At 39.4% G+C, this 57,671-nt stretch carries 47 protein-coding genes, 1 tRNA gene, 2 pseudogenes and 2 riboswitches (2 of these 52 only partly in view); of the genes and pseudogenes, 10 read left to right on the top strand and 40 right to left on the bottom strand.

All coding sequences use genetic code 11. The features are described 5' to 3' along the window. From H9631_RS06920 to H9631_RS06860, 13 genes are all read right to left on the bottom strand, one after another. Window positions 1-1,389 carry the 5' portion of an acyl-CoA carboxylase subunit beta gene (locus H9631_RS06920; protein WP_225220907.1) on the bottom strand. 150 nt of this gene lie to the left of the window's left edge, so only the first 1,389 of its 1,539 coding nucleotides appear in the window; it begins with the start codon at window positions 1,387-1,389; its stop codon lies off the left edge, out of view. 214 nt (window positions 1,390-1,603) lie between these two features. After that, the gene (locus H9631_RS06915; RefSeq protein WP_191811273.1) at window positions 1,604-2,824 is read right to left on the bottom strand and encodes a saccharopine dehydrogenase family protein; all 1,221 of its coding nucleotides are present in this window, start codon (window positions 2,822-2,824) and stop codon (window positions 1,604-1,606) included. Window positions 2,825-2,859: 35 nt separating this feature from the next. Beyond that, window positions 2,860-4,074, bottom strand: coding sequence for a saccharopine dehydrogenase NADP-binding domain-containing protein (locus H9631_RS06910; RefSeq protein WP_191811272.1), 1,215 nt, complete (start codon window positions 4,072-4,074; stop codon window positions 2,860-2,862). Window positions 4,075-4,242: 168 nt separating this feature from the next. Continuing rightward, the gene (locus tag H9631_RS06905; protein WP_191811270.1) at window positions 4,243-5,745 is read right to left on the bottom strand and encodes a class I adenylate-forming enzyme family protein; all 1,503 of its coding nucleotides are present in this window, start codon (window positions 5,743-5,745) and stop codon (window positions 4,243-4,245) included. Window positions 5,746-5,767: 22 nt separating this feature from the next. Next, window positions 5,768-6,868, bottom strand: a complete 1,101-nt coding sequence (locus H9631_RS06900; protein ID WP_191811268.1) for a YkvI family membrane protein — start codon at window positions 6,866-6,868, stop codon at window positions 5,768-5,770. A gap of 253 nt (window positions 6,869-7,121) precedes the next feature. Beyond that, window positions 7,122-7,850 (bottom strand): 2-phosphosulfolactate phosphatase, encoded by a 729-nt coding sequence (locus H9631_RS06895; protein ID WP_191811266.1) that lies wholly within the window; start codon window positions 7,848-7,850, stop codon window positions 7,122-7,124. Between the two features lie 14 nt (window positions 7,851-7,864). Then, window positions 7,865-8,935: a phosphotransferase family protein gene (locus H9631_RS06890; protein WP_225220906.1), complete on the bottom strand. Its 1,071-nt coding sequence runs from the start codon at window positions 8,933-8,935 to the stop codon at window positions 7,865-7,867. Between the two features lie 131 nt (window positions 8,936-9,066). Beyond that, window positions 9,067-9,639 carry a TetR/AcrR family transcriptional regulator gene (locus tag H9631_RS06885; RefSeq protein WP_191811264.1) on the bottom strand — a complete coding sequence of 191 codons (573 nt, stop codon included), beginning with the start codon at window positions 9,637-9,639 and terminating at the stop codon, window positions 9,067-9,069. 66 nt (window positions 9,640-9,705) lie between these two features. Further along, a complete protein-coding gene (locus H9631_RS06880) occupies window positions 9,706-10,476 on the bottom strand; it encodes an SDR family oxidoreductase (RefSeq protein ID WP_191811262.1) in 771 nt (256 codons plus the stop codon). 220 nt (window positions 10,477-10,696) lie between these two features. Beyond that, window positions 10,697-11,905: an acyl-CoA dehydrogenase gene (locus H9631_RS06875; RefSeq protein WP_191811260.1), complete on the bottom strand. Its 1,209-nt coding sequence runs from the start codon at window positions 11,903-11,905 to the stop codon at window positions 10,697-10,699. 334 nt (window positions 11,906-12,239) lie between these two features. After that, a complete protein-coding gene (locus H9631_RS06870; protein WP_191811258.1) occupies window positions 12,240-13,067 on the bottom strand; it encodes a DUF4097 family beta strand repeat-containing protein in 828 nt (275 codons plus the stop codon). Next, window positions 13,068-13,772: an ABC transporter permease gene (locus H9631_RS06865; protein ID WP_191811256.1), complete on the bottom strand. Its 705-nt coding sequence runs from the start codon at window positions 13,770-13,772 to the stop codon at window positions 13,068-13,070. Continuing rightward, the gene (locus tag H9631_RS06860; RefSeq protein ID WP_191811254.1) at window positions 13,765-14,685 is read right to left on the bottom strand and encodes an ABC transporter ATP-binding protein; all 921 of its coding nucleotides are present in this window, start codon (window positions 14,683-14,685) and stop codon (window positions 13,765-13,767) included. Before H9631_RS06860 ends, H9631_RS06865 begins: the two co-directional genes overlap by 8 nt. A 308-nt stretch (window positions 14,686-14,993) precedes the next feature. Here H9631_RS06860 and H9631_RS06855 point away from each other — a divergent pair, with 308 nt between their 5' ends. Together H9631_RS06855 and H9631_RS06850 are read left to right on the top strand one after the other, a co-directional pair. After that, window positions 14,994-15,713 carry a response regulator transcription factor gene (locus tag H9631_RS06855; RefSeq protein WP_191811252.1) on the top strand — a complete coding sequence of 240 codons (720 nt, stop codon included), beginning with the start codon at window positions 14,994-14,996 and terminating at the stop codon, window positions 15,711-15,713. Beyond that, window positions 15,713-16,828: a sensor histidine kinase gene (locus H9631_RS06850; protein ID WP_191811250.1), complete on the top strand. Its 1,116-nt coding sequence runs from the start codon at window positions 15,713-15,715 to the stop codon at window positions 16,826-16,828. The genes H9631_RS06855 and H9631_RS06850 overlap by 1 nt, the downstream gene beginning before the upstream one ends. Here H9631_RS06850 and H9631_RS22305 read toward each other — a convergent pair. Further along, a pseudogene (locus tag H9631_RS22305) lies at window positions 16,791-16,957 on the bottom strand (MFS transporter); the annotation flags it as partial. The gene H9631_RS06850 and the pseudogene H9631_RS22305 sit on opposite strands and share 38 nt — an antisense overlap. A gap of 215 nt (window positions 16,958-17,172) precedes the next feature. Here H9631_RS22305 and H9631_RS06845 point away from each other — a divergent pair. Next, window positions 17,173-17,254 (top strand) — tRNA-Leu (locus H9631_RS06845). Between the two features lie 271 nt (window positions 17,255-17,525). Here H9631_RS06845 and H9631_RS22300 read toward each other — a convergent pair. Continuing rightward, window positions 17,526-17,792: pseudogene (locus H9631_RS22300) on the bottom strand (IS5/IS1182 family transposase); the annotation flags it as partial. A gap of 90 nt (window positions 17,793-17,882) precedes the next feature. Further along, complete coding sequence (locus H9631_RS06835; protein WP_191811246.1) at window positions 17,883-21,620, bottom strand: metallophosphoesterase; 3,738 nt, start codon at window positions 21,618-21,620, stop codon at window positions 17,883-17,885. 714 nt (window positions 21,621-22,334) lie between these two features. Here H9631_RS06835 and H9631_RS06830 point away from each other — a divergent pair. From H9631_RS06830 to H9631_RS06820, 3 genes are all read left to right on the top strand, one after another. Next, entirely contained in the window at window positions 22,335-24,302 is a 1,968-nt protein-coding gene (locus H9631_RS06830) for an aconitate hydratase (protein WP_191811244.1), read from the top strand. 80 nt (window positions 24,303-24,382) lie between these two features. Further along, a complete protein-coding gene (locus tag H9631_RS06825) occupies window positions 24,383-24,553 on the top strand; it encodes a hypothetical protein (protein ID WP_191811242.1) in 171 nt (56 codons plus the stop codon). A 506-nt stretch (window positions 24,554-25,059) separates the two neighbouring features. Beyond that, window positions 25,060-25,104, top strand: a riboswitch (PreQ1 riboswitch). A 7-nt stretch (window positions 25,105-25,111) separates the two neighbouring features. Then, entirely contained in the window at window positions 25,112-25,600 is a 489-nt protein-coding gene (locus H9631_RS06820; RefSeq protein ID WP_191811240.1) for a QueT transporter family protein, read from the top strand. Between the two features lie 110 nt (window positions 25,601-25,710). On the opposite strand, the gene H9631_RS06815 is transcribed toward H9631_RS06820, so the two are convergent. From H9631_RS06815 to H9631_RS06790, 6 genes are all read right to left on the bottom strand, one after another. Continuing rightward, window positions 25,711-26,700, bottom strand: a complete 990-nt coding sequence (locus H9631_RS06815) for a 2-hydroxyacid dehydrogenase (protein WP_404801720.1) — start codon at window positions 26,698-26,700, stop codon at window positions 25,711-25,713. 36 nt (window positions 26,701-26,736) lie between these two features. Then, window positions 26,737-27,843 carry a GerAB/ArcD/ProY family transporter gene (locus tag H9631_RS06810; RefSeq protein WP_191811236.1) on the bottom strand — a complete coding sequence of 369 codons (1,107 nt, stop codon included), beginning with the start codon at window positions 27,841-27,843 and terminating at the stop codon, window positions 26,737-26,739. Window positions 27,844-27,847: 4 nt separating this feature from the next. Beyond that, window positions 27,848-28,081 (bottom strand): hypothetical protein, encoded by a 234-nt coding sequence (locus H9631_RS06805; RefSeq protein ID WP_191811234.1) that lies wholly within the window; start codon window positions 28,079-28,081, stop codon window positions 27,848-27,850. After that, the gene (locus H9631_RS06800; protein ID WP_191811232.1) at window positions 28,081-29,280 is read right to left on the bottom strand and encodes a Ger(x)C family spore germination protein; all 1,200 of its coding nucleotides are present in this window, start codon (window positions 29,278-29,280) and stop codon (window positions 28,081-28,083) included. The genes H9631_RS06805 and H9631_RS06800 overlap by 1 nt, the downstream gene beginning before the upstream one ends. An 11-nt stretch (window positions 29,281-29,291) precedes the next feature. Beyond that, the gene (locus H9631_RS06795) at window positions 29,292-30,818 is read right to left on the bottom strand and encodes a spore germination protein (protein ID WP_191811230.1); all 1,527 of its coding nucleotides are present in this window, start codon (window positions 30,816-30,818) and stop codon (window positions 29,292-29,294) included. Window positions 30,819-30,992: 174 nt separating this feature from the next. Then, entirely contained in the window at window positions 30,993-31,523 is a 531-nt protein-coding gene (locus H9631_RS06790; protein ID WP_191811228.1) for a 2,4'-dihydroxyacetophenone dioxygenase family protein, read from the bottom strand. Between the two features lie 131 nt (window positions 31,524-31,654). Between H9631_RS06790 and H9631_RS06785 the strand changes: the two genes are divergently transcribed. Then, entirely contained in the window at window positions 31,655-34,354 is a 2,700-nt protein-coding gene (locus H9631_RS06785) for a tetratricopeptide repeat protein (protein WP_191811226.1), read from the top strand. 48 nt (window positions 34,355-34,402) lie between these two features. Next, a complete protein-coding gene (locus H9631_RS06780) occupies window positions 34,403-35,197 on the top strand; it encodes an SDR family NAD(P)-dependent oxidoreductase (protein ID WP_191811224.1) in 795 nt (264 codons plus the stop codon). Between the two features lie 204 nt (window positions 35,198-35,401). On the opposite strand, the gene H9631_RS06775 is transcribed toward H9631_RS06780, so the two are convergent. The 4 genes from H9631_RS06775 to H9631_RS06760 all read right to left on the bottom strand — a co-directional run bounded on the left by H9631_RS06775 (window position 35,402) and on the right by H9631_RS06760 (window position 39,272). Continuing rightward, window positions 35,402-36,319: a DMT family transporter gene (locus H9631_RS06775; protein WP_191811223.1), complete on the bottom strand. Its 918-nt coding sequence runs from the start codon at window positions 36,317-36,319 to the stop codon at window positions 35,402-35,404. A 79-nt stretch (window positions 36,320-36,398) separates the two neighbouring features. Beyond that, window positions 36,399-36,860, bottom strand: coding sequence for a DUF2935 domain-containing protein (locus H9631_RS06770; RefSeq protein ID WP_191811221.1), 462 nt, complete (start codon window positions 36,858-36,860; stop codon window positions 36,399-36,401). An 86-nt stretch (window positions 36,861-36,946) separates the two neighbouring features. Then, the gene (locus H9631_RS06765) at window positions 36,947-38,269 is read right to left on the bottom strand and encodes a flavin monoamine oxidase family protein (protein ID WP_191811219.1); all 1,323 of its coding nucleotides are present in this window, start codon (window positions 38,267-38,269) and stop codon (window positions 36,947-36,949) included. A 322-nt stretch (window positions 38,270-38,591) separates the two neighbouring features. Further along, window positions 38,592-39,272: a M23 family metallopeptidase gene (locus tag H9631_RS06760; protein ID WP_191811217.1), complete on the bottom strand. Its 681-nt coding sequence runs from the start codon at window positions 39,270-39,272 to the stop codon at window positions 38,592-38,594. A 216-nt stretch (window positions 39,273-39,488) separates the two neighbouring features. Here H9631_RS06760 and H9631_RS06755 point away from each other — a divergent pair, with 216 nt between their 5' ends. Continuing rightward, the gene (locus tag H9631_RS06755; protein WP_225220905.1) at window positions 39,489-40,880 is read left to right on the top strand and encodes an NAD-dependent succinate-semialdehyde dehydrogenase; all 1,392 of its coding nucleotides are present in this window, start codon (window positions 39,489-39,491) and stop codon (window positions 40,878-40,880) included. Between the two features lie 474 nt (window positions 40,881-41,354). On the opposite strand, the gene H9631_RS06750 is transcribed toward H9631_RS06755, so the two are convergent. The 12 genes from H9631_RS06750 to efeO form a co-directional block, all read right to left on the bottom strand. Then, a complete protein-coding gene (locus tag H9631_RS06750) occupies window positions 41,355-41,807 on the bottom strand; it encodes an OsmC family protein (RefSeq protein ID WP_191811215.1) in 453 nt (150 codons plus the stop codon). A gap of 26 nt (window positions 41,808-41,833) precedes the next feature. After that, window positions 41,834-42,565: a CoA-transferase subunit beta gene (locus tag H9631_RS06745; RefSeq protein WP_191811213.1), complete on the bottom strand. Its 732-nt coding sequence runs from the start codon at window positions 42,563-42,565 to the stop codon at window positions 41,834-41,836. Next, the gene (locus tag H9631_RS06740) at window positions 42,558-43,343 is read right to left on the bottom strand and encodes a CoA transferase subunit A (RefSeq protein ID WP_191811211.1); all 786 of its coding nucleotides are present in this window, start codon (window positions 43,341-43,343) and stop codon (window positions 42,558-42,560) included. The genes H9631_RS06745 and H9631_RS06740 overlap by 8 nt, the downstream gene beginning before the upstream one ends. Window positions 43,344-43,358: 15 nt before the next feature. Further along, window positions 43,359-44,117 (bottom strand): CoA-transferase subunit beta, encoded by a 759-nt coding sequence (locus H9631_RS06735; RefSeq protein ID WP_191811210.1) that lies wholly within the window; start codon window positions 44,115-44,117, stop codon window positions 43,359-43,361. A gap of 2 nt (window positions 44,118-44,119) precedes the next feature. Then, a complete protein-coding gene (locus H9631_RS06730) occupies window positions 44,120-45,145 on the bottom strand; it encodes a CoA transferase subunit A (protein ID WP_191811207.1) in 1,026 nt (341 codons plus the stop codon). A 26-nt stretch (window positions 45,146-45,171) separates the two neighbouring features. Further along, window positions 45,172-45,825 (bottom strand): methionine ABC transporter permease, encoded by a 654-nt coding sequence (locus tag H9631_RS06725; RefSeq protein WP_191811205.1) that lies wholly within the window; start codon window positions 45,823-45,825, stop codon window positions 45,172-45,174. After that, complete coding sequence (locus H9631_RS06720; RefSeq protein WP_191811204.1) at window positions 45,815-46,816, bottom strand: methionine ABC transporter ATP-binding protein; 1,002 nt, start codon at window positions 46,814-46,816, stop codon at window positions 45,815-45,817. The genes H9631_RS06725 and H9631_RS06720 overlap by 11 nt, the downstream gene beginning before the upstream one ends. After that, entirely contained in the window at window positions 46,813-47,646 is an 834-nt protein-coding gene (locus H9631_RS06715) for a MetQ/NlpA family ABC transporter substrate-binding protein (RefSeq protein WP_191811201.1), read from the bottom strand. Before H9631_RS06715 ends, H9631_RS06720 begins: the two co-directional genes overlap by 4 nt. Window positions 47,647-48,016: 370 nt before the next feature. Further along, complete coding sequence (locus H9631_RS06710) at window positions 48,017-48,166, bottom strand: YezD family protein (protein WP_191811200.1); 150 nt, start codon at window positions 48,164-48,166, stop codon at window positions 48,017-48,019. Between the two features lie 97 nt (window positions 48,167-48,263). Further along, window positions 48,264-48,382: riboswitch (SAM riboswitch) on the bottom strand. A 665-nt stretch (window positions 48,383-49,047) separates the two neighbouring features. Then, window positions 49,048-50,784, bottom strand: a complete 1,737-nt coding sequence (locus tag H9631_RS22690) for an FTR1 family iron permease (protein ID WP_191811198.1) — start codon at window positions 50,782-50,784, stop codon at window positions 49,048-49,050. 13 nt (window positions 50,785-50,797) lie between these two features. Continuing rightward, window positions 50,798-52,066: an iron uptake transporter deferrochelatase/peroxidase subunit gene (gene efeB, locus H9631_RS06700; RefSeq protein WP_191811197.1), complete on the bottom strand. Its 1,269-nt coding sequence runs from the start codon at window positions 52,064-52,066 to the stop codon at window positions 50,798-50,800. Between the two features lie 5 nt (window positions 52,067-52,071). Continuing rightward, window positions 52,072-52,926 (bottom strand): iron uptake system protein EfeO, encoded by an 855-nt coding sequence (efeO, locus tag H9631_RS06695; RefSeq protein ID WP_191811195.1) that lies wholly within the window; start codon window positions 52,924-52,926, stop codon window positions 52,072-52,074. 424 nt (window positions 52,927-53,350) lie between these two features. On the opposite strand from efeO, the gene H9631_RS06690 reads away from it, so the two are divergent. Then, window positions 53,351-55,417: a molybdopterin oxidoreductase family protein gene (locus H9631_RS06690; RefSeq protein WP_191811193.1), complete on the top strand. Its 2,067-nt coding sequence runs from the start codon at window positions 53,351-53,353 to the stop codon at window positions 55,415-55,417. Window positions 55,418-55,466: 49 nt separating this feature from the next. On the opposite strand, the gene H9631_RS06685 is transcribed toward H9631_RS06690, so the two are convergent. Both H9631_RS06685 and H9631_RS06680 read right to left on the bottom strand, forming a co-directional pair. Beyond that, window positions 55,467-55,880 (bottom strand): VOC family protein, encoded by a 414-nt coding sequence (locus H9631_RS06685; RefSeq protein ID WP_191811191.1) that lies wholly within the window; start codon window positions 55,878-55,880, stop codon window positions 55,467-55,469. Window positions 55,881-56,206: 326 nt separating this feature from the next. After that, window positions 56,207-57,671, bottom strand: partial view of an LTA synthase family protein gene (locus H9631_RS06680; RefSeq protein WP_191811189.1) — the 3' portion only. It continues 482 nt past the right edge of the window; the window shows 1,465 of its 1,947 coding nt (coding positions 483-1,947); the start codon falls outside the window, past its right edge — the gene reads right to left on this strand; its stop codon occupies window positions 56,207-56,209.

Below are 57,671 nucleotides of genomic sequence, written 5' to 3'. Positions count from 1 at the left end.
CGAGCTATCGAATTCCCATGTTTTTAACAATTCTAATCGTTCTTTTTCAGGGTCTTCAGACTGTTGCAATTTGCGGCCATATACTACATTTACTCCAACTTCTGGCCCTGTAAAGTTAATTTCAGCGCCCGGCCAAGCCACAACAAAGTCAGCTCCCATTGTAGGACCGCACATATTGGCAAAAGCTGCACCAATACTTTTTCTTATAACGACCGAAATTTTAGGTACAGTTGATTGGGCAAGCGCTTGATTCCAAAGTAGTATCTTCGTAGGCATTTTATATTTCTCAGCATCTCGTGATACGCGGAATCCAGGAGTGTCATGTAAAAAAATCATGGGGATATGATAAGAGTCACAGAGACAAATAAATTCAGTAGCTTTGTCAGCTTCATGTGGGCCTGCTGATCCTGCATATTTCAATGGTTGATTGGCGATAATTCCTACAACTCGTCCATTAATTCTCGCTAATACTGTTAGAAGTGCTGGACCATATATAGATTTTAGTTCAAAAAAATTCCCATCATCGACAATAGATTGAATCACTTTTTTCATATCGTATACTTGTGCTCTTCTGGATGGTACAAAGTCAATTACTTCATCAAGTCTTCTGTAAGGATCATCATTTGATTGTTTAAACAATGGTTCTTCGCCAGCATTAAGGGGCATATAGGAAAAGAAACGTTTTAATTCTTCTATACTCTCCTCCTCACTCTCTGAAAAATGATCAGATTGTCCCGTAATATGAGCATGCAGTTTCCAGCCACCTAACTCATCATCACTTACTTTCTCACCTGTGGCCATCTCTAAAATACGAGGACCTGCTACAGCCATCGTCGTACCTTTACGTTGAGAAACAAAATCAGAGGTTACTGCTACCCAGGCTGGATCGCCAAAACTATCACCTAAAACTGCTGTCATCATTGGTACTTGCCGCCTATGTAACAACAATTCTTCAGGAAATAAGCTTTGACTTATGCCATCTGACCCCATACCATCCGGCATTCGTAAACCTCCGCCTTCGGTTAAATTGAACATTGGTAGACCTCGTTTAAGTGCATATGCATGAATCGATTTAGTTTTTCGAGCATGTATCATGCCAGTTGTTCCTGCAAATACTGTTTTATCAATTGCTTGTACTACAGCTGGGCGACCATCTACTTTAGCAAGACCTGTAATAATACCATCACCGGCACTTTTGTCTTCACTACCAACCTGATCAGAATGAGCAAGCATACCGAACTCTAGAAATGTACCTTTATCGACCAATTTCTCAATTCGTTCTCTTGCTGTATAGTAACCCGCATCATGTAATCGTTTTATTTTATCTTCTCCGCCTCCTAATTTGGCATTTTCTTTTCTTCTCAATAGCTCGTCTATATCTTTTTTCATTACTCCCACCCTTTTTGAATATTCCACCTTTTTTAACCAAATGCGCCTTCCCGTATTTGCTCCCAGATTTTATCAAGCTCCTCTCGATGAATTTCCTTTGAAAATCTGTGGCATGCGTCGAAGGCTTTAACCTTATTCAGCCAGGTTTGCCTCACCATTACAGAAAATGGGAGGCTTCTGCTGAATGAAGTTAAAGAATAACTAACTGTTTCCATTAAACTTTAGTTAATCCTGTTAAAGTTCTTCCTTTTTTAATAGATTGTATGGAACCATCATCTAAGATCATATCAATGATTAATCCAGAGCTTACAGATGCTTCATTGACGCTCTTACGGCTTCCTAAATAGTTAAATACATCCTTAGGGTTTAATACCTCTGGAGCAATTACTCCAGTTGAATCTACCTTCCTATCCGTAATGAGCTCTGCCCCTACTACTGCTGGAATGGCTACGGAAACCGCTGTCGGTTCAGAACTAACAGTTGTGTAAATAAACCCTAAATCTTTCCCCTCTTTTTTTCCCTTAACTATTACTTTTAATCCACCAAGTCCATTAGATTCAGCTACTGCAAGCAATTCAGGATGTTCCTGTAAAAAACGAACGGCAAAATCTCTTGGTGCAATATCTGTCCCGTTTACATTTATAGGTATTGTTGAACCAAAGCCTAAATCGAATAATTTTTTAAAATTATCCACGATCTTTTCTGGTAACAGCGCGCCTTTATTCGTGACTTTTTTTACTTGTGGATAAAAGTGCGGAATGGTAATTGGCTCAGGGTGGCCAACGTCATACACTTTTACTTTCCCTAATGGTTCTGGAAATTCCACAATCAATGAACCTTCTTCTTGAAATGGTTTTATCATGGTTTGTTTTCCTTCTGAATAGCCTGGTACGAGACCTGTTCCTCCATGAAATACATGGTACAAAATAGCTGATCCTGTCTCTGATTCTCCCATCACCCAAATCGTTTCTACTTCTTCCGTTTCATCTAATTCCTCCATGCCCATTTTCACTAAAATATTAGTAATCCCAGGGGAAGTCCCCATTCCTGTTAATACAGTAATTCCCGCATCTTTTACACGTTTGTCCATTTTTAAAATCTCTTCTGCCGCATCATAATCATCACAAATATCTACATAATTTGTTTTCGCCTCCATACAAGCTTCGATAATCATTGGTGCATATCGATAAAATGGACCTACAAAGTTAATTACAATTGATGTATCCGCTAACAATTGTATTAACTTCTTTCGATCTGTTACATCCACTGATGCAGTTGAAACGAGATCACTGTTTATTTCTTGAGCAATCTGATTCGCCGCTTCTAAATTTACATCCGCAATCACGATTTCCGAGAAACGCTTATTTAAGACGAGATCTTTTATCGCCATTGATCCCATCCCGCCTGCTCCTCCTAATACGACAATCTTGCTCATCCTTCATTACCTCCCATTACCATTGTCAGCCTCTCTTACCATAATTCTGGAAATGTTTCATCGTCTATAATTGAACTTGTTACCGTATCATCCTCCATGGTTCGTTTTACTTGAAAACCTTTTTCTCCTTCAAAATATCCAACCTCCCGTAAGCGGGCCATGATTTGTTTGGGCGCTAAACATTCTGGAGCAACTACCCCTTGTATAGTAATCTCTTTATTTAATAACTGTGCCGCGACAACACCTGCTGGAACTGATGTGCCCTGATCCATCCGGTCATATGCTGATTTGGTAAAAGTATAGCTTGCCTTCTTTCCATCTTTTTCACCGATCACTTCAACCCTTGCTGCACTGACTGATCTCTTCTTTTCCCCAGAACGTTGTTTCGCTTTTGCTTGTTTATGCTGAAATAAACTAAGTAAAAACTCCAATGGAACAATTGGCTCCTCTTTAAACATGATTGGCACTTCACTTGTAAGTCCTAAATCAACTAATGTTTTAAACATCGGGTTTTGGAACTCAGGTAATAATGCCCCCAGGTTAGTCACCTTTTTAACATTTGGAATAAATTTAGATAGGGTAACTGGTTCTGGATGACCTACATGATATAGTGTTACCTCTCCTACTGGCTCTCCAAAATCAATTTTCTCTGCCATATCTCGCTGAAACGCGCGTATCCACCTTTCCTCTCCGTCTAAAAAAGTGGGTACCTTTCCTTCCATTATATGGAACATATGAATTAAGGCTCCAAATCCACTTGGCTCAGCATCACCGACAACCCAATATGTATTAATTTCATCTGTTCGGTCAAGGGCGTCAGCACCTAAACGAGCTAATACATTTGTGATTCCAGGAGAAGCACCCATTCCAGTGATTGCTGTTATACCTTTTTCTTTTGCTAATTTATCTAATTTTAACGCTTCGATTGTGACATCATAGTCATCACATAAGTCGATATAATTTACTTCACTATTGATTGCTGCTTCTAACACTGTTGTTTTATATCGATAATAGGGTCCGACAAAGTTCATTACTAAATCAGCATGAGTCATAATTGATGCGAGTTCTTCATGATTATGAATGTCTAATTTCTTTGCTGAGGCTTTAGAACCGAGTTGTTCAACAATCTGTTGAAGACGTTTTTCATTTATATCTGTTAATACGATTTCTTTAACTGTTTCTTGTTGCACTAAATAATTGATTGCTGGCTGTGCCATATTGGCAGCACTACCCAAAACAACGACTTTCATTTATTTACACCCTCTCCCTGATCTAATTTAAGTATGACTTCCTTCAATTAAGCAGAAGTTTCTGTATGTGTGATGGGTTCAAACCCCATCTGAATAAAGTTAAAGCCTCCGCGGATACTACAGACTTAGCTCGATAAAATCTGGGGATAAATACGCCCAAGCATTTTTTTATAATTTTCTCAATTCTTTTCGTACAACTTTTCCAAGCTCATTCACTGGTAATTCAGATAGAAAGGCTACCTCTTCGGGCACTTTATATGTAGCTAATTTAGTCTTACAATAATTCAAGAGTTCTTCTTCTGTGACCACTTTACCAGGTTGTATTGCGACAAATGCTTTAACTTTTTCACCCATATCTTTATTTTTAACACCAACTACACCTGCCTCTAACACACTTGGATGTTGATTAAGCACTTTTTCAACCTCAACAGGATATACATTAAATCCACCCCGGATGATCATATCCTTTTTCCTGTCTACGATAAAGATATCATCGTCTTCATCCATATATCCGACGTCTCCAGTCATAAGCCAGCCATCTCGAAGGACACGATCAGTTTCCTCAGCCATTTTATAGTAACCTTTCATCACATTCGGCCCTTTAATGGCTAATTCCCCTACACTTCCCTTTGCTAACTGCCGACGATTTTCATCAAAAACAGCAACTTCACTTTCCGGAAAAGGCTTCCCGACCGAATTATCTTTAATTGAATGTAATCTTTGCAAAGCAAAGCTTGAAGTTGATTCCGTTAACCCATAGCCTTCTATCATTCTTGTCTTAAATTGACTCTCAAAAAACTTACGAATTTCTTCGGATAACGGTGCTGCACCAGAAATCCAATACTTAACAGAAGAAACATCAACTTGTTTCAATTGACCATATTGCGCCATTCGATAAAAAATAGTTGGGACACCAGAAAACAAGCGGATTTTTTCTCCTTCAATATGCTGGAAAATTTCTTCTATATCAAAACGAGGCATTAACACGATACGAGCGCCAACTAAATACGACATCATCGTTACAGTTAATCCGTAAATATGTGAGATAGGTAAGACAACTAACATTGAGAATCCTAATTCTACTAAAGTCTTATGATCCTTCCCGAGCAATTCTAAAGCCTGTAATTCCAAATAAACAGAATGTATATTTCCATGCGTAATCATCGCACCTTTTGGAGTTCCTGTCGTTCCCGATGTATAGATAATTGCAGCAACATCATCTTTATGTTTATAAACAATATCTATTGCTGCAAAATCCTTTTGTTTAAAAACGTGTTTTATATTATCTGAATCTATTACAATAGTATTTGGTGCTGTTCCAGTAGAATTCTTAGGAATTTTATATTCATTTTCTGAATTAGTAATGATGAAAGTCGGCTCACAATGGGTAACAACATACTGAACTTCATTTTTGTTTAATGAATCGTTAATGGGAACAATAACTGCGCCATTCTTTAAAGCTGCTTGATAGCTAATGAGTACTTCCGGCATGTTCGGGAGCATAATAATCACTCGATCATCTTCCTCAAGCCCCCGTTCTCTTAAATAAGCTGCTAATTGATTGGACTTTTCCTCCAGCTCCAAGTTCGTATAATTTTGACCTTCATATGTTATAAAAGGATACTCACCATAGTTTTCGATATTTTTAACAGCCATTTCAGCAATATTCATTTTTAAAACCCCCTCCTCGTCCTTACATTGCTTTTTTCTCTAATTGTTTAGTCTTCACTTTAAGCCTAATTTGTTTATACGCCATAACGATTAAAAGAATTAATCCTAAAACTCCTGTTAAAGGAAAAATAGTTCCAACTAGTTTTCCAAAAGGTAAAAATAAACCACCTAAAAAGGCAATAAATATCAAAACGAGAGAAATCACTCTATATTTTGTTGTTCTTTCAGCGCCAAAACTATTACAAACATACCAAAACATCGGAGCACCAGTCGTATAGATTCCTGCCAATAAAATGAATGAAAACACCAAACCAAATATCGGATGAAAGCCTTCTGCTAAATAGACAAGTGGAGTTTCCTTATCAAAAATATCTTTAATATTAATAAGCAATGCAAAGGATATTATTGATATCGTAATGGAGTAAATCAATGCACCCAATAGACCGCCTAATAATGCCTCTCTGCGACTTTGTGCAGTAGAACCCATTTTAATCAGAAATGGTGCTGCTACAGTGATACCTAAAGCGGCATACAATATCCCTGAAAGCAGCCAAGAGTCTACTGCTTTGACTACCTTTACTTCATTCATTAATTGTTCGGCTACAAAAAGATTGTCCAGATTATTGAAAATACTGATAATACTTATAATGCTTGTAAAGATAATAAGGATTGGTGCAATAAAACTGAGAATATCGACCAGTTTCTGAAGGCTAAGTAAAACAGTGATGTAGATTAGCACAACCATTACCCCTGCACCAACCAGTTTATTCACTCCATAAAAATCAGCAAAAATCGTACCTGATCCAGATATTAAAGTAACTGTTAAGGCAAAGAGAAATAAGGTAACAAACCATTCAAACACTTTGCCAAAAAATTTACCAAGAAAATATTGATATACATTTCCTTCAAGATTTTTTGTTTCATTACCTATCACAATAAGTGATGAAGCTGCCCAACCAAATATAAGTAACGTAACAATGATTGAAGCAATACCTATATAGCCGTGTGCTGTAAAAAATTGCATCGACTCCTGACCAGTGGCTGTAGCTGACCCTATTAAATATGCACATAACGCACCAGCTAAAATAAAAACGCGTTTCCAATTAATTGTCTTTTCAGACATCTCATTCCCTCCAATACTATCAAATGCGCCTTGGCGTATTTGCGCCCAGAATTTATCGAGCTTAAGCTCGATAAATTTCCTCTGAAAATCTCTGGCATCCGCCGGAGGCTTTAACCTTATTCAGCCGGGGGTTGAACCCCCACTGAATGGAATACCGATAGGCATTCCTCTCACCACTTACAGAAGCGGGAGACTTCTGCTGAATGAAGTTAATTTTAATAATGTTAGCCCCTGATCAGGAGCACCTCTTGTTTTATACAATAATTCGGTCGCCTACTAACTGAGGTACAATAGGAATTTTACCCTGCTGGCTAACAAAGGAAATTTCATTTGCTAATCCATAGTCCAGAAGCATTTTCCCAACCCTTGTAGCAGATAGAATTTGTTCACTTTCATTCTCAAACTTTTCATAAAATAGTTTGGCATTTAAGGCGCTATCTGTTAATTCCATTTCATTTTTATCACTAGCATTGACTAGTCGATGAATAAAATAACCGGCTCCATAGAAATCTTCCATACTGAAACGACTCCCCGATCCGGAACAAACAACAACAACCGTGTAATCGTTTTCAAATTTTTTATGAATATATTCTGCTACTGCATTACCATTTAGTAGAGATGCGATGAAAATATATTTGGCAAATGTTACTTTCCGAATGGCTACAGTCCCATTTGTTGTAGCTAAAATAAGACTTTTATCCTTTACTTTCTTGCTTAAAGAAAGTGGAGTTGGATCTAAAAATCCTTGTATCGTTTGCCCATCTACTTCTCCTACAAGCAGAGGCTTTAAATGAGCCAATGATTTCTCTAATAATAGAGCTTCCCTGTTATCCTTTACCGGAAAAACTTCTTTAGCTCCGTGGAATAAACAAGTTACAATTGTTGAAGTTGCTAGTAAAACATCCAATACAACGACAATTTGCTGATCAGTGATTTTCGATGGGTCGATATCTTCCTTTTTCATGATTAAGTGGATATTCATTTATTCACACTCTTCTAGTTATATTGATTTGCACTTTGTAATGCTTGACGGATCATATTTTTAACAAGAGTATTCAATTTCGCAAAACGTTGGTCATTTGTCTGGCCATTTTTATACCGATAATATATTTGCTGACCAATTACAGCCAATTTAAAGTATGCAAAAGTAAGATAATAATCGATTGTCGAAACATCACGGCCACTATTAGAGGCATATTCCTCAATAAATTGATCTCGTGTAAAAAATCCATCCATTACGGTAACAGGAGGTTTTCCTAAGCCAAATTTTAATAGATCATTATCGTCGTCTTGAATCCAATAACTCATCGCAACAGCAACATCTGCCAAAGGATCGCCAATCGTTGACATTTCCCAGTCAAATAACCCTGTCATCTGTGTAAAATCTTCCGTAAACATAGCATTGTTTAATTTGTAATCATAATGAATGACAGTCGATTCTGTTGAATGAGGTATATGTTTTAATAAATAATGGATGAGTTTTTCCACTTCTTTAATTTCATCTGTTTTTGAACGTTCATATCGTTTAATCCACCCATTTACCTGCCGCTCCAGAAATCCTTCTGGTTTTGCGAGCTGAATAAGTCCAGTTTGCTTATAGTCTATTTGATGTAACTCTATTAATTTATTTACCATCAATTTGGATATTTGCTTTCCCAGTTCAGGACGATAGGATATATGATCAGAAAACTTGGTATCAAGTACAATCCCTTTTCTTCTCTCCATAATAAAAAATGGGCTGCCAACGATCGATTCATCGTCCGAATAAATCAAGGGCTTTGGTGCTGCATGATACACACTATGAATATTTTCTAAAAACGTATATTCTCTTCTCATATCATGCGCTTTGGCCGCAACTGGCCCATGAGGCGGCCTGCGTAATACAGCTTCCCAATCTCCCATCTTCAGTAAATAAGTTAAATTCGAATGGCCCGCCCCAAATTGTTCAATTTCCAACTCATGATTAGCAGTGTCCAAAAGTTGCTTTTGTAAAAAACATTTAAGCTTTTCTTTTGATAATTCCTCGCCTTTTCTTACTGGGATCGTATCTTTATAATTTTGTTCCATTTTCATCTCCCCATTTTTCTTTAGTGACTTTGACTCCTTTAATGAACGCAAACAATCGGCCGTTTTATAATGCTTCCATTTCATACTAACCATTCAGTATGTGAAACTTAAAAAAAGACATTTCTCAAAATCTAATCATTTTTTTCTATTATTCCATTAAAAATCACATCTGCATAAATCTGAACTAATTCATCTGAAAGTATTTCACCATCAGGTTTAAACCATTGATAGCTATAATTCGTTAAGCTTAAAATGGCAAAAGTAATGATATCCGGTTTCAGATTTGGTCGTAATTCACCACTGTCCATTCCAGTTCTAATAACCTTTTCAATATTTAATCTAACTTGGTTGCGCTTTTGCTTTATGATACGGATATTCTCATCAGATAAATGCCTTATTTCTCTAAAAAAAACGCGCCCGCTCGGTCCTTTATCTTGAATATCATGAATTAATAACGCTATAATATTCCTTATTTTTTCAACACTGGAGCTGCTTTCAGCTTTCAAAATTTTCTCTTGTCGTTCCAATAAATCATCTATATATTCAAGATGAATCGCCATTAGTAATTGTTCTTTACTAGAAAAGTAGTAATAAAATGTACCTTTTGTTACTTCTAACTCATCAACTATATCTTGGATAGATGTTTGGGTAAAACCTTTTTTCTCAAAAAGTTCGATGCTTTTTTCTGTCATTTTCTTCTTCATTTTTGAATTCACCACTATTATATTTTTATGTTAAATTTACCATAAACATCTATCATTCTCCATCACTTATAGTGCATGCGCCCCACCATCAACAGTCAATATATCACCCGTTATATAATCTGAGGCATTTGATGCTAAGAATACTGCAGCTCCTTTTAAATCAGAATCTTTTCCGAGTCTGTTTAATGGAGTATTGCTAAGTATAGTTTCTTTGCCATATTCAATCAGTACTTTAGACATTTTGGTCGGGAAAAAGCCCGGTGCTATTGCGTTTACATTAATATTATATTTTCCCCATTTTACTGCTAAATCTTTTGTGAATGTCATAACAGCTCCCTTGCTCGTGTTATATCCAATCGTTTGCATAAAAGCAGGTGTTCCACCAAACCCAGCTATGGATGCAATGTTGATGATTTTTCCTTTGTTTTGTTCGATCATGACTTTACCGACCGCTTGGCTCATTAAAAAGGTTCCTGTTACATTCACATCCATAACTTTAGTCCAGGCTTCATAAGGCATTTCTTCAACAGGTGCGGCCCATGATGCTCCACTATTATTTACCAGAATATCAATCGAACCAAAATTTTCTAATGTTGCATTGATGACGTTTTTGATGTGTTCCTGGTTCGTAACGTCACATTCTATAGCTAATGACTGAACACCATATGTGTTCAGTTTACGACTCATTTCCTCACAAGCAGCTACGTCTCTGGAACAAACCACTACATTCGCTCTAGCTTCAGCATAAGCTTCAGCAATATGAGCTCCTAATCCTCTTCCACCTCCAGTTACAATGGCTGTTTTATTCGATAATTTAAACATATCCAGTATTGTCATGACTTTGCTCCTTCATCAAGATTAGATTATATCAAATGCGCCTTGGCGTATTTGCGTCCAGATTTTATCGAGCACAGCTCGATAAATTTCCGCTGAAAATCTGTGACATCCGCCGGAGGCTTTAACTTCATTCAGTCAGGTTTGAAACTCTACTGAAATGGAATGCCAATAGGCTTTCAACTCACCACTTACTGAAGGGGGAGATTTATGCTGAATGAAATTAAACAAACTTCTTCATTTCTAACCTTGCAATTTGTCTCCTGTGAACCTCATCCGGTCCGTCAGCAATCCGTAATGACCTTGCATTGGCAAACAAATGGGCAAGTGGATAATCTTCACTGACTCCTGCTCCACCAAATACTTGAATCGCACGATCAACCACTTTTTGCGCCATATTTGGTGCTACCACTTTAATCATCGCAATTTCCGTTTTAGCCTTTTTATTTCCGACGGTATCCATCATATAAGCTGCTTTAAGTGTCAATAATCTTGCCTGCTCAATTTCCATCCTTGATTCAGCTATCCATTCTTGAATCACACCATGCCTTGCTAATGTCTCACCAAAAGTGCTTCTTTGCAAAGTTCGTTTCGTCATGAGCTCAAGAGCTCGTTCAGCGGAACCGATTAAGCGCATACAATGATGGATACGGCCTGGTCCCAATCTTCCTTGAGCAATCGCAAATCCTTTTCCCTCTCCCCAAATCATATTTGAAACCGGAACTCGTACATTGTTAAACTCAATTTCTGCATGACCATGAGGTGCCCCATCGTAACCAAAAACAGGCAACATCCTTTTGATCGTTACACCTGGAGTATCCAATGGTACAAGAATCATAGACTGTTGCTCATAGCGAGGAGCGCTTGGATCATTTTTCCCCATAAATATAGCCACTTTACAACGGGGATCTCCAGCTCCAGAGGACCACCATTTTGTACCATTAATAACATAGTTATCGCCATCTCTCACAATCGTTGCCTGAATATTAGTCGCATCGCTAGAAGCTACACTCGGCTCTGTCATGGCAAAACACGAGCGAATTTCACCTTCCAATAATGGTTCAAGCCACTCTTTTTTTTGCTCTTCAGAACCATATTGAACAAGTACTTCCATATTCCCAGTATCGGGAGCATTACAATTAAAAACTTCAGGTGCGATCATGGAACGTCCCATAATTTCGGCTAAAGGCGCATATTCCAGATTCGTTAAACCAGCTCCATATCTTTCATCCGGCAAAAACAAATTCCATAATCCTTGAAGTTTTGCCCTTTCTTTCAACTCTTCAATGATCGTCGGAACAGAACCCCAACGATCATCTTGGGCTTCCAATTGATCTTGATACACTTTTTCATTTGGATAAATGTACTCTTCCATAAATCCCGTCAATTCTTTTTGTAAACCTTCCACTTTTTTCGAAAAAGAAAAATCCAAATATATCCTTCCCTTCGAGAATACTAAATAGTCAGTATGTTGAAGATAAATAAATGAAATCATGCTATTCAGCGGTTAATAAACTGAGTTCTCCATAACATACCTACCGTTCAGTATGTTACGGTTAAAAATTATATTATCCCAATGTTTTAAAAAACGCAAGTATTTTTTGATTATTAAAAAAAGAAAGAATCAATTATATGCTATTATCCTAAATTACGGAAATAAGGCCACCGCCAATCCCAAATAGCTGAAAGGGAGCAATCTATTGATCTCAAAAGTTTATTGCTCCCTCGATATCCAAATACTCTCATAGAGTTGTCACTCTATTTTTCTATTTAATCCTAATAACACCATCTTTCGTTTCGGCTGAAAGCACATTTGCACCATTACCAATCATGCGGGTTTTCTTATCATATTTTGGCAAAGTAATTTCAATATCTGGCCCCGTGGTCGTTAATTGAAGTGAAGCTGGTACTTTTTTATATTGAATGCCGATATCACCAGAAACGCTTTTTACATGTAGACTTGGCTGTTCTGTTGTTCCTGTCATTTTGATTTGTCCATCAACCGTTTGTATCATGTGCACTGATCCTGTGCTTTCTTTTATAGCAACATCACCTGCACTTGAAACAATCCTTAAGCTGTCTAGGGCGCTTTGGGCGACTGTCATATTTCCATCATTTGTATGAAGTTCAGCATTTGAAATGGACATTTTTTTTAAATAAACCATGCCTGCCGACGTTTCCACTTGCACCGTGTCCAACGCTAAATCTTCGATTGTGAAATCACCATCTACACCTTTAAGTATTAATGATTTATTTTCAGATTTGGGTAATTGCATAATAATAGTTGGCATTGGTCGAAAACGGATGTTTTCTTTCCATTTTTTCTTGCGCTGCTGCTCCTTCATGAAGAATCGATTGTTCTCTTCATTAAGGAGCAGCATATTTTCACTTACTTTATGCCCTTTCATTTGAACATGTATTTTATCATCAGGTGAGTTGGAAATAGCGATATTTAACTCATCAAGTGTCACATCGATATAGGGCACCGCTTCGTATTCACCAATTGTTATTGTCTTCGCCGGTTGTTTCATAAAAAGAATAATGGTTACAGTGATTATTCCAAGCAATAGTACAAATAACATTTTGCGGATCATTTAAGCCACATCCTTTACATCAATGTTGCGGAATGATAAATAGGCAATACCAATGCCAAGCAATGCTAATAGGAGTGGAATAAATACAACATTGGCTAAGCTAAATGTTGCACCGCCATCAGAAACGGTTGAGTTAATCAAAAAGCCAATAATGACGGCAGATGTAATTGTGGCCGCGGTCGATTTTTTACGCATACCGAAAAATAACGGAATTAAAGCAATTGCGCTCATCGTTAACGCATTAGTCAATGTTTTTGGAAATGTCGCAACTAAATCTTGCATGGATACTGTGCCTTCAAAGAACCCGAGTGAAGGTTGTAAAAAGTACGTGATTATTTGCATAAGCCAAACCCCGGCAAATAAACTACCTGCAGTAAATAAGTAAGCAAGCGTTAACTTAGCAAATAAAAGTTTTTTACGCTTTATAGGGTAGGTAAACAATACTTGCATCGTTTTCGTACGAAACTCTGAAATGATCAAGCGAGATAAAATAACACTGCCCAAAATAATAAATGTAATATTCGATAAAATATTAACTACTGACATAAATTCCTGAAAGGACTCCATAGCTGCGTCTACATCATTTTTTGAAGTTAATGAAATGAGTGCCATAAAGCCATAGATGCCAATAACACAGGAGAAAAAGCTTGTAATATAACGTCCCATTTGATGCTTGCGCCATTCTAATTTTATTAATTTAAGCATGTTGTTTCCTCCCATTAATACGATTGACAAAGTATTCTTCTAACGATTGGTGTACAGTTTCGACCTCATCTACATCTATACCATGCATGATTAAATGCTTAGTTAATGTTGATGGCTTTTCGTGTATTTGTTGAATATTCAGGGTTCTAGTATTCGTGATCTGCACTTTAGCGTTGAATTTTTCCTCTAACAACTGTTTCGCTTTTTTCGCTTCACTAACCACCATTTCTATCATGGATTGCTGTTTATCACGCAGCGAATGCATCGAAATTTCCTCAATTAGTTCTCCCTCATTTAATACGCCAATCGTATCTGCAATGGATTCGATTTCTGAGACGATATGGCTCGAAATTAAAATGGTCATTCCATATTGCTGTTTTAGCATGACAAGCAGCTCTCTCACTTCTTTAATGCCGATGGGATCCAATCCATTAATGGGCTCATCTAAAATTAAAATTTTGGGTTTAGCAACAATGGCGCGCCCAATCGCCAGACGTTGACGCATACCAAGGGAAAATTCCTTTACTTTCTTCTTTTCAATTTGCTGTAAGCCTACAATATCTAACACTTTCTTTATATGGTTTTGGTCTTTATACCCCATATAAGCACAGTGCATTTGCAAATTTTCTTGTGCGGTTAGTTCCTCGTAAAAAATCGGATATTCAATGAGGCTGCCGATGTCCTTTAAATATTTATACGAACTTGTCATAATGGGTTGATTTTGAATGAAAATTTCCCCTGATGTCGGCTTTACCAAATTCAATATCATTTTCATCAACGTCGTTTTTCCAGCACCGTTTGGACCGAGAAAGCCATAAATTTCGCCTTCTTTAATATTCATACTTACTTGGTTAATGACAGGTTTACCTGTATAACGTTTTGTTAATTGATTTGTTTGAATCATATTATCCATACATAAGCCTCCCGTTTATTTGCTTAATTACATCGTAAAAGATTAAAGTAAAAATAAAGTAAACAGGCAGGAAAATGTACGTAATTTTTACTTAAATACAGGGTATGGCAGAAATAAACTTGTTAGAATGGAATTAGGAAAGCAATGGAATTGAAGTTGGACAACTATGCACTTTGTTCAATATGATTAGATGCACCTTGGCGTATTTGCGGCCAGATTTGATCGAGCGCCGCTTGATCAAATTCCTTTGAAAATTTGTGGCATCGGTCGGAGGCTTTAACTTTATCTTGCAAAAAAGAGGGAATCTTATGAAAGATGATGCAAACATTTTAATAGTAGATGATGAGTCTGGCATTTTAAAAATACTCGAGCTCACATTGCGAAAAGAGCATTTTACTCATATTACAACGACAACAACGAAAGCTGAGGCATTACAAGCCTTAGTGGAACAGAGCTTCGATATTATTTTATTGGATGTCATGCTGCCGGATGGAGATGGATTTGTGTTATGTTCGACCATTCGCCAGCAAACAACAGCGCCCATTTTATTTATTAGTGCACGCTCCAGTGATTTTGATAAATTAACAGGGCTTAGTGTAGGCGGCGATGATTATATTACAAAGCCCTTTAACCCTCTTGAAGTTGTAGCAAGAATACGTGCTATTTTAAGACGACAGCGTGAGTATGAGAAAAAGACAGTACAACCTGAAATGAAAAGCTACATATATAACGCGTTCTCATTTTCACCGGATGAAGCTTTATTAACTGTACATGGGGAAGTAGTTCAAGCCACCGCAAAAGAGTTAGAATTACTTCATTTTTTCTGCAAAAACCCAAACCGCGTATTTACGACTTCACAAATTTATGAGCGTGTATGGGGAGAAGATGTATTTGGTGAAGAAAAAACCGTAACAATTCATATTGCGAAACTGCGCAAAAAGTTAGGCGATAATACAAGAAGGCCAAATATTATCGTGAACTTACGGGGAATAGGCTATAAATTTATTCCGCCAACAGGTGATTCTTAATGAAAATCCAGCAACGTTTTATTCAGCATTTATTATTGGGTTTTGTCTTTTGGCTATTGCTTTTGGCTTTAACTGTGCCCCTTGCAATGGAAGGAATTTTGCCGAAACTAGGTCTTGGTGACGAACGTTATGAATGGGTTGTAATGGTTGTCATTGGCTTTGTTACAATCCTTTGGATCATATGGTTTGGCTGGTATTTTGGCAGCCCCTTATTACTCGTGTTGAAATGGATTGGCCAATTAGGGAATGAAGATTTTTCACCACTTATAGCACGGAATAAAGTTTATAATCGCAAAGGTAAGTTTAAAATGCGTTTTCACTTATATCAGGATGTTATCAGTCAACTTGAGCATCTACGAACACAGTTGCAAAAAGCCAAGAGAGAACGCGCACAGCTTGAGAAAGCAAAACGTGACTGGGTTGCTGGGATTTCACATGATTTAAAGACACCTTTAACGTATATTAAAGGCTATTCCACCTTATTATTAAATCCTGATTATGATTGGTCAAAAGATGAACAACTAAATTTCATTCAAGAGATTGATGATAAGGGTACGCATATGGAACAGCTTGTTCAAGATTTAAATTTGGCTATGCGCTTTGATGACTCCCAGTCTGTCCCCATTCATAAAACAACACAAAATATTATATCGTTTATCCAACAAGTTATCGCCGATGCAAGTAATGATTTACGTGCGCAAAAGCATTATTTTGAATTGCAAACGAAATTACATGATTTAACCATGGGATTTGATCCACATTTATTAAAACGAGCACTCCAAAATATTTATATGAATGCAGTCATCCATAATGAAGCTCCCGTTATGATTACAACTGTGATTGAACAGCAACAAGATATGTTAAACATTTGTATTCAAGATAATGGGATTGGGATGTCAGAAGAAACCCAACAAAACCTGTTTAATCGCTATTATCGGGGCACAACAACTGAACAAAAGTCTGAAGGAACAGGCTTAGGAATGGCGATTGTAAAAAGTTTGATTGAAGCACATGAAGGCACGATTTCAGTGGAGAGTTCATTGCAGCAAGGTACAAAATTCACGATAACCTTACCACTTTTGAAACTTCATAATACATGTAAAAAACCGGAATGACCCTGATTCCATAATATGAAAAGTGCTCCCAAAACTCCGTAAAGAAATGAGTAAATAGCTTTTTAGGATGCTCAAAAAACTTTTTTGAGGGACACTGAATACAATTTTCTGCTTGTCTAAAACAGACACCCTTCACCCTCCAATATTTTTGTGCAAAAGAGAATACATCATGATTTTTAGCACAACAGATAGGGTCAATAAAAAATAAAAATATTTCAGAAAAACAAATCCAAGTATTTTTGAACAGAAATACAGTTAAAATAGATAATAATGACGACAACTCAAAATATCATTAAAAAAATTTCCATTATAAAAATATGTTTTAATAAAAAAGTTAATTTCTTGCCATGGTGCGGAAAGGCAGATGCGTTAGATTCAGGTTCTAGTGTCCGAAAGAGCGTGTGGGTTCGACTCCCACTCACGGCATCAATGTTGTCCAACTTGGCCGAGCGCTGGGTTCAGGACTAAGAAGCCACAGGGTTCAAGTCCTGTCATTCCGACTTATTGATGTCAGCTCGAGTGTTGGCTACAATTCAATTCGATCCCAGTGAAAGGGGCTGGGGCATAACTAGCCAAAGCAACAATTAAAAAAGTTTTCGACCATTGTTCATAGATGGTCGAAAACTTTTTTATTGGGTATTTTTATGCCCGCATGGCACATTATTTGTTCACGGCTGGCCGTTCTTCAAATATCATCTTTCATACGCATGGAACGCATTTGCTTACGTTCGCTCACATCTTCACTTGCTTCTATTTGTTTATCATATTCCGCTACGGTCTCATCCAGCTTTTCGATCACTTTGCCCAATTCCCCGATGGTCCGTTCATCCGGGTTTTCGCGCTCTATTTCCAGAATGATCTCGTTTTCCAACAATTCCTCATACATCTGGTTCGATTTTTCTACCAGGGTAGCACTGTATTTTTCAATCGCCTTACGCCAGACGAAAGTATGATTTGATGCGGAGTAAGGAGCAATGCTGCCTAAATAGTAAGAAAAGGAGCATCTCTTCATCAGAAATCGATGAATGAGATGACTCCCTATTCGTATTTTGGATTAATAAACTCTTCTTCTGAAAACCAAATAGATGCCTGCCCCTACAAATAGGAATACTGCTCCAATAATAATCAGGTTAAATGTAGATGTCGCGGTATTTGGAAGTTTTTTACCTGTCGAATCACTTTCAGTCGCTTTCTTACCATCTGTACCTTTATTAGTATTATCTAAATCAGGTTTTTTGGTTGGGTCTTCACCCGGTTTACCCGGGTCCTCTGGATTTTCACCTGGTTTACCTGGGTCCTCTGGATTTTCACCTGGTTTACCTGGGTCTTCTGGATTTTCACCTGGTTTACCTGGGTCTTCCTTTACTTCTAACCCCTTATATAGCGCCTGTAATTGATTGACTAATTCATCAATTTCTTCTTGGCTATATACTTCATTATCTAAAGCTACTTTTGCTGCTTCTAATGCTTCAACAAACGGCTTCCAAGATGTTTCAGTAAATTCTTCAGCGTTTAATTGTGCATCATTTATTTCATCTACTAATGATTGTAAAGCTGTTTTATCGACTGGTTGTGTTTTATCACGCTTTTTCAACACATAGTTGTCGACTAACTCATCATCACTAGTATATGCTTCTATTTTTATTTCCTCGTCTTCCACTAGTAAAGAAGTGAATACCTGTTTTTCTTCTGCATAAATAACGTTAATATAATCTTCTTCACTGCCTGGATAAAATTTAGGCCCTGCAGATCCACCGATTAAATAAATAGTTCCTTCACCTTCTGGTTGAACAACGCCATTTTCAATCGGATGTGAACGCATATATGCATGATCATGTCCTGTTAATACCAAGTCAACTTGTAACTCTTCTAAGAGAGGAGCGAAAATAGTTTGTGTTGCATCTTCTCCACGTTTTGGATTACTTTTATATGGTGAACGATGAAACATTGCAATAATCCATTTATCACCAGCTGAGCGCACTTCTTCACGAATCCACTCTTCTTGTTCTTTCATATCTTGTATACCAAATTCAGAGTTTAACATTAAAAAACGCGCTTTTCCGTAATCAAATGAATAGACAAAACCCTCTTTACCAGCTGGCCCATTTTGCGGATAACTGTATAAATTCTTAAAAATATTTGCTCCATCCCCATAAACATCATGGTTACCAAGGAGCATCATTAAAGGCAATTTACTGCTTACACCTTTTGTTGCCTCTTTAAAATCTTCCCATTGCGGTAATTTATCTCCTTCTTCAACAATATCGCCTGCATGTACGACGAATTTCATATCAGGAAATTTATTTAATCCTAAATCTAATAGATCAGATGTTAATTTAAATCCTTCTTTATCATAAGCCTGTGAATCTGCTACAAACATAAACCGGAAAGGGTCATTGTTAGCCGCTTCTGTCGTAAATGTACTGTATTCACTCCAGCCGGTGCCAGAACCATCGCCAACACGGTATTCATAAGTTGTTCCTGGTTGCAACCCTGTTGCCTCGACTTTATGCAAATTCATTTCACCAGTCTGATCGCCAAATAAGGTTGTTGTTCCTTTAAAGATAAGCTTTTCAGACTTAACATTTACTGGATTCACTTCGACAACTGAACCTTCAGTGAAAGTATCTGTTTTCCATGTAAAATGCTGTGTTGTTTTTGAATCGTTCGTCCAAGTTAAAGTAATATGTTCAGGGGCATTTTTCCCCAAATGTGGTGAAATAGTAAAGGATTCTACTTGACTTACTAGATTACCTTTAACTGCTTGTAATTTTAATGGAATTCTAGATAGTGTTAACTGATCCGTTTCAATAATACCTTGGTCATTCGTTTTTCCAAAAATACTGCCCCAATCAACTTCTTCTACATCCTCCATAGGCACATGATAATATCGTTGTTCACCATTTGGCATAAATATCCGGTAAAAATCAAATCCATCGTAAGGTGTTTGCGCAACTGGAATTAAAGTACCAACTTCTAATGGTTCATATGGTTCCCCAGCAACACCACTTCCACCTTTATAAATCGATGTTGGTTTCATTACTTTAATTAGTTTTTGATCACCCAGTACAGAAATACTTGCTCCAGAAACAGGTTGATCATTTTTGTCAACAACTTTCATCGTTGTTGGTGTAGCTTGTGAAAGACCTGTTAATGTTAGTTTTAATGGTTGAGAAATATGACCTTTAAAAGCTGGTAAGAAAAATGGAACCGCTTCTGCTGGTTGATCAGCATAGAAATACTGTCCATCATTTAAATTGAGTGTAAAATCACCACTCGCATCTAAGCCTAAACTATACGTCAGACCAATTACTGTTTCTTCTTCTTTTAAATCAATTTTATTCATTTGATCAAAAGCAATTTCAATAATACCTGCTTCTGGATCCACCTTATGATGTGAAACGGCAGATTGTAATTTTTCTGGTATACTTACTTGAATGCCCTCTTTATCAGGATTCATGTCGACTAATGTTAATCGTTTTGCATCATATTGAATGTTAAAAGTCATTCCAGCAAATTGTTTAACATGCTTTACAGTCATGTTAGCAGTAAACTGACTTCCAGCATAAATATCTTCATCAACGTCCCAGTCAATCGCTGGTCCACCTGCTTCAACTGTAAATGTCCAAGTTGTAAAACTATGGTTACCTTCTTTATCAGCAACATTCACCCAGACCTTATGTAACCCTTCTGCAAGTGGTTTGACGGGAGTATATGATATGGTGCCTACTTCTTCATTAATTGTCGGTTCTACAGGTTTTCCATCTAAAGTCATTTCCGTTTTTGAAAAATCTAATCCTGACTGATCATCTGACACATGGACTGCAATTTCTGGTTGATTTGAATACACTAATTGCTCGTCACTTGGTGAGAGATTGCTTATCGTAGGGTTTGTCGTATCTTCTTCCACGTCTTCATAGATTGCACGGATATTATCAATATAGATTGTAGCTTTACCTTTAGCTTCTTCGCTTGTTGCCATATAACGAATCGCTTCATTTCCTAGTTTGAAAGGCGGCTTCCAATTGCTAGGAATTTCAGCCTCGACATACTTCCAACCTTCCCACGTTACGCCATTAGGGTAACTCGGTGTATAATCGATATTAAAATTTTCTCCATTTGCATCATACAAAATCTGTCTTAACCAATGCTTTTCGCCATCCCCGTATACCCACATACTTATTTTTTTCGGGTGGCCCGGGATTTCTATTGCTTCACCAATATTTGCATACACACCTGATGTACCAGGCTGATTTGTAAAATCATAATCAATTTTTAAAGAGTGTTTACCGAAACGTGCTACTTCGTCTGAAATCGAAACATTTACTGAGTTCGCACGAGCTGAAGAAACTGCCCATGAACCAAGACCACTTTCAAAATCTTCAAGTAGATAATTTGGACCTGGTGCTTCTAATGGTTGATTTTTTTCTTCAGAAGCTGTTTTTACCTTTTCCTCTTCTTTTACTTGATCCGTTAATGTAGGATTTTCATTAACAGGTTCACTATGTACTTTAGTTTCTTCTGTTTCAGTTTCAGTTTCAGTCAGTTCTGTTTTTTGATCGGATTTTTGTTCTGTTTTTTGTTCTGTTTTTTGATCGGTTATCTCTTGCTTACTTTCTTCTTCCTTTTGTTCCACCTGCTCTATGTCCGTGTTAATTTCCTTCTGTTGTTCAGCTACTTGCTCCTGTTCAATCGTCGTTTCCGGTAATTCAGTTGCCATGGCAATACTTGGAACAAATTGACTAAACAGTAACACAAAAGCAAGAATATAGAACATACTCTTTCTCTTCATATATCTTTCTCCTCATCTTAGATTTGTATACTAGGCAAATCTTACCATTCTATTATTTATTTTTTGTAAAAATCTAAGTGTTATATATTAAGTTTTTGTAAAAATAATAACTGCTAATCCATCTAGCTTTGATCCGTCCCAGCTACGTTCCCGGGCAACGCCTCTCGAATAATTTCGCTACCAATGGCCTATGAATAGAATGTGGGTTCTATTTGACGCGTACCTTTCAAAAGCTTAGATTATTCACAGCAACTTGAGTGACTGGCAGTAACTAAATAATTGGAAATTCATAGCCCCTTTATTTTTGGGAGGGGGAAAGTATATCCAATTTTTCAGTTTCAAGTTATCTTTCTATCCATTTTCGGAAAATTTTACCAAAATCACCCAAAATTAGTGTTCAGTAAATTTACTTTCGTAATTTGGGATTATCTTTTATCTTTGTGGTCGACTTTATGAGGGAAGCCATCGGGGGCTTTGTTTGGTTTGGCTGCCCTGCTGTTTGGGCCTTTCATAAAGAACCGGGTAACAGAAGAGTGAGAGCATTCCTTGAAAAATCAAAAGAAGGCCGACATTTTTAATTAATCCTCAGAGAAGATAGAGGAATTGTTCCGGAAACTTGAATAAAAGGCAACAATGAATATTTCACTTCCACAATAACAATCCTAAATAAAAATATTGTATTGCACTACAAAGTTTTTAACAGGAGGAAGAAGGATGCCGCTGAATATTACAGAAAAGCTGATCAAGTCCCATCTTGTTGCAGGAGAGATGGTTCCAGGAAAAGAAATTGGATTAAAAATCGACCAAACCCTTACACAGGATGCAACCGGGACGATGGTTATGCTGGAATTGGAAGCCATGGGGGTGGAGCGAGCTCAAACAGAAGCTTCGGCGCAATACGTGGATCATAATATCATACAGGTCGACAATAAAAATGCGGATGACCACTTGTTCTTACAAAGCGCCACTCGCAGATTCGGCCTGTATTACAGTCGTCCAGGGAACGGAGTAAGTCACCCTGTGCATATGCAGCGTTTGGCAAAGCCGGGTAAAACTCTCCTTGGTTCCGACAGTCATACCTGTGCAAACGGCTGTATGGGAATGCTCGCTATGGGCGCCGGAGGCATGGATGTGGCGTTAGCCATTGCAGGTGAGCCAATTTATATAAAAATGCCAAATGTGTGGGGAATCAAGCTTACGGGGAAGCTCCCTGACTGGGTCAGTGCCAAGGATGTTATTTTAGAATTGCTTCGCAGGCATGATGTCAAGGGTGGCGTCGGTAAAGTGATCGAATACTACGGTCCCGGATTGGATCAATTAAGCGCCATGGACCGTCATGTCATTGCGAACATGGGAGCTGAACTCGGGGCAACGGGAACAGTATTTCCTTCAGATGAAGAAATCAGGAGATTTTTAGAAGAGCAAGGACGAGAGGAAGACTGGATTGAGTTGACCGCAGATATTGACGCTTCATACGACATTGAGGAAGAGATCAATCTTTCCGAGTTGGAACCGCTGATTGCTAAACCGTCTAGCCCTGGAAATGTCGTACCTGTTTCTGAAGTCGCAGGCACCCTCATCTATCAATCCTATGTTGGCTCCTCGGCAAACCCCGGTTACAGGGATTTTGCAGTGGCTGCAGAAATCGTCAAAGGAAAGACGGTCGCTAACGGCATTTCATTCGATATCAATCCAACATCCAGACAGATGTTGACTGACCTTGTTAAGGAAAGCCATATCGCAAGTCTCCTTAAGGCAGGTGCAAGGCTTCATCAGGCGGGCTGCAACGGATGTATCGGAATGGGGCAAGCACCAGCTACCGGAAGGAACAGCCTAAGGACTACCCCTCGTAATTTTCCCGGACGATCCGGAACACAGGAAGACAGTGTGTATCTATGCAGTCCGGAAACTGCGGCAGCTTCTGCATTAAAAGGGGAAATCACTGATCCACGAACACTGAAAATGCCGTATCCAAAGAGCAAAGAACCGGAAAATCCAACAGTTGATACTTCTTTGCTGGACGAACCGCTACCGTATGAAAAAGCAAAGAAAGTCGAGCTGTACAAAGGCCCAAATATCGCTTCCATCCCGCCTATGGATACATTGCCTGACGAATTGGATCTGCCGGTTTTATTGAAAATGGATGACAATATTTCAACCGATGAAATACTAGCAGGAGGAGCACGGGTGCTCCCGTACCGAAGTAATCTCCCGGAAATAAGCAAATTTGCTTTTGAAATCATTGATAAGACGTATTATACAAGGGGGATGGATAGTGTTACTACAGGAGGACATGCCATCGTTGGAGGATCCAACTACGGTCAGGGATCCAGTCGGGAGCATGCGGCTTTAGCCCCTAGGTTCCTTGGGCTACGCGTTGCACTGGTTAAGGATTTTGCGCGTATCCATTGGCAAAACCTTGTGAATTTCGGCGTTCTCCCTTTAACGTTTGTAAATGAAGAAGATTACGATCAAATAGAACAGGGAGATATCCTTCAACTTGATGATCTTCGGAATAAGGTACAACAGAGTAATGAGTTTACAATTAATGTAAAAGAAAAGAATGTATCTATCCAAGTTTCTCATGCATTGTCTCAGAGACAGGTCGATGTGATGCTTCAAGGTGGATTGATCAACCTAGTGAAAGAGCGCCTGAAGAAAGTTTCGTCAATTGAAAAATAAGCATTTCTCGGGGGCAGACCCCGCTTTAGCACTTTAACGTAGTGGGGGTCAGACCCCCTTAATTAAAGGAGGAGACTGTAATGGATTTTCGGGATAATCATTGCAAAGCTTGCCATGGAACAGGAATGCTAGCTGATGATGAAGGATGGCAGTATAAATGCAGTGTTTGCAGGGGGGCAGGATTTATTAATGAAGAAACTTCAAACGCTAGAATCATGGAAGTGGATGAAAACAACCGGCTGCTAGATTAAATAAAAACCATTTTGCCCAAAGCTCTTGCCACCCATTTAATTGAAGAAGAAGCTACTTAAGCTTTTAAATTGATTTATTTGCTATATTGACATACATTGTAATGTCAACCAATAGGGACACCGCCCTACCAGTTCAACTCTATTCCCTCTTGAGAAGCTCATAAAATGTAAAAATACGCTTATATGATTAAAGAGCTGCGAAAACAAGGTGATAAAGAAAAACAATCAATGTCTTTGAAGCGATGTAAAACATTTTGCACATGCTATCAAATACGCCTTGGCGTATTTGCGCCCAGATTTTATCGAGCTCGCTCGATAAATTCCCTCTGAAAATCTGTGGCATCCGCCGGAGGCTTTAACTTTATTCAGCCGGGGTTTGACCCCCCCACTGAATGGAATACCAATAGGCATTCATCTCACCACTTACTGAAGTGGGAGACTTCTGCTGAATGAAGTTAAACATGTACATTTACAAACCTATGCAAACACTGGTATTATAAGCTAGGTAAAACGTGGTTCGAAACCATCCCACGAAAAAAAACTAGGGAGAGATTGATCATGAAAATCAGGACACTTGCTGTCAACGGTATTTTAGCGGCATTGTATATTGCCGTTTCTTTTTTTGTGCAGCCATTCGGCTTCACAAATATCCAGTTCCGCATTTCGGAAATGTTCAACCATTTAGTTGTCTTCAACAAAAAGTACATGTTTGGAATTGTCATCGGGGTATTTTTGTCCAATTTATTATTTTCGCCGCTTGGAGTGTACGACCTTATTTTTGGCGTAGGCCAGTCGGTGATTGCCCTTTTGATCACCATCACCTCAACAAAATTTATCCAAAGCATTTGGCTGCGGATGGTTTTTAATACAACAGTTTTCACATTTACCATGTTCATTATTGCCTACGAGCTAAACTTAGTGCTCCGCCTTCCGTTTTTATTTACATGGTTTACAGTGGCCGTCGGGGAGCTTGTTGTCATGGCAGTTGGCGCTCCTGTTGTCTATTATCTAAATAAACGAATTCGCTTTGACCAGCTTATGTCATAATAAAAAGAGGCATTGGCATCAAAAATAAGACCGCATGAAATCACGGGTTTACACTTGATTTCATGCGGTTTACTTATTTTTATAAAATTCAGCTCAAAGTTTCTTTTTGGTCAAACCACTCTATTTTCAGGTTCTTTCCCTAACAGTGCGGCCACCATGTTTGTTGCTGCCTTCATCGCCATCGCATTAGTAGTCTTTCTGCTAGCTGACCCAATATGCGGAGTTGTCACCACATTTGGCATTTTTAAAAGCGGATTGTCCTTGTTCACAGGCTCCTGCTCAAACACATCCAAAGCAGCCGCATGAATCTCTTTATTTTCAAGCGCAGCAGTTAGAGCTTCTTCATCAATTGTCTGACCGCGCGATACATTAATAAAAATAGCTGACTTTTTCATGAGCTTGAATTCTTTTTCACCGATCATTTTTTCAGTTTCAGGAGTTAGCGGTGTCATTAATAACACAAAATCCGATTGTTGTAAAAGCGAATCCAGATCGCTGTATTTGACTCCAAGCTCCTCCTCTGCATCAGGCTTGCGATTCCGGTTATAATAAAGAACATCCATATTAAACCCTAGCCTCGCTCTTCGGGCAATCGCTTCACCAATTCTGCCCATTCCGATAATGCCAAGCGTTGCACCATATACATCCACTCCAACGAAGCGATCATCGCCTGACGTCGGCTCCCATTTCCCGGCTTTTACAATCTTGTCCAACTCCGCTATTCGTCTCGCCGAAGCCAGGATCAGACCGAAAGCAAGATCTGCCACCGTTTCGTCCAATACGCCTGGTGTATTGGTTCCAATTACATTCCGACTTTTCATCGCTTCTAAATCAAAGTTATTGTATCCAACGGATAAATTGCTCACGACCTTCAAATTAGGCGCATGATTCAGCAAGTTCTCCGTAATTCTTCTGCCAGATGTGATCAACCCATCTACATCACCAATTTCCTGTAAAAGGTCCTCCCTTTTGATTGGCACCTTCTGATCCCACACTTTAAAATCACAATATTGTGCCAAATAATCTTTAACTTCCTGTGAAATTGGCTGGGAAACAAATACTTTTGGTTTCACTAAGATTCCCCCTCTGTCCCTTTGTATAGAGAATATTATAACAGAAAAACCTCAGAGAAACGCTTACACACCTTTTTGCTCCACTTTGTTCCGCCCCTTTATAAGCCCAATAAATAATATCGTGAGAGGAAGCAGGATTGCAAATATGAATCCATAAAAAGGCCAAACATCAAAAATAGTATTCCAATAGCCAATATTCGGCATGATCGTTATTGAAAGAGGTAACAGCAGCAAACATAATGGTAAACTAAGCAGGCGATAATCTTTCAAATTGAATATTTCCTTTATCCCCATCGCTACTAATAAAACGATCAAACATATTTTGATGTAAATCGATATAAACCAAATAGCGCCAATAACAACTTCAAGCCTTTGAATGACATCACCAATATTAATTTCAGCTCCAAGCATGTACGGGGCATATAGCTTACTCGAAGAAAACTCCACCCCAAGGACAAGTAATGAATTTAAAGTAGCCACAGCCACCATTATCCCTCCCAAAAACACGCCCCCTAGAAAAGGCTTAGCCAACGTTTGTTTAGGGTGAACGAATGTCAGAATTAGAGTGAAGATGAAAACTTCAAAAAACGGAAACCCCAAATTCGGAATCATGCCGCCAACAATAGGCTTCCAACCATTCGCTCCAACTGGAAGTAAATGGGCGAGGTCTGTTTTTAAGGGTAATAAAGCTGCAACAAACACATACAGACCTATAGAAAAAGGAAATAGAATTTCGGCTGTCCTCGCAATGACCTCCAATCCGTGTTTGACTGAGTAAGCGACGACTATTAGAAAAAAGAAATGAATAACTAACTGTGGTGTGTCAGGCATCACTTGAATGACAATAAGATCACCCAAGTCCCTCAATGCCATAATAGCTATCAAATAAAAGAATCCGACTACCGTTATCAAGCCCACAACCTTACCTACCCATTTTCCAAATGTAGCTTCAAGCATTTGAATCAAAGTTAACTCAGGGTAAAGTTTTTGAATAGATATGTATAAGCAAGTAAGCAGCAATCCAACAGCTACAGCGAGAAAAGAAGAGATCCAAGCATCGTGCTTAGCGGTTATAATGACCGTATGCGGGATATAAATAATCGCGCTTCCAACAGTATAAAGACAAGAGCACACAAATAACTGTTTTCCGCTTATTCGTTCTATATCCATAAACTCACCCTTTCACACTAAAAAACTGATAAAAGTGCTTAATGATTGGCAATTTATCCAATATCCATTTAAAGGGAAATCTGACCTCAATTCCCATTAGTTTAAGCAAACAAATGGCAATGAAGATCCCTAGAATGGAAAAATAAATTCCCTTTTCCAATTTGCTCCCGTTCTTTAACGCTTTACGATCAATGAAAATAGCCGCAATAGCCAGCATGAATGGAAATATATAGAACACTATTCACTCAGCTCCCGTAATTTCTCTTTGAGCGAGTTCTTGATTGTTCCAGCATTCTTAAGATTGACTGTAACATGGATATTCACTGGCAGTTCTTCAAAAATTTCATCCCAATTATCCTCCATTTTTCTCCATTCATTCGGTCTTTTCCGGTAAAACTCCTGTCCAAATCCCAAAATATCAATACCAACATTTTGTTGAATACTTTTGGTATTGGTAGTGAAGAAACGTTGTAAGTATTTTTCAATTTGCTTTTCCATTTTAAAAAACTCATCAGTGGTTGTAATGTCTTGTGAACAGTCTAATTCAGCAATCTTACCTTTGAAGGTAATATCTATATTCATCGTAGGTTTGTTTTTTGAAAAATCCGGTTTCAATTTCGTCTTCACATTCTGCGATTCCATCACGCCATATCCCCCATTAGAGCATGGAAAGGGTGTTACAGAGTTTTTTACATTATTTGAAATTATATTATAGGTCCGTGCTTCGTCATCCTCTAACCAATCCCTTAACTGGTCATGGTAGAAAACCGCCAGTTGTCCGCTCGGCAGTGGCGGCTGTGGTGTTTTCATATTGCTTTCTGACTGTCCTCCAGTTGGCTTGCCAGGCAATATGCTTGGAACAACCGGATGTATACCATTAAGAGGTATTTTGGAAATCAACTCTCTCAAGGTTGTTGTCTTTGATGGGTCCCAGTTTTTACTTGAAAGTTCCAATTGCTCAAAAATTTCCAGTGTAGGAGCCACCAAAAAAGGTGTAATCATAGATAAAATGTCCTTTGCTGTATGATCTTTGGCAACAACAACATAGAAATCACTTCGTGATTCTGGATCCCTATTGAAAAGATCCAATATATCACTTAGTCCTTCTCTAGCGACTTCCTCACTTACAATGAGTGTGTATAGATGCCCTCCATATATTTTTCTTGGAGAAACTAAAGAGATTTTCCTAATTGCACTCAATACAGTCTTATCCCTGCCTTCATACATGACAACTGGTGAACCAGTTCCAGACGTTTTTTTATTAGAAACTTGTTCAGGGTTTATAACTTGGGCTGTTACACTATACTCCCCATCAACTTTATCTATGCCAAATCCGTATGTGAATGCCAGTTCATCCAATTCTCGGCTGTTCCAGCAGCCGGTAAGCGTGAATAATGAAACAATCATAAAGAGCAGTACCATTTTTTTTGACCGCATCATGGAACCTCCTATTGACGAGTTTGTTTCCGTAAGAATTCACTCTTTGAACTGAAGGTATTTCGTGGCATTCTGACAAATGTATCTTTTTGATCCTTTAGATTAAACGGTCCCATGGGAGACATGTAGGGTACCCCGAAAGAGCGCAAACTGCAAAGATGAACAATGATAGAAAATAGTCCAAGAATGATACCAAAAAACCCCAAAGCAGCAGCGCAAACCATAATAAAGAAACGAAGCATTCGTACAGAGTTTCCGAGATTATAGCTAGGCATCACGAAGCTGGCAATCGCTGTTACGGAAACGACAATCACCATTGCGGCAGAAACAAAGTCTGCTTCGACAGCTGCTTGCCCGATGACAATCGCGCCGACCACTGATACTGCTTGGCCTACGGATTTCGGCATTCGAATGCCAGCTTCTCTAAGGATTTCAAATGTGACTTCCATGAACAGTGCTTCTACAAAAGCCGAAAAGGGCACTCCTTCCCTTTGGGCCGCTAGGCCAGTCAGCAACTTGGGTGGTATCATTTCCTGGTGAAAGGTTGTTAAAGCGATGTAAATAGATGGAACCAATAAAGTAATAAGTAGTGAAGCATGGCGCAATATACGAAGGAAGCTTGCCTCCATAGCTCGCGAGGAATAATCTTCAGGTGTTTGAAAAAATTGAATAAATACTACAGGCACCATTAAAACAAATGGAGTTCCGTCGACCAATATGGCAACCCTTCCCTCAAGCAACGCCGCCGCAACAACATCAGGTCGTTCCGAATTCGCTACTGTTGGAAACGGCGTGAACGTTTGATCCTGAATTAACTCCTCAATATTATTGCTTTCTAAAACACCATCAATGTGAATTTCATTGATTCTTCTTTTAACTTCTTTAATAATGTCCTTATCTGCAATCCCCTCAATAAAGGCAATGCTTACATTTGTTTGCGTAATCTCTCCAACCTTTGACGTTTCAATTCGAAATCGATGACTTTGGATTCTTTTCCTTAGTAATGCCTTATTTTTACTTAATGATTCGGTAAAACCTTCTCTTGGTCCCCTAACCACCGTCTGGGATGTTGGTTCCTCTACTGAACGGCTCTCCCAATCACTTACCGATATACTAAGTGCAGATATTTCATTCTCTAAAAACAATATTGCTTTTCCGGACAACAAATCATCAAAAGCTTTTACCAAGTCATCCACAACAACAACATCCCCAGTTGTCAAGACCCGCTCCTTGAGACTAGTCGTTATACTTTTTCCATGATATTGATGCTTCATCTCTATTTCGCTTAAAGGCGTGATAATCTGTTGAGAAATCCAGTCCTGGTTCGTAATATCTCTCATAAATACAAGCATTGCCTTATGATCATTCATATTTTGAATGATGAAATTCCTGTATATTATGTCGTTTTGATGACCGAAATGATCATCAAAAGCTGCTTTGACTTCTTCTAAGGAAGGGTTGATAAAGGAATCACGAGAATTTACATTTTGATCCTTGCAAATGACGAACTTGGCCTTCCCTTTTTTAAAGAATTTCATATTCAAATCCCCCGGTAATAAAACGTTCTTTGTAGTATGTTCATTTGATGATATCTTATGCACTGTCAAGATGGATACCGCCTTCTTTCCCACAATAAAAAAAGAACAGTTTGAATGATTGTTAAGTCAATCAAACTGTTCTGCTTGCATTTTGTATTTTCATAAATTAATCATTCATTCCTGTAAGTCCTTTGTACCAAACGTGTAATCAACAACTGTCGTATACTCAATGGCGTTGTTTTCCTTCGCCATATAATAATGCAAACGTGCATCAGCCATCACAACAAGATTGCCATCGTTATCATAGCCCCCAATCGGACCATGAGATATAGCAAACATTATACATCCTTCAGGTGTGGTGAACGGTTCATGAATATTTCCGGCTGCTTCACATGTATAATAGTTTTTATATCCCTTATCGTCTCCCTCCTCCTCATAATAGAAGCCGCCTTCTAGGATAAACGCTTCTGTATTATGAAGATGCCAGTGAACAGCTGCTTTCACTCCAGGATCAACTTTTAAAAGTAATGTAAAGTTTCCTGATACGAGATCACACATCAAAAGCTTAAAATAAGTACCCGGCATGAGCCAATCCGTCCAAGGAATCCAATCTGGATTGACAAAATCCCTGCGTTCTCCTTTCGGAGTGTTCCCCGGGCTTTTCATCCAAAAATCTGGTGTGAATCTTTTAATTTGGTTAGTCATATGTTTTCCTCCTTTTTTACTAGATCCACATTTATCATAAAATATTAACCTTACTCCCATCTTACAGAATTGAGTAAATAGAATTAATATGCTATTATATTCGAAAATTCAAATAAAAAAGGGTGAGGATATTGGACCAGATTTCCGCTAAGCTTTTCCCGGATAAGCACTTGATTCCAAGAAAACGATTGTTTTCTCTACTTTTAACACGCCCCTCCAAACAGATTGTTATGCTTACAGCTGGAGCCGGATATGGAAAAACGTCCTTGCTTAAATCCTTTTTTCATCAATATCCTGACCTCTTAGGCCATTGGATCACCCTTACGAAGCCTATACTTACCTTTGACCAGCTGATGGTTTTGCTGCCGCCCTATCAAAATAAGAAACCTTCTTGGGTCGTAATTGACCAGACCGAACTAATTCAATTGAATTTAAACGAAACTATAAAGATGGTCTCTTGGATTGAAAATCTTCCTCATATGATGACAATAGTATTATCCGGAAGAAAAAAACCAGAAGGCTTCCCTACCAGCCGATGGAAGATACAAGGTACTGGGATTATAATCAACAAAGAAATGCTTGCTTTTACTGAAACAGAGACCAAACTGATGTTAAAGGAATATCTTCATGCAAACATACCAGATAATTTCATTCATTATATTTTTTCTTTATTTGATGGATGGCCCGCTGGCCTTGCATTATTCTGCAATGAAACTCCTCATTTGGACTTCAACTATCATTTTAAATGTTATGTAGATTCATTTTACAAAAACAAAGATCTTGTCCAATATCTGTCTACTGAAATTGTTAATAAGTTGCCGGATCACCTTTTTGATTTTATTTTGAACACTTCCCTTTTTTGTAAACTAGAGAAAGAGATTCTACAGGAATATTTAACAGATACACCCGTTTCCGATTATTTAAACGAATTGGAGCACATACCATTATTTTTTTCCGTGCATGAAGCAGAATTGAAGCTTACTCGACTGTTCCGAAAGTTTTTTTATGAGCTGGCACAGAATAAACTGGGTTCAGAAACAATCAGAGAGCGCCATCGTGAAATCGCACTTTTTTATAGAAAGAAATTCAGATTTATTGAAGCTTTATCGCATGCCTTAGCAGCTAACGAAGATCAACTCGTAATAGAGTTTATCGAAGATATGACGGAACGTTATGAGCCGAGAGAATTTCTTTTGATACTGGATGGATGGCTGGAACAATTCTCTCCAGCACTTCATTTATACAGGCTAAGCTTTTTCTTATTCAGATGTCTGCCAGTAAGTTTAAGCACTTCGCTGTTGGAGCATTTGGAAAATATCGCAGTGTATTATAAAGAAAAGGATTTAGTGGCTTATACAGATGTTTGCCATAGATTGGCAACTATAAATTTTTATCAAGGGGATTTAAATAAAGCTATACATTATTATAAAACAAGTCTCGAAATAGCAGTGAGTACCGACAATGAACCAATGATTGCCCTTAATTCAAGCTTACTCGCCCAAATGTACCGCTTTACTAGAAAAAACGAAAAATCAATCAGACTTTCACGCCAAGCTCTTGCGATTGCTGAACAACGTGGATTTAAACAGGTTCAAATGCATGCACTCTGGAATATAGCTGAACTTTTGCTGGATAAAGGAAATCTTGATGTGGCCAGAAGGTTGGCTGAACAATCATTGGAAGTATCGCGAGAATGTGATGAGGCATCGATTATTTATCCCATGTGTACGATAAGTCGATATTTCAGAAAAAGCGGAGACATAAAAAAAGCGCTTGATTGGGCTGGCCAAGCTCTCGAATATGTCCGTCTTTTTAATATTGCCGGGGATATGGGATGGGCTAAAGCTGAGATGTCCAAGTGTCTAAGAGCCGGAGGACAATTAAAAGAAGCACAACAAATGTTAGAAGAGTCCAATCAAAGTTTTAACGGGTTTCAATATATGTCTTGTCTTGTTCAAAAAAGGCTGATGTCCATTTTGTATGAACAACAAAAATATGATGATGCAAGACGGCTTGATAAAAAATTAAGAGACATGATCCGAAAATCAGGATATACATGGATAAAGGGATATGAAATTGTAGAGATTGATAAGCCTCCGTTATTAAAAATACAACTATTAGGCCCCCTTTCAATTTTTATCAATGGAGAGAAAAAACATATTAAACGAAAAGCAAGCCTAAGATTATTACTGCTCCTTGCATCAAGCGGTAAAAGAAGGTGGTCCTCGGATGAACTCATTGGATTATTGTTTCCTGATGAAACTGAAGAAGCTGCGGCAAATCAACTATACGTTGCCCTATCAGTTTTAAGAAAATTTTTAGAACCAGATCTAATTAAAGGCCGAAGCTCAACATTCATTGCTTACGATGGATCTCATTATTTTTTTAAATTTGATGAAGCAGATATAGATCTTGAACGACTTTATTATTTATTAGACAAATCATATAGCCCACATGTTTTTTCAGAAACACTCTCAGTATATAAAGGGGAGTTACTAGAGGAATATTTATATGAAGAATGGCTTATAGATAAACGCGAAGAAGTTCGATATCAATATCTCTCCACACTTGATAAATGGCTTGCAGATTGTGAGCAAAACAATAAGCTGCGGGATGCTGCTAAAATTCTGGAAACGATGATTAAGCTGGATTCATATGAAGAAAAATATTACGTGAGGTATATTAAGATATTAAAAGACATTGGTGAAGTACGAAAAGCCCAGACAATTGCTGATAAAGCCATTGAAGTTTTGAAAAATGAGGTGGGTATTGATATAAGCAATACTATATATACTCTCCTAAAAGACGTGTATATAGTAAGGTCACAGTAAGACTCTCAACCTACAATGTAAGCGTTAGCAAAAAGGAGGAGAGGTCGTATGAAAAAGTTAGATGGGCAAACAGCGATTGTAACTGGTGCAGGAAGCGGTATTGGTAAAGCAATTTCTAAAAAGTTAAGCAATGAAGGAGCCTATGTGTGGGCAACAGATGTACAAGAAGGTGGAGGAAAAAAAACGGTTCAAGAAATTCATGAATCTGGCGGTAAAGCCGATTTTCTACAATTGGATGTTCGGGATGCGGACCAGGTTATTTCCACAATGGATCTTATTTATAAAAGCTCTGGAAGAATTGATATTCTAGTTAATAACGCAGGTATATCCGGAAACCCTGCACCAGTGGATTTGATAAGTAATGAAGAGTGGAAGAATTTGCTTGATATTCATGTCAATGGATCGTTTTATTGTTTAAAAGCTTCTGCAAAGTACATGAAAATGCAAAACTATGGGCGCATCATCAATATGTCATCGTTAGCTTCTGAAACATCTCTGCAAGGATTTGCTCATTATGCCGCTGCAAAATATGCCCTCCTGGGTCTTACAGAGACAAGTGCAAAGGATCTCGCTTCCTATAATATTACTGTTAACGCTTTAAAACCAGGTATTATTCGTTCAACATTGACAGACGGCATTTTGGCTATGGCAGAAGAAAGGATTGCAACTTCAACACCTCTCGGAAAAATAGGATCTCCTGAAGATGTTGCAGAAGCTGCATGTTTTCTTGCTTCTCCTGACAGCCACTTCCTTACAGGAATATCGATTATCGTTGATGGTGGGTTCCGATTAGTCAATGAGATGGATAAAGTTATGACCGAAATGATGGCCTCTACAAACTAATATATATTTGAAAACACTCAATACGAACCGCACCCTAATCATCAGATAAATCTCATAATTAGAGTGCGGTTTTTATAGCTCTGCTGTGACCTTAGAACCTAAGTGGCTCACCTCCGTTGTAAGCTAAGGACTAGCTAGATGCAGATCAGAAATCACAAATCATATTATCCCTACAAACATAAAAAAGCCAAATACTCGACTCTCTCACGAACACTTATTTTCTTTTACATCAACTTTTTCACCTATTGGCTGCCTGATAGGACGGGTTGTAAAAATAACACCGCATATAACGACTAACGCTCCAACCATCTGTATCACTGAAATAGATTCCCCTAGCAAAAGATAAGCGCCTGCCATTGTGGCGACGGGAAGAAAATTCAAAAATACAGAAGCTCTGGACGGACCAAGCAGTTCTACTCCACGGTTATATAAGATCAATGCAATAACAGAAGGAAAGGCCCCCAAATATAGTAGACCCACAATATTTGATCCGGTTAACGACGGAACTCCAATAAAATACCATTCTATTAATACCGCAGGGAACAAGACAAGCACCGAGATTCCCGTCATAACCAATACGGCCCCATATTGGGGAAAGAGATGCATATATTGTTTCACGACAATAGAATAGATGGCCCACATTAAAATAGCGCCTGCCATAATGCCGTCACCCAGATTCCAACCGCTACCCGCCAATTGCAAAACTTTCCCATCCATGATGACCCAAACCGCTCCGGCCAAGGACAGAAAAATACCTGCCCATTGAACACCGCCAAGCCTTTCTTTTAATAAAAATGCGCTCAACAGAACTGTTGCCACTGGAATGACTGCTTCAAGAACCGAAACTTTGGCAGTCGTCGTAAATTGCAGGGCGCCGTATAAAAACACATTAAAAAAGCAAATACCAGTGAAGGTCATAACTAAAAAAGGCTTTTTATATTCTTTAAAAATGGAACGCTGAGTCCAGGCACTCCGAATTCCAATCGGCAGCAAAAGCAAGAATGCTATTAATAACCGGAAGAACGACATTGTCAACGGTGGCAATTCATTGATTGCCTTACCGACAAGAATATTCCCAGCGTAAAAAATCACTACGAAAATCATGATAATGTATGCATACATTATGAAACTCTCCTTTTAGACTGACAGTCTCCTCCCTTACTTTATCATAGAAAAAAAGAGCCTTCTAATGAAGAAGCCCTTAGCTTTTCTGGTAGTGATGCCCTGCCATACTTTGAAAGTTTTGGGACAGAAGTGCTCTGGCGATACCAATAAAATATTCAGATTCACGAATGATATGAACAAGGACTACCTTCGCGGTCTGATTCTCACTGACAACCTTGCTTTCATCTTTTATCTGTCTGCATAGCTCGATAAAGCGTTCACTTTCTTCAAGGCAAAAGGAGATAAGCTGCATCACTTGCTGATAAAGAGAGTAAGGAACATAATAATTGGATCGAATGACGGTTTCAATGAAACTAACCACCTGTTGGTGAGTCTTTGATAAGGCTTTCTCCCACTCATGCAAGGCATCAACAAATTCTTTTTCCAGTCCAGTGACCAATTCCCTGATGACAACTGTATGTTCCTCTTCCTGGTGTTTCCAGAATTCGGCCTCATCCAAAATCCGTAATGGCATTTGATGGCCATAATAAAATTGCATGTCCGTCCTCCCCATTTTCAATCTATTCCAATATATGGGGAAGAGGACAAGTTTATTCTAAAGAGATTTTCAAACTATTGCTGAACTCAATATAAAGGCTGTTTATGATCACCCAAATACTGATGAACGTTTCTGCTTGTGACAATGGCATTTTCAATGGCTCCGTCAATGAAGCCTGCCCACCCACTTGCATAAGTTGTTCCGGATAAAAACACTCCTTGCTCTGGACGTTTCATTTCTTCAATATAATTCGTAAATTGGTGAGGTTTTAGCATCGGCCATGTTTCCAGCGCCATCTCATCTGCTGCCCAATCATGGCCTGTGCTTTCAATGACTTCTAAATCAGTACGCCAATGCCGTAACGCCTCTTCCACTAATTTTGGATCGTTTGGATTTAATTGGCTGGCATCAGAACCAAATCCGACAATTATACTGTCTTTTTCTATATAATTATCCAAATGAACGGAGTTCAATGGATAGCCTGTTGGAGCATAGGAAACAAAAGGTTCTATCCTTCCTTTAATGCGTGCCCATACTTTAATCCCTTTCGCCACCTGTTTTTCTCTGATAAAAGCCTGCTTGACAGATGACAGTGCCGGCTGAAATTCAATTTTATCCAGAGTAGACATCGGCACTGTAACAATCACTGCCTTCGCTTTGAAAGATTCTCCATCTCGGGTTCTTACGTGAACAAAGTCACCACTAGATTGAATGTTCTCCACAACAGAACTCAATTTTATTTCTGCTTTGACATCAGCAGCTATTGCATCAATCAACGACTTCGTCCCTGTTTTAATTTTATACCTTGCTACTGTGTCTGCAAAAACATAGCGGCTGCCACCCGAAAAAGCCCACCAGCGGAATATCTGCGTAATGGCTCCTTCTTTTGGATCCCCATTGAAGTCAATGGCAAGCAGACTGTTTAAAAAGTCCTGCTGTTCTTCGGTGAATGAAAAGCTGTCTAAGAAGTCATAAACAGATTTCTCGTCCATCTCTGTAAAAGAGGGAATATGTAACGGATTAAACGGCTGTGGAAGATATTCATACGCTTTATGCAGTAACTGCTCAAAGCTATTTTTTACAATTGAATTCAGTTCTGTCGGAGTTCCTTTATGTAATTGTCCTCCTGTAATCCAATAGGCTTCCTTAGCACCCGGAGCCTCGCAAATTTCCAGACCATAACGCGTCATTTCTGCCCACGTATGCGGATGATACCAATGTACATAAGTACCGCCCATTTCAAGGTCAGCCCCCAGCCTATGATCCGTCCATGTCCGGCCACCTAGTCTGTCTCTGCCCTCAAGCAACAAAACATTGCGTCCCAGCATACTAAGCTCCCTTGCAGCTATTAATCCTGCAAAACCTCCGCCCACAATGATAACATCATGTAATTGATTTTGTTCACTCATCCTGAAAACCCCCATCTCCAATAAAGAAAGCCTTTTCAACCATTGTAATACATGCTCAAAAAAGTCTAGGCAGTTAGTTTAATGCAGCGGAATATTTGAGCAAAAACAAGCTAATCGAGCATCCTCTTCTAGAAAAATGTCAAAGTATTATCATTAGTTTAATATATAATTCAATTTTTGTAAGCTATAAATAAGCCCTCCTCTGAGCTTAGAGCTATACATTGCGCTTCATTTTATCAGAGAATGGGACCCATCCTTCCGTAAAACCAAGCAGGATTGTCCTCCAAATTTCTAACTGATGATCGAAAATGCTGTGGCTATCTTAATTAATTTTTGCTCCGGTTCCGGAAGCAGCATAAATATTTACTTTGCCAAAATGGGCAGTTTGGATAGTGTAAACATCATTTTGAGGATTACCAATAATTTCATATTCCAGTCCACCGAACTTTTTAGGATTCAAGAATCCGACTTCATTTCCTTTCACTGGTCTTTTGTTTGTTGGGTAAATCCGCCATGAAGAAGATGTTTTTGGTAAAATTAATTTTTGCAATCCCCTACTCCTATTTTGATGATAGGTTTGTAAATATTGGATCGGTGCCAAAGTAGATTGCTCACGATTTACAGTCCAGCCGTAGCTTGGGGATGATTTTTTTCGGATTTCATAATGTAAATGAGAACCCGTCACCTTTCCAGTCGCTCCCTGATAACCTATAATCTGGTTTTTTTTTACAAATGTTCCTATTATTGCTTTTGTTTTGGAGAGATGGGCATAGAGGTGAGCACAACCATTCAGATCTTTGATTACTACCACCTTTCCGTATCCTCCTAACCCAGTGCCTATTCGTCCGATACCTGAAAACAAAACGGTTCCATCAGCAAAAGCTAAAATAGGTGCACGATCCGCCTTTACAAGGTCAACCCCTGAATGGAATTCCCTTCCACCCCCGACTGGATCTATCCTCCATCCATAGGAAGATGATACTCGATAGCCCTCAAAAACCATTTTTCCGACTCCTTTCTTTCCATGTAGGCTTGCTCATTCACGTTATATATTTTTATTCTGTTAAAAGTTACCCTTTCAAAACTTTGTGAGTGGTAGTTTTGAGACTTTGTGTTAAAATAATAGAAGGTTTACGTACCTCTAATTTTCAACATTTAAAATAGGAACTTCCTGTTACAAAATGTCTGGAAAAAATTTTTACATAAAGGAGTTTTGATCATGGCAGAAACATTTCAAGTAAAAAACCCGGCTACTGGTGAAGTCATCCAAGAAGTTAACATCGATACAGCCGAGGAAGTAAATACAAAGCTCGAAAAAGGCCACAAAGCTTTTGAAAAATGGTCTCAAGTAAATGCTCACAAAAGATCTGAATTGCTTTTTAAATGGGCAGATAAAATCAAAGAAAATAAAGAAAGCATTGCAGAAGTCATGACGAAAGAGAACGGAAAGCCTCTTCATGAATCATTAGGTGAAGTGGACTACGCAGTAAGCTATGTTCTTTGGTATGCTGAAGAAGCTAAACGCATTTATGGACGTACAGTCCCTGCTTCAGCCGAATCAAAAAGAATCATGGTTACAAAACAGCCAATCGGTCTTGTTGCGGCGATTACTCCATGGAACTTCCCTGCAGCGATGATGACAAGAAAAGCAGCTCCCGCACTTGCAGCTGGCTGTACTTTTATCGTAAAACCTGCAGTTGAAACACCATTGACAACAATCCGTTTGATTGAACTTGCACACGAAGCAGGAATCCCTGAAGACGCTGTTCAAGTTGTTAACGGAAGCGGACGCATGATGGGTGAATTATTCACAAGCAGCAGACACGTAAGAAAAATCACATTCACTGGTTCCACTCCAGTTGGAAAATCATTAATCAGAGACTCTGCAAACAACGTACAACACGTAACGATGGAACTTGGCGGACATGCTCCATTGATTATTGCAGAAGATGCGGATCTTGATTTAGCTGTCGAGCAAACAATGCTCACTAAATTCAGAAATGCTGGCCAAACTTGTGTATGTGCGAACCGCCTGCTTGTTCACGAGAGCATCGCCGACCAATTCGCTGATAAATTTGCAGAGCGTGCAAAACAGCTTAAAGTCGGAAACGGCTTAGACGCAGGTACTGATGTAGGCCCAGTCATCAACAAAAAAGGATACGAAAAAATTGCTTTCCAAATCAACGATGCGGTTGAAAAAGGTGCAGAAGTACTAGCAGGAAACCAATTTGATGTTGACGACGAAAAGGGATCCTATTTCGTATACCCAACTGTCCTTAAGAATGTGACACACGACATGGACATTATGCAGGAAGAAACATTTGGACCTGTAGCTCCAATCGTTCCATTCTCAACATTGGAAGAAGCAGTAGAGATTGCAAACAACACTCCATACGGACTTGCAGCTTACTTCTTCACAAATGACTACAAAACAGGAACATACCTTCATGAAAACCTCAACTTCGGTATCATTGGCTGGAATGATGGTGCACCATCTGCAGCTCACGTACCATTTGGTGGTATGAAAGAGAGCGGACTTGGACGCGAAGGCGGCATTGAAGGTATCGAGCCATATTTGGAAACAAAATACGTCTCTATTGGCGGTCTATAAGAAAAAGTGGAAGAATAACTTTTATTCACATAAGAAAGGGTGTCTGGAAAAATCAGTGAAAACTGACTTTCCAAGACACCCTCTTCTTTTTCGCTATTATTGCTCTCCTAGTTCAGACATTAGCTCCGAAAGTAATCTGCGCATTCACTATTGCACTTCCATGTAGAAGACTATCTAAAAAATCCCCACTGTCCAACTTAGCGGAAATACTGTCCGGGTAAGAGAGGATACTATCCGAAAAAACAAAATACTTACAAAAAAAGTTAAATACAATCTACATAAGAAAAATACTGGGATGCCATCCAAAAATGGAATACTTTCCTTTATCTTGGAGGTTGGTTCCTATAGTGACTGTTTTTTCGGAAATCATATGAGATGGGTATTTATTAGTGACCATTTTTAATGGACAGCAAAAGACGGGCACTAAGCCCGTCTTAACATCTGCTTACCATTTCTAGGAGCAGTCCCTTTTCCTTATGCTTTTACCCATTCCCCTTCAACCTTCACACCTGCATCTGCTAAAAGGTTTAAAACTGGGCATCTTCTTTCTACTTCGTTTTTTAATGCTTCTATTCTTTCCTCACTTTCCTCTGTATGGATGACTACATTAAATTCGACTGATTGGAAATGAGGCGAAACCCCTTCTACACCTTGGAGCCCTCGCAAATCCAATGTTCCTTCGTTCTTAAATTCAATATCTGTATAAGTAAACTTCAATTCCTTAGAAATAAATGCAATCATAATAGAAGCGCAACTTGAAAGACTCGCCAAAACCAGTTCAACTGGATTCGGCCCCTCATCTGTTCCCCCGAGTGTTTTCGGTTCATCAACGATAATAGGTTTGAAATCCCTAATTTTGATGGAAGTTTGTAATCCTTGTTTCCATTTTCCGCTTGTTTCTACCTTCATTAATTGAGCTGTTGCCATCTTTACCCCTCACTCCATCCTTTTATTTACTTGAATTCGCTGTAGCGAGTACCTTCTTGATCAATCGACTCCAACAATTGCAATTCCTCTTCTGTGATTGGAGGAAACTCTTTGAACTCCTCATGCTTTTCAACCACAAATCCTGTGTTTTCGGTAATCTCCTCAACTGAGCTGTTGGGGAACACAGAATAAAGACGTAAACGCTGATCTTCTTCAGAACGTTTAAAAATCCCAAGCGGGGTAATGACATATTCTGTATTTCCCGCTGCCGTGATCACATCCAGCTTTTCTACAAAGCTTCGCTTGTCATGGTTCGTTTTCCACAAAATTCCTCTTTTTACGGTAGGAAGCAACGCAGCACTTCCAGCACCACCCGGCAATCGGACCTTCGGTTTATCAAAAGGACCGATCGCACTCAAATTTAAACGGCCGTAGCCATCTATTTGCGCCCCACTCAAAAAGGCAACATCAAGTGCACCGCGTGCAGATAAATCAAAAATATCGGATAGAGGAAAGTCTGAAACAGATCCTTCCCTTAAAACTGGATCTGCACTTGAGTAACTGGAAAAAGAACTTGGTTCCGCATCAACACCACCAGGTATACTTAAATAGACCGCTTTTTTTGCATGAAGCTTTTTCGCCAATTGAACAGCTACAGCTGGCATAGGAGAAGCAACTCCATGAAAAACCCGTTCTCCATCCTGAATAAGGCGAGCCATTGAAACAGTGATATAATCAGCTGCTTGTAAGTTAGGCATGAATCTCAGCCTCCTTTACTTTTTCCAAATAACTGTTCGGCTCCTTCAAGTAGTCAATTACTGCTTCCTTATCAATGGAGTAGGATGGGGCACAACTTCCCGGTGCAGCCCCCTGCTCAGCCAGTACAACACTTTCTACAAGGAAACCCGGCACCTGTGGTCTGACAGTCCAGCTATCCGAAGAAATGATTTTTTCAGCAGTAACGATCACTTTTTCAGCTGCTCTTACCATAATCAAATCTTCAAATATTGCCCCTTCAATGTAGGCATTGCCTTTTTCATCAGCCATGTTGACATGAATCACAGTGTAATCCGGACGAAGAGCAGGAACAACAGCAGTCTTTTTCCCTGTAAAAGGACAATCAACATATTTAATCTGTCCGGTCAATTCAGGCAGCTCACTCCCCTGGAAACCGTTAATCGGCTGAAAAGGTACGCCGTAGATACTCGCACGCAAGCCGGCAATTACACTCGCACACGCATGTTCATGAGCAATAATTTCTTGGTTTTGTACGCCTTTTCTATAGCTTTGAGCCAAACCAAACATCTCAAAGCCAATATAACCACCATAAACAGAATCAAGTAATTTTGCAGTTGCCAGCATATCAACGTCCAATGCACCGGCTGTTTTAATAACAGATAAATTTTTCTTTCCTTGACGAATCAGTTCTGTTACAAAAGCGATAGGAGAACGATGAAGCGCATTTCCGCCAAGTGCGAGCAATGCTCCGTTTGAAACCGCGGAAGCTGCTTCCGACAGACTTATTTGTTTTGACATAACCATTCCTCCTTTTTATGCGATAACAACACCATCTGGATCTAATGAATGCAAGGTTTTTAATTCTTCCTCCGTAGGTTCCTCAATATATGTCCAATCTTCGGCAATCCCAATAGGGAAGCTGCTATTCGCTTGAACATCTTCCAATGTGTAACCTTTAAACAGGTGTAACAGTGTCAACTTCCTTGTTTCATCGTCGAAACCATACACTCCGATTTGAGTAATGACACGGTATGGCCCTGTATTTGCAGGTAGTCCCGCTTCAGCTCGGCCATTAGGTCCATCCAAGTAACCAGGACTTGTTAAAAAGTCGAGCTTCTCAACAAATTTCCTCTTGTCCTGGCCCATGATGATAATTGTTCGTTCGCATAAGGAAGCAATATCTGCTCCTCCGCCTGAACCTGGGAGCCTTACCTTCGGTTTCTCCCAGTCACCAATAACAGTCGTATTCAGGTTCCCATACTGATCAATCTGGGCTCCTCCCAGAAACCCGTATTGAATCCAGCCCGCTTGTGCCAAACTCATAACATAATCCATTGAACCGACTGTTACACCATTCTCATACGTCAATGATTCACTTACTTGAATTGGAAGCCGACCTGTCGGTCTACCTCCAACACCACCGCCTTCATAAACGAGCAATAAACCTGGTGCATGTGTATTCAAAGCGAGGACAGAAGCCAAGAGCGGCATTCCCGTACCAACATAAACCGCTGCATCTTTAGGTAAAAGTCTGGATGCTGTGATAATCATTTTCTCTGTATCGTTTGCCATGCTTACCCTCTCCTTTTCGCTACTTTCGGATATGGGGCCAATTTCTTTTCAATTCTTTCCAGTTGCCTTAATACGCGAACCCCGCCGATTTTTTCTAAGTATTTGTAATGATCTTTGATCCCGTGCACATACTCCTCCAAATATTCTTCTACGCCCTCTTCGCTTATAGAAGCATCGAGCCAGATTTGCCAATGATCCTCGTCAAAGGAATAAAGGCTTGGCACTTGGTTTGGATGAGAACCGTACGGCACTTCCACAACTGCATCAACCACAAAATAAGGAATTTTTGTTAAATCCGGACGACCTGAAAGTACTTCGTCATGGACAATTTCTTCTGCGGTTACCAATACAAACTTAGCTGCATGGGCCAGCTCTATATCTTCTGCGATGTTTCCGTCAATTTGGCAGTTGCCGTATTTATCTGCGCGATGGACATGAATAACAGCCACATCTGGATAGCAGGCAGGAAGCAGTTCAACCGGTTCGTTTGTGAAAGGATCGATAATTGTTTTTGATCCGCTGTAATGCAGCGTATCTGTTCCCAGCGAAGATCTCGTCGGGTAAAAAGATAGTCCCTTCATAGCCGCAGTAAAACGCCATTGGAATCCTGCATTGGTTGTTTCCGACAATACTTTTAAACGGCCTGATTCAACCGCTCTTCTAGTCGGAAGAGATAGCCCACGAACTTCATCGGCAAAACCGTATGAGACTTCTGCTTTCGTGATATTACCTGCGGCGGCAAGCAACTGCCAATCATGCTGAGAACCTTTTGTTCCAATCGTAAGGTTTCCAATTTTTTGACGGATGATTTCATGGACAGCCGCAATTGGATTACGCACTGATCCCATTCCGCCAAAAACGATATAATCCCCTTCTTTTACTCCGCGGGAAACCGCTTCTTCTAATGTAGTTCTTTTATCTTTCTTTGCAAAAGTTTTGTTATTTTTCCGATATTCTCTTATATTATCAGGGTGCTCCCATCCATAAAGCTTGGATGAGACTTCTTCTTTTACAATCGTTTGAGCCATTTGCTTTCCTCCTCAATAAGTAAGTCCTATCTTTTATCCACAGCTCTTGCCGCGCGATCACCAATAAATTGAATTACCTGTACAAGTACAACCAGGATAATAACTGTTGCAATCATAACGTCATTTTGGAATCGATAGTACCCGAAGCGTATCGCCAAGTCTCCAATTCCTCCGCCTCCAACAATTCCTGCCATTGCTGAGTAACTTAAAAGACTGATGACCGTTACCGTCAATCCTGCAATCATTCCAGATTTTGCTTCTGGTAACAGAACCTCTTTAATGATCAGCCATGGGGAAGCACCGCATGATTCAGCTGCTTCAATTACTCCCTTGTCAATCTCCCGCAAAGATGTCTCAACGAGCCTAGCGTAGAAAGGAATAGCTGCTACTGTCAGTGAAACACTCGCCGCTGCAGGTCCCATTGTTGTTCCCAAAATCAATTTTGTAAATGGGATCAGAACAACAAGCAAGATAATGAAAGGGATGGAACGGATAATATTAATAATGGTTCCTGCCACATTTTGCATGAAGCGATTTTGCCAAAACATCCCTTCACTGGTGACAAAGAGGGCTATGCCTAAAGGAACCCCAATAATAATGGCAAAGGCCACCGCAATGCCCATCATCCAAGAAGTTTCCACAAAAGCTTTTCCAAACTCATTGATCATTTCAGGCAACATCGGCAAGCACCTCCAATCGACTCGTTTGCTTCGTAATATAATCAATTGCCTTTTCGACATCAGCACGTGCACCAATCAACTCAATAATGAGTGTTCCCAACGCGCGATCCTGAATATAGGAAATCTGTCCGTGAAGAATATTGGCATTCACATTAAATTGTTTCAAGGTTTCGGAAATTACTGCCTCTTCAGCCGAATCTCCCTGAAAAACAATTTGAACGATCGAACCTTTTCTTCCCGAAAGAAGTCTTTCAGGCAGCTCCAAAGAGTGAACCGTTTGGACGAATTGTTTGGATAGCTCGGTTTTTGGGTTAGCAAAAATATCATATATATCGCCTATCTCAACCACTTTCCCGTCTTCCATGACTGCCACCCGATGGCAAATGTCCTGTACGACTTCCATTTCATGAGTAATCAGGACAATGGTAATGCCTAATGTCTCATTAATCTTCTTCAACAAATGTAAAATTGATTTTGTTGTCGTTGGGTCCAGAGCCGAAGTTGCTTCATCACAAAGGAGCACTTTTGGGTCATTGGCCAAGGCTCTAGCGATACCAACTCGTTGTTTCTGTCCCCCAGATAGTTGGGATGGATAATGCCTACTCCGGTCTGATAGTCCAACCATTTCTAATAACTCCGGAACCTTCTTTTTAATTTCTTCTTTCGTTTTCCCTGCCGCTTTCAAAGAGAAGGCCACATTATCAAAAACCGTTTTAGAGCTAATTAAATGAAAGTGCTGGAAAATCATTCCGATCTTTTGGCGCTCTTTCCTGACTTTACTATCGGAAAGTGCCGTTAAATCTTTTCCATCAATCAAAATTTTGCCTTCTGTTGGCCTTTCTAATAAGTTTAAGCACCTAAGCAGCGTACTTTTTCCAGCGCCACTGTAACCAATGATGCCAAAGACCTCTCCCTGCCGGATCGTCAAACTCACATCATCCACAGCCGCTACATTTTTGTAGCGCTTGGTGACCCGTTGAATATCGATCATTTATTGCCCTCCTTCTCTACTTGATATGGAGGTTTCACATATCCTTTTGCATTTTTATTTGTGTACTCTAAAAATTCATCAGACTTATAAGCTTTTTCCAGGGCTTTCGCAAAAGGTTTTTCCTCATTCTCTTTTTTCACAGTCACATAAATCAAATAATCTTCTGGCGTTTTCTCAATTTCTACCGCTTCATCCAATTTCAATCCAGAAGCCAGTGCGTAGTTCCCGTTAATGAATGCAAAATCTGTATCTCCCAAAGAACGAGGTGTTTGTGCAGGATCAATCGGTTTTACTTTTAAATTGAGCTTGTTTTTCACAATATCTTTTTCTGAAACAATAGTAGGGTCCGCATTCTCATCTACTTCAATCAAACCAAAGGACACGAGCATGTTCAGTGATCTGGCTAGGTTAGTCGGGTCATTTGGCATAGCAATCGTTGATCCCTCTTTTATATCATCCAAAGACTTATATTTTTCGGAATAAAGTGCAATTGGAGCGGTTGGAACTGCATATGACGCCACCAAATCCATATTGTGGTCTTTATTAAATTGCTTTAAGTAGATGCTGTTTTGATACAAGTTGGCGTCAATCTCGCCTTCATTCAGAGATATATTCGGTTGGATATAATCATTGAATTCAACAATTTTCACTTTATACCCATCTTTTTCAAGTATTGGAATGATTCCATCTTTTAATTGATCACTATATGGTCCGGCAGTTGCTCCAATGACGATTTCTTTCTTTTCCTCGCTGGTAGCTGAATCGCTGCCGCAAGCTCCTAAAACGAATAAGCTAAAAAGTAAAGTAATATAAAATAATGTTTTTTTCATTTTCATTCTCCTCTGGTTCACTGTATGTCTTTTCAATACTCAGATGATAGACTTTCTATCTTTAAAACCATCATGTTGTTTATTCTCTGAGTGATGCCATATTGTACTAACTCTCTGTTTTCTAATTGCATGGAGAGCAACAATCATTACTTGATTTTTCACATATGAATACTCAGAAATAAAGCTATTTTGATCGTGCAACCAAATTTACTTCCGTAAACTTGGCCCATTCAACTAGTTGTTTGTTCCCACTCTCCTTTAATCTTTTTAGTCTGTTCACAAATATGTTTGTAAACAGAAGCCATTGAAATCAAGGAGGCCTCCGGTCGTCCAGTCAGCCTCCTGATCTAGTATTCGTTATACATCTGTATCATGCTGGGAATCTCTTCTTTTCAATTCGGTTGATTTGAACGATTTTCCCTTCATGTACTGTAATCTGCAATTCACCAAAGCGTAGATTATTAAGTAATTCCTCAATCACTTTCAGCTTCTCATTGTCTGCTTTTTCCTTGACGCTCATTCCCTTCATCTCCTTTGAAGTGTTTTCCGATAAACAAGAAAAAGACCCCCTAATAATAAGAGGTCTCTGCTTTTTGATAGTAGAAATCAAGCTTCGCCTCTTATCTATCAGATTTGTAAAAAATCTGCTGGAATTGGCACCGTTTGAATATAAAAAATATATTCAATGGTTGCCGAGGCTTCACTGGGCCAGTCCCTCCACCTCTCTACATAAGAGCTATAAAATATGAATTTGTAAATGTAAAACCTATTTTATTCTGTATGGAATGAATTGTCAACCATATTTTCATGATTCCTCAAATTAGAATGATGAACTTTAATGTCATCAGCGGTTATCATCAAAATATCTCATTAAATTTTCAGCAATATCTCCTGCGATTGGAATCTTGATACGGCCTTTTTTAAAGCACACCCCATAACGCGAAGGTGATCAAAGAAATAAGTCCTTTCAATAGCCAGCCACAAACGGAACATATCCCCCCATCCCAATCATTGACTGCGTTGCATTGAGTAAGAAAAGCGTAAGGCAAAACTTAGTCGACAATCCTTTAATTGATTTAATTGAAATAAAGGAAAACGAAGTGCGAAAGTGCTTGCTTATCGGCGACCAAGCATAAGACGAACGCTGAAGAAAGCGTAGTTTCGCCTCTGCAGCGATTTTAGTCGATGGACTCACAGCCAGACAACACGCCGCCTCAAGCTGCTGCCACATCCTGAGCATTGACAGGCTCAAAACGCGACGTCCTGTCGGCTTCGCTTGCACTAGCACGTCCTGTCCGTCGAAGCTAGACATTGAAAAACTTAATTCGAACTAAATATTTCATTCTGATTTTATTTTATTCTGTAAAAAAGGCACACCATATTCGGTTCACCTTCTATGAGCTAGGAAGCAGGAACCTGCTTGCCCATCTTATGAACTTTTACGGAAGCGATCAAGATAATAAGCAGAAGGAGAATCTGTGGGATAATCACTTCCAAAGAAGGATAAAATCCGATAAAATTTATCGCTGGCAATGAGTTAACCTGCGTTGTTCTTATATGGTCGGTTAATTGAAGAGCATGTATGCTCACTCCCAGTATTTTAAAGGCCAAAAAGTAAATCAAAATGGTTGCTGCCTTAAAAAATGGGCCAAGCGCAATTCTGGCACTATATTTAATCAATAAAAACCCAAAAACAGTAAGTATAGCAGCAGCTATGCCAATCCCTGCAGCCAATTCACCTGTGTTAATCGATGGAGCCATTCCCATATAGAAAATGATTGTTTCTGCCCCTTCACGGAAAATGGCTAGGAAGCTGATAAAAGACATGGAGATAATGCTTCCAGTAGAAAGCGCTGCACCCATTTGCTTTTCAATGAAGCGATTCCAGGCTTGAATGTTGGACTTCTGATGAAGCCAAATACCGACACCGATCATCATGATAACTGCGAGGATACCGGTAATACCTTCAATTACTTCCCTATTTGCACCTTGCGTTGCGGCTGTAAACATGACATTAATTAAAAGGGCGGCACATGCACTCAAAGCGACCCCAAGCAGGGCACCAATCCAAATCCACTTTTGATATTGGCGTGCATTTGCTTTTCTTAAAAAGGCAATCAAAGCAGCGACAATCAAAAGGGCTTCTAAGCCTTCTCGAAGGAGAATTAATGCTGCGTCCCAGATCGTGTAATGGCTCTTTTCCTGAAGCTGAAGAATCGCCTGCTTGTAGGAATTAATTTTATTTTGTTGTTCTTTAAAATCAACTTTCGAGGAAGACAGTTTCCCAGCTATAACAGGGATATCGCTTTCCAGCTTTGTGTAAAGCCCGCCGTTTCTTGTACGGACTTCCCCTTCAACAGACGGCCAAACGCTCAAAAATTCCTGTAAGGATGATACGGCCTGCCCAGCTTCTTTCTCTTCTATGGACTTATCCGCTTTTTCAAGCAGGTCAATTAATGTCTGCAAGGAATACCCTTCATCCTTTGCTTTCATTTCCTTTCCTGCAGCAAGTTCAGAAAATGCCTCTGAGATCGTACTGACCATTTCCCGCATTTGTCCAAAATCTTTTTCTTCCTGTGTTAAGGCAATTCGCAATAGTCCCATCTGCGTTTCAATTTTTCCATAATAAGCAATGCTCTGCTCACGAATAATGCTCTCTTTTTTATTCCATTTCGATAAAAGCTTTTTATATTCAGCACCTGCTTTTTCAGCATCTTCGTTCTCGACTGCATTTTGCAAGTCAGTCATGATGGGAGTAAATACAGTTTTGATTTCTTCCCGCTGTGCTTCCACATCAACAGGGTTTTGTTCTTTTTCCAATGCAACGAGAGCATGTGATAAATCAGATAAAGCTGTCAGCGCCGCTTCCTTATCTTTCTTCTCTACAGCCTCATCCATATTTTTTATCGCTTTATCCACTTCTCTTACTGTTTTACTGTCTGAAGGGGCCGCTTGCTCCCACTCTGCATTCATCTGGCTGGTAAGCTCTTTTGTATGATCCCATTCGTCAGCTTTTGTTTTCATCATGGTATCCCCGATTAAAATAAATAGCTGGCTGTAGCTTTCCTTGGCAGACACAAGCTGGATAGGAGAAAGAATCAAGATGATAAAACTAAAAAACACAATGACCTTTTTCACGATTAACCTCCCTCTATCCGAACAATTCCGCTCCAAGATAGCTTCCTTTTTTCACACCGGGGAAACAAGCAAACAGCGCACTTCCACGGTGTGTGATATATTCGTTTAATTTATCCATTCTGCCGAAGCTATTTTGAATATTAATGAACTGCCGCGGGTCTTTCTGAAAAGAAATAAACAGTAATCCAGCATCAAAAGCACCTGTTTTACGGTCAATCCCATCAGAATAGGAAAAAGAACGCCTTAATATGCGATCCTTTACTTGTTTGGCCAAGTAGACATGAGAGTCTACAGGAACGACCGGTTGATCATTTTCCTTCCGTTCCAGCCCCATATCATCCATTTCATTTTCTTTACCTAGTGGTGCCCCGCTGTCCCTATGCCGGCCAAAGGTAGCTTCCTGCTCACTAAGTGCCGTCCGATCCCATGTTTCCAGATGCATTTGGATTCGTCTGACTGCCATATAAGTACCGCCAGAAAGCCATTTGGATTCATCTGACTGTACCCAGACATACTGATTCATCTCTTTAGCATCATCCACATTAGGATTACCTGTACCATCTTTAAAAGCAAAAAGATTTCGAGGTGTCTGGATTTTCTTGCCTTTCCTTTCATATGAATTGAAACCAGTTTGCGACCAATGCATCGTCACTTTGCCACGTGCCGTGCGAACAAGGTTTCTAACAGCGTGGAAAGCGACTTGTGGATCATCCGCACAGGCTTGAATACATATATCTCCGCCGACATATGCGGGATTCAGCTGATCCTTTGGAAAATGCGGCAAATCTTTGAGCACATTTGGTTTCATGTGCTGCAGTCTAAGCTCTTTTTTCTCAAAAAGACTTGGTCCCACTCCAAAGGTCAATGTAAGATGAGAAGCATCAAGACCTGTTGCCTCACCAGTATCAGATGGCGGCATAAGTGTGTTTGAACTATATGGTTCAACAAGCCTCCCATTCATCAACTCCACACTTTGATCCGTCCAAACCTTGAACAGCTGTTTCAATTCAGCTTTCGATTTCGCCGTACAATTAAGAGCTACAAAATAGACATGTTTAGGATCTTTCGTCAAAATGCCAGATTGATGTTTCCCATAAAAGTTGACCTTTTTTGCGGCTGACACATCATCATCAACGAATGAACTCTCGCCCAAAGCTGTCAAAACCTGCGGAAGGCCAGATGCACTGATCATGACACCTGCTCCGCCGATCCCAGCGATTTTCAGCATATCTCGGCGAGAGATTTCTTTTTGAAAAAAGGAATTCTCTTCCCGCTTACTCATTTTCCTCACTCCACAACAATTGCCATTTGGCTTAAAGGTTCCCCAAGATGATCGACTGCCTCTGATAGTTCTTTTGTATCTTCTTCAGACAATTTTTCATAAGACACAAAACCATCTTTATCTTTATATTGATCAAGTAAATGATTTAATGTAGAGAAATTATCCTCCAATGATTTCGTAAGATCTGCATCCTTTTCTTGTAGCTTCGCTTTGAAAATTTCAAAAATCTTTTCCGCACCTTCCACATTCGCTTTAAAGTCATACAGGTCTGTATGGGAATAAATTTCTTCTTCACCAGTAATTTTTGATGTAGAAACTTCATTTAAAAGATCAACCGCTCCCGTGATCATCAAGTCCGGAGTCACTTCCACCGTCTCCACTTTTGCACGCAGCTCTTTGACGTCATTCATCAACTGATCTGCTGTTTCCTCGTATCCTTTTGTTGTTCCTTCCTCCCAAAGACCGTATTCAATTTTATGATAGCCAGACCACTCTTCTTTTCCTTGCCCTTCTTCCTCAATGTCCGCTAAACGGGCATCAATTCGTGGATCCAAGTCTCCGAAGCTTTCAGCAATAGGTTCAGAGCGTTCAAAATACATCCGAGCAGATGCATATAGTTCCTTGGCCTTTTCAACATCGCCAGCTTTCACCGCTTCAACAAATTTTTCCGTTTCAATGACGAACTGATCAAGCTGATCCATTGCAAATTGCTTATAACTTTCCATTTCTTCATTAAGGGTGTTTTCCGTCACTACCTCTTCCCCTGCATTAGCATCTTCTTTTTCCTTTGCCGTTCCACATCCTGCTACCAAACTTGCAGAACAAATAATAAAGAGCGCAGATTTAAATACTTTTTTCATTTAGAAGCTCCTCACATTAATAGATATATAGATGATGTCCGAAAAGTCACCAAACAATAAGCTGTAAGCCTCTTTTTCTCTGCTGCTTAAACTCAGCAGTACAGTCCTTTTTGTATCCGAATTGACAACTTTTTGAGCACTCACTTATATGTTTTTTACTTTTATAATGATAATCACTCTCATTTAGGTTGTCAATTGTATTTTTCCTTTTGGTTAAATTTTGAATAACTTTATGATTAGCAAAAAAATCTCTCAATCATTTATAGCGAACAGGACGGAAAACGCTTAATCATGGTATAATTCATTGAAATAATCTTAATCAAAGGAGATGTTCAAATAGTTGCTGACAAACCTCTTCATGGGCTTGTTACAGCGAATTTGTCGGCTTTTTGAACACGAACTTAAAGAGGGAGCTCTGAGGAAAATGAATTCTTGGATCGATATAAAAGATGGTGTGGTTCCTTCCGTATGTTCTTTGGACTGCCCTGATCAATGCGGACTGCTTATCCATAAAAAAGACGGAAAAATTGTAAAAGTTGCTGGGGATCCCAATCACCCTGTGACAAAGGGAAGCATTTGCAATAAAGTGCGTAATATGGCAGAACGCCTGTATGATTCAAAGCGTTTGAGTATGCCTTTAAAACGAGTAGGTCCTAAAGGGGCAGCCAAATTTGAAACAATTACATGGGATGAAGCCATCCAAACGATTGTGGATCAGTGGGAACGCTTAATTTCTGAGGAAGGGGCAGAGTCCATCCTGCCATACAGTTTTTACGGAAACATGGGGAATATCCATTCAGAAGGAATGGATCGACGTTTCTTCAATCGGCTTGGCGCCAGCCAGCTTGAACAGACAATCTGTTCTTCGGCCGGAAGTGTTGGTTATAGCTATACAATGGGTGGGGGCTTCGGAACTGACCCTGAAGATATGTCTGATACTAAGCTGTTCATTTTTTGGGGAATCAATGCTGCCAGCACAAACATGCACCAAGTAATGATTACACAAAAAGCACGAAAAAATGGCGCAAAGCTCGTTGTCATCGACGTTCATAAAAATCAGACCGGACGTATGGCAGATTGGTTCATCCCTATTCTTCCAGGGACAGACAGCGCTCTCGCACTCGGAGTCATGCATATTTTATTTGCTGAAAAAATGGTAGATCATGAGTTTTTAGCCGAATATACAGTCGGTTATGATGAACTTGAGCATCATGTGAAGTCTTATGAACCTCAATTGGTATCAGAAATTACTGGAGTACCCGTCGCTGATATTTATAAGCTTGCACGGATGTATGGCGAAATGTCACCTTCCATGATCCGCATAGGCAACGGCTTGCAGCATCATGACAACGGTGGAATGATTGTCCGAACTATCTCCTGTCTCCCTGCTCTCACTGGCCAATGGCAATTAAAAGGCGGCGGGGCTGTTAAATCGAACAGCGGATACTTGTCTTATAATGCGAATGCTTTACAACGGCCGGAGCTTAGGAAAAAACAGGCTAGAACAATTAATATGATTCGATTGGCTGAGGCTCTGCATGATCCACAGCAACCGATCCATTCGCTTTTCGTATATTGCAGTAACCCTGCTATTGTTGCTCCAAACGCCGGGAAAGTCCGCAAAGGTTTGGAAAGAGATGACCTTTTTACAGTTGTACACGATCTTTTTCTTACAGAGACTGCCAAATATGCAGATATTGTCTTACCTGCAACTTCATCTTATGAAAATACTGATTTTTATACATCCTATTGGCATCAATATCTCCAATTGCAAGAGCCGGTCATTCCTCCTTATGGGGAGAGCAAGTCAAATGCTGATGTTTTCAGATTGCTTGCGAAAGCAATGGGCTTTGATGAGCCTGAGCTGAAGGATAGCGATGAAGAACTGATCAAGCAGGCCATGAATAACGTTCAAAACCCTTACTTCCCTGATATTAGTCTTCAGCAATTGAAGAAGGAACGATTTATTAAGGCAAAAAATACAGATGGGTACTGGAAGGATTTGAACACGCCAAGCGGCAAAATCGAACTGTATTCAAAGCAAATGGAACTGGACGGATATCCTCCTCTTCCAACACATATCCCGCTTGTAGAGGACAATGATTATCCATTTCTATTTGTCCCTGGGCCAAACCACAATTTTTTAAACTCTACATTTTCAAATAATGAAAAGCACGCAAAGCTTGAAAAAGCCCCGCAATTATTTATGAATAGCTCGGATGCTGAAAGGCTAGGAATTGAAGACGGTTCTTTTGTTCGAATATGGAATGATCGAGGGGAATGCGAAATGACTGTCTCAGTTGGAGAACAAGTCTTGCCTAGTGTTGTCGTCAGTCAAGGGCTTTGGTCTGATCAATTTGGGAACAAACATCTCGTCAATGCTCTTACCCCTGACAGGGTAGCTGATATGGGGGGCGGTGCTGTATTTTTTTCAGGAAAAGTAAACGTGGAATTGGTAATGAAAACTTCTCCAATCGCAAAAACCGATTAAAAATTCAGCGGGGACTCATGTGGATCATGAGCCCCCGCTTTTTCCTCATTTATTCTGTGTGGCTGAGCTGCCAGCCAATGCCGAACTTATCCGTCACTTTACCATAGGATTTGCTGAAGAACGTTTCTTGGAGCTCCATGTCGACTGTCCCGCCTTGACTTAGTTTATGAAAAACGGACTTTACATCATCCATATTCTTACTGACGTATGCAAGTGTGATATTGTTCCCATTTTCTACTTCATTCCCTGGAAAAGTATCCGAGAACATCACATTGCTCCCTTCGATATTCAAGTGTGCATGAATAATCCTGTCTTTAACTTCTTCAGGAACAGGGTAGTCAGGATTCGAAGGAGCTTCTCCGAATGTCATAATATGAGGCACTTCAGTTTGAAATGCCTCAGCATAAAATTCTACTGCTTCCCTGCAATTTCCATTAAACATAAGATAAACATCAACAGCCACATGAATCACTCCTTTTCATTTATTAGACAAATTATATACCATTCCTTTTCTCTCCACAAAAAAGAACCTGTCCAAATTTAAAATCTATTATATTCATCATTTACAATTGAAGCCAAGATTCATTAAGATAGCCCGGACTTCAAAATCACTCATCTGTTCACCAATTGGCCCTGGTATTTTCATCAGAGCGTTTTAGAAAAGAACACTGTCTTTCTTTTCTAAAGATCATGTTCCTGCATCTATGATTTCCAAATTCCCCTCTGTTACTAGGCGCACAAAAAGGCGAAAGGAAACAAGCTGTTTCCTTTCGCCCAGTTTACACTGATTTATTTTTCCTCAGTAGATGAAGTTTTTCCTGTTTCAGGTTTTCCGTAAGTATATTGTCTCGGGTCAACTGGAGTCCAATCCTTATTAGGTGTGTAGAATCTCAATAAATCCCCGTACATTACTTTATCTGATAATTGAAGATCACGGATAACAGAATCATTGATCTCCAACATTTCTTTCGTTGGTTCTTCAATCTTTTCTTTTGTTTCAGTATCGTAATATACACCATCGACTTTGCTGAATTTTTCAGTCATAAAGTCACCATTTCTAAATGGTACATATGCTTTATGGTCTTTTGAAAATAAGTCGGTTCCCATTTGAATATAATCTTGGGCTTTGTTACCTTGCAAATGAAGCAGTGTCGGCATAACATCTACCTGGCCAGCGTACTCATGGTTCACACCTTGGCCTTTCACGCCAGGCACTCTGATCATTAATGGTACACGCTGCAATTCAGCATGTTTCAATGGAGTGATCTCTTCTCCAATCAGTTCCTCCATTGCACGGTTATGGTTATCGGATATACCGTAATGGTCTCCGTAAATAAGAATGACAGAATCATCGTATAAACCTTCTGCCTTCAAATCGTTTACGAACTGCTCCAAAGCTTCATCCAAATAGCGAGCTGTTTGGAAATATCTATCCACTGAAGCATCTCCCGTTTCAGCAGGTGCAATCGTTGCATCCTCTTCATCAATCAGGTAAGGATGGTGATGTGTCACCGAAATGAGATGCGCATAAAACGGTTGTTTCAATGATTTTAGCATTGGAATGGATTCTTCGAAAAACGGCTTATCTTTTAACCCGTAGCCGATAACATTTTCATCGGACATATCATAGTAGCTTGCATCAAAGAATTTGTCTACACCAAACTCTTTATAAATTTCATCGCGGTTCCAGAAAGATTTGTAATCACCATGCAGTACAGAAGTTGAATACCCCTGTTGGTGTAAAATCGCTGGCAATGCCTGGTACGTATTATTCCCTTTCATCACAAACGCAGAGCCTTGCGGCAACCCATATAACGAATTGTCCATAATCAACTCCGCATCAGCTGTTTTCCCTTGTTCAGTTTGATGGAAGAAGTTATCAAAATACGTATAGTCAGAATCCCGCACCAAAGAATTTAGAAAAGGAGTGACCTCTTCTCCATGCAGCTTGTAATCTATCAAAAAGGTTTGGAAAGATTCCAAATGGATTTTAATAATATTTTTCCCTTTGGCCTTGCCAAAGTACTCGGGATTTGGCTGGGCATACTTTGCCTTCGTGTAGTTCTCGACTTCCGTCATATCATCACTCGATGCCATTACCCGCTGCTTGGAAGATTTAAAGCTCTGAACAGCGTCATAAATGGTAAAGTTATAGGCTCCAAGATATTTAACAATATAGTTTCGGTCAAAAGTTCGCTGCAATAACTGTGGACGGTCAATCTCTGCAAGTCCTAGATTTACAACAAACAAAACA

The sequence above is a fragment of the Bacillus norwichensis genome (genome assembly GCF_014836955.1).
Lineage (GTDB): Bacteria > Bacillota > Bacilli > Bacillales > Bacillaceae_C > Siminovitchia > Siminovitchia norwichensis.
This window is presented reverse-complemented; position numbering and strand designations above follow the sequence as displayed.

Coding starts and splice junctions, on each gene's coding strand:
- H9631_RS06895 (WP_191811266.1), bottom strand. CDS start 7,850: ATGAATATCCACTTAATCATGAAAAAGGAAGATATCGACCCATCGAAA.
- H9631_RS06740 (WP_191811211.1), bottom strand. CDS start 43,343: ATGTCAAAACAAATAAGTCTGTCGGAAGCAGCTTCCGCGGTTTCAAAC.
- H9631_RS06810 (WP_191811236.1), bottom strand. CDS start 27,843: ATGGATATAGAACGAATAAGCGGAAAACAGTTATTTGTGTGCTCTTGT.
- H9631_RS06745 (WP_191811213.1), bottom strand. CDS start 42,565: ATGCCTAACTTACAAGCAGCTGATTATATCACTGTTTCAATGGCTCGC.
- H9631_RS06905 (WP_191811270.1), bottom strand. CDS start 5,745: ATGAATATTGCTGAAATGGCTGTTAAAAATATCGAAAACTATGGTGAG.
- H9631_RS06825 (WP_191811242.1), top strand. CDS start 24,383: ATGGATTTTCGGGATAATCATTGCAAAGCTTGCCATGGAACAGGAATG.
- H9631_RS06880 (WP_191811262.1), bottom strand. CDS start 10,476: ATGACAATACTGGATATGTTTAAATTATCGAATAAAACAGCCATTGTA.
- H9631_RS06885 (WP_191811264.1), bottom strand. CDS start 9,639: ATGAAGAAGAAAATGACAGAAAAAAGCATCGAACTTTTTGAGAAAAAA.
- H9631_RS06855 (WP_191811252.1), top strand. CDS start 14,994: ATGAAAGATGATGCAAACATTTTAATAGTAGATGATGAGTCTGGCATT.
- H9631_RS06790 (WP_191811228.1), bottom strand. CDS start 31,523: ATGACTAACCAAATTAAAAGATTCACACCAGATTTTTGGATGAAAAGC.
- H9631_RS06835 (WP_191811246.1), bottom strand. CDS start 21,620: ATGAAGAGAAAGAGTATGTTCTATATTCTTGCTTTTGTGTTACTGTTT.
- H9631_RS06830 (WP_191811244.1), top strand. CDS start 22,335: ATGCCGCTGAATATTACAGAAAAGCTGATCAAGTCCCATCTTGTTGCA.
- H9631_RS06800 (WP_191811232.1), bottom strand. CDS start 29,280: ATGCGGTCAAAAAAAATGGTACTGCTCTTTATGATTGTTTCATTATTC.
- H9631_RS06780 (WP_191811224.1), top strand. CDS start 34,403: ATGAAAAAGTTAGATGGGCAAACAGCGATTGTAACTGGTGCAGGAAGC.
- H9631_RS06720 (WP_191811204.1), bottom strand. CDS start 46,816: ATGATCGATATTCAACGGGTCACCAAGCGCTACAAAAATGTAGCGGCT.
- H9631_RS06820 (WP_191811240.1), top strand. CDS start 25,112: ATGAAAATCAGGACACTTGCTGTCAACGGTATTTTAGCGGCATTGTAT.
- H9631_RS06755 (WP_225220905.1), top strand. CDS start 39,489: ATGGCAGAAACATTTCAAGTAAAAAACCCGGCTACTGGTGAAGTCATC.
- H9631_RS06735 (WP_191811210.1), bottom strand. CDS start 44,117: ATGGCAAACGATACAGAGAAAATGATTATCACAGCATCCAGACTTTTA.
- H9631_RS06900 (WP_191811268.1), bottom strand. CDS start 6,868: ATGTCTGAAAAGACAATTAATTGGAAACGCGTTTTTATTTTAGCTGGT.
- H9631_RS06750 (WP_191811215.1), bottom strand. CDS start 41,807: ATGGCAACAGCTCAATTAATGAAGGTAGAAACAAGCGGAAAATGGAAA.
- H9631_RS06770 (WP_191811221.1), bottom strand. CDS start 36,860: ATGCAATTTTATTATGGCCATCAAATGCCATTACGGATTTTGGATGAG.
- H9631_RS06715 (WP_191811201.1), bottom strand. CDS start 47,646: ATGAAAAAAACATTATTTTATATTACTTTACTTTTTAGCTTATTCGTT.
- efeO (WP_191811195.1), bottom strand. CDS start 52,926: ATGAAAAAAGTATTTAAATCTGCGCTCTTTATTATTTGTTCTGCAAGT.
- H9631_RS06910 (WP_191811272.1), bottom strand. CDS start 4,074: ATGAAAGTCGTTGTTTTGGGTAGTGCTGCCAATATGGCACAGCCAGCA.
- H9631_RS06690 (WP_191811193.1), top strand. CDS start 53,351: ATGAATTCTTGGATCGATATAAAAGATGGTGTGGTTCCTTCCGTATGT.
- H9631_RS06915 (WP_191811273.1), bottom strand. CDS start 2,824: ATGAGCAAGATTGTCGTATTAGGAGGAGCAGGCGGGATGGGATCAATG.
- H9631_RS06760 (WP_191811217.1), bottom strand. CDS start 39,272: ATGGTTTTTGAGGGCTATCGAGTATCATCTTCCTATGGATGGAGGATA.
- H9631_RS06730 (WP_191811207.1), bottom strand. CDS start 45,145: ATGGCTCAAACGATTGTAAAAGAAGAAGTCTCATCCAAGCTTTATGGA.
- H9631_RS06865 (WP_191811256.1), bottom strand. CDS start 13,772: ATGCTTAAATTAATAAAATTAGAATGGCGCAAGCATCAAATGGGACGT.
- H9631_RS06795 (WP_191811230.1), bottom strand. CDS start 30,818: ATGAAATTCTTTAAAAAAGGGAAGGCCAAGTTCGTCATTTGCAAGGAT.
- H9631_RS06765 (WP_191811219.1), bottom strand. CDS start 38,269: ATGAGTGAACAAAATCAATTACATGATGTTATCATTGTGGGCGGAGGT.
- H9631_RS06860 (WP_191811254.1), bottom strand. CDS start 14,685: ATGGATAATATGATTCAAACAAATCAATTAACAAAACGTTATACAGGT.
- H9631_RS06890 (WP_225220906.1), bottom strand. CDS start 8,935: ATGGAACAAAATTATAAAGATACGATCCCAGTAAGAAAAGGCGAGGAA.
- efeB (WP_191811197.1), bottom strand. CDS start 52,066: ATGAGTAAGCGGGAAGAGAATTCCTTTTTTCAAAAAGAAATCTCTCGC.
- H9631_RS06850 (WP_191811250.1), top strand. CDS start 15,713: ATGAAAATCCAGCAACGTTTTATTCAGCATTTATTATTGGGTTTTGTC.
- H9631_RS06775 (WP_191811223.1), bottom strand. CDS start 36,319: ATGTATGCATACATTATCATGATTTTCGTAGTGATTTTTTACGCTGGG.
- H9631_RS06725 (WP_191811205.1), bottom strand. CDS start 45,825: ATGTTGCCTGAAATGATCAATGAGTTTGGAAAAGCTTTTGTGGAAACT.
- H9631_RS06710 (WP_191811200.1), bottom strand. CDS start 48,166: ATGAGCGTCAAGGAAAAAGCAGACAATGAGAAGCTGAAAGTGATTGAG.
- H9631_RS06870 (WP_191811258.1), bottom strand. CDS start 13,067: ATGATCCGCAAAATGTTATTTGTACTATTGCTTGGAATAATCACTGTA.